This window comes from Bacillus sp. IT-79MI2, assembly GCF_949768135.1.
GTDB classification, from domain to species: Bacteria; Bacillota; Bacilli; order Bacillales; family Bacillaceae_G; genus Bacillus_A; species Bacillus_A pseudomycoides.
The window spans coordinates 1-57,671 of the sequence record NZ_CATKPV010000058.1 but is presented as its reverse complement, the minus strand read 5'-3'; the positions used below and the strand labels follow the sequence as shown (position 1 = coordinate 57,671).

Annotated in this window: 62 protein-coding genes, 1 pseudogene and 1 riboswitch; of the genes and pseudogenes, 12 read left to right on the top strand and 51 right to left on the bottom strand. The window is 35.4% G+C overall.

What is annotated here, in order from left to right; all coding sequences use genetic code 11:
- Positions 1–60: 60 nt before the first annotated feature.
- The 15 genes and pseudogenes from ndk to ACM6HU_RS12615 all read right to left on the bottom strand — a co-directional run bounded on the left by ndk (position 61) and on the right by ACM6HU_RS12615 (position 12,807).
- The gene (gene ndk / locus ACM6HU_RS12685) at positions 61–507 is read right to left on the bottom strand and encodes a nucleoside-diphosphate kinase (protein WP_003206516.1); all 447 of its coding nucleotides are present in this window, start codon (positions 505–507) and stop codon (positions 61–63) included.
- Positions 508–632: 125 nt separating this feature from the next.
- Positions 633–1,595 carry a heptaprenyl diphosphate synthase component II gene (gene hepT / locus ACM6HU_RS12680; protein WP_016114094.1) on the bottom strand — a complete coding sequence of 321 codons (963 nt, stop codon included), beginning with the start codon at positions 1,593–1,595 and terminating at the stop codon, positions 633–635.
- 32 nt (positions 1,596–1,627) lie between these two features.
- Positions 1,628–2,341 carry a demethylmenaquinone methyltransferase gene (locus ACM6HU_RS12675; RefSeq protein ID WP_242227111.1) on the bottom strand — a complete coding sequence of 238 codons (714 nt, stop codon included), beginning with the start codon at positions 2,339–2,341 and terminating at the stop codon, positions 1,628–1,630.
- 30 nt (positions 2,342–2,371) lie between these two features.
- A complete protein-coding gene (locus tag ACM6HU_RS12670; protein ID WP_016114092.1) occupies positions 2,372–3,127 on the bottom strand; it encodes a heptaprenyl diphosphate synthase component 1 in 756 nt (251 codons plus the stop codon).
- A 383-nt stretch (positions 3,128–3,510) separates the two neighbouring features.
- On the bottom strand, positions 3,511–4,080 hold the full coding sequence (folE, locus tag ACM6HU_RS12665; RefSeq protein WP_003206523.1) for a GTP cyclohydrolase I FolE: 570 nt from the start codon (positions 4,078–4,080) through the stop codon (positions 3,511–3,513).
- Positions 4,081–4,202: 122 nt separating this feature from the next.
- Positions 4,203–4,475: an HU family DNA-binding protein gene (locus tag ACM6HU_RS12660; protein WP_001043860.1), complete on the bottom strand. Its 273-nt coding sequence runs from the start codon at positions 4,473–4,475 to the stop codon at positions 4,203–4,205.
- 353 nt (positions 4,476–4,828) lie between these two features.
- A complete protein-coding gene (gene spoIVA / locus ACM6HU_RS12655) occupies positions 4,829–6,307 on the bottom strand; it encodes a stage IV sporulation protein A (RefSeq protein WP_016114091.1) in 1,479 nt (492 codons plus the stop codon).
- A gap of 247 nt (positions 6,308–6,554) precedes the next feature.
- On the bottom strand, positions 6,555–7,265 hold the full coding sequence (locus tag ACM6HU_RS12650; protein ID WP_026008435.1) for a hypothetical protein: 711 nt from the start codon (positions 7,263–7,265) through the stop codon (positions 6,555–6,557).
- 109 nt (positions 7,266–7,374) lie between these two features.
- Positions 7,375–7,578 carry a DUF2768 domain-containing protein gene (locus ACM6HU_RS12645; protein ID WP_016114089.1) on the bottom strand — a complete coding sequence of 68 codons (204 nt, stop codon included), beginning with the start codon at positions 7,576–7,578 and terminating at the stop codon, positions 7,375–7,377.
- 706 nt (positions 7,579–8,284) lie between these two features.
- Positions 8,285–8,536 (bottom strand): stage VI sporulation protein F, encoded by a 252-nt coding sequence (locus tag ACM6HU_RS12640; RefSeq protein WP_000369751.1) that lies wholly within the window; start codon positions 8,534–8,536, stop codon positions 8,285–8,287.
- Positions 8,537–8,652: 116 nt separating this feature from the next.
- Positions 8,653–9,675 (bottom strand): NAD(P)H-dependent glycerol-3-phosphate dehydrogenase, encoded by a 1,023-nt coding sequence (locus ACM6HU_RS12635; protein WP_016114088.1) that lies wholly within the window; start codon positions 9,673–9,675, stop codon positions 8,653–8,655.
- A gap of 18 nt (positions 9,676–9,693) precedes the next feature.
- On the bottom strand, positions 9,694–11,004 hold the full coding sequence (gene der / locus ACM6HU_RS12630) for a ribosome biogenesis GTPase Der (RefSeq protein ID WP_003206531.1): 1,311 nt from the start codon (positions 11,002–11,004) through the stop codon (positions 9,694–9,696).
- A 124-nt stretch (positions 11,005–11,128) separates the two neighbouring features.
- The gene (locus tag ACM6HU_RS12625; protein WP_016114087.1) at positions 11,129–11,314 is read right to left on the bottom strand and encodes a capping complex subunit for YIEGIA; all 186 of its coding nucleotides are present in this window, start codon (positions 11,312–11,314) and stop codon (positions 11,129–11,131) included.
- A complete protein-coding gene (locus ACM6HU_RS12620) occupies positions 11,311–12,204 on the bottom strand; it encodes a YIEGIA family protein (protein WP_016114086.1) in 894 nt (297 codons plus the stop codon). Before ACM6HU_RS12620 ends, ACM6HU_RS12625 begins: the two co-directional genes overlap by 4 nt.
- Positions 12,197–12,807, bottom strand: a pseudogene (locus ACM6HU_RS12615) (hypothetical protein). Before ACM6HU_RS12615 ends, ACM6HU_RS12620 begins: the two are co-directional and overlap by 8 nt.
- 118 nt (positions 12,808–12,925) lie before the next feature.
- Between ACM6HU_RS12615 and ACM6HU_RS12610 the strand changes: the two are divergent.
- Positions 12,926–13,060, top strand: a complete 135-nt coding sequence (locus ACM6HU_RS12610) for a YpzI family protein (RefSeq protein ID WP_414848218.1) — start codon at positions 12,926–12,928, stop codon at positions 13,058–13,060.
- A gap of 53 nt (positions 13,061–13,113) precedes the next feature.
- On the opposite strand, the gene ACM6HU_RS12605 is transcribed toward ACM6HU_RS12610, so the two are convergent.
- The 5 genes from ACM6HU_RS12605 to ACM6HU_RS12585 all read right to left on the bottom strand — a co-directional run bounded on the left by ACM6HU_RS12605 (position 13,114) and on the right by ACM6HU_RS12585 (position 17,013).
- Positions 13,114–13,335: an ATP-binding cassette domain-containing protein gene (locus tag ACM6HU_RS12605; RefSeq protein ID WP_016132655.1), complete on the bottom strand. Its 222-nt coding sequence runs from the start codon at positions 13,333–13,335 to the stop codon at positions 13,114–13,116.
- Positions 13,336–13,463: 128 nt separating this feature from the next.
- Positions 13,464–14,513, bottom strand: a complete 1,050-nt coding sequence (fni, locus tag ACM6HU_RS12600) for a type 2 isopentenyl-diphosphate Delta-isomerase (RefSeq protein ID WP_016114082.1) — start codon at positions 14,511–14,513, stop codon at positions 13,464–13,466.
- Positions 14,514–14,525: 12 nt separating this feature from the next.
- The gene (gene rpsA / locus ACM6HU_RS12595; protein WP_016114081.1) at positions 14,526–15,674 is read right to left on the bottom strand and encodes a 30S ribosomal protein S1; all 1,149 of its coding nucleotides are present in this window, start codon (positions 15,672–15,674) and stop codon (positions 14,526–14,528) included.
- Positions 15,675–16,028: 354 nt separating this feature from the next.
- A complete protein-coding gene (cmk, locus tag ACM6HU_RS12590; protein WP_016132654.1) occupies positions 16,029–16,706 on the bottom strand; it encodes a (d)CMP kinase in 678 nt (225 codons plus the stop codon).
- Positions 16,707–16,839: 133 nt separating this feature from the next.
- Positions 16,840–17,013, bottom strand: coding sequence for a DUF5359 family protein (locus ACM6HU_RS12585; RefSeq protein ID WP_003196311.1), 174 nt, complete (start codon positions 17,011–17,013; stop codon positions 16,840–16,842).
- Between the two features lie 206 nt (positions 17,014–17,219).
- Between ACM6HU_RS12585 and ACM6HU_RS12580 the strand changes: the two genes are divergently transcribed.
- A complete protein-coding gene (locus ACM6HU_RS12580) occupies positions 17,220–18,194 on the top strand; it encodes an asparaginase (RefSeq protein ID WP_077294433.1) in 975 nt (324 codons plus the stop codon).
- Between the two features lie 28 nt (positions 18,195–18,222).
- Here ACM6HU_RS12580 and ACM6HU_RS12575 read toward each other — a convergent pair whose 3' ends face one another.
- The 12 genes from ACM6HU_RS12575 to ACM6HU_RS12520 form a co-directional block, all read right to left on the bottom strand.
- Positions 18,223–19,206 (bottom strand): YpdA family putative bacillithiol disulfide reductase, encoded by a 984-nt coding sequence (locus tag ACM6HU_RS12575; RefSeq protein WP_088094153.1) that lies wholly within the window; start codon positions 19,204–19,206, stop codon positions 18,223–18,225.
- Positions 19,207–19,318: 112 nt separating this feature from the next.
- Entirely contained in the window at positions 19,319–19,849 is a 531-nt protein-coding gene (locus ACM6HU_RS12570) for an N-acetylmuramoyl-L-alanine amidase family protein (protein WP_016114076.1), read from the bottom strand.
- A gap of 78 nt (positions 19,850–19,927) precedes the next feature.
- On the bottom strand, positions 19,928–20,164 hold the full coding sequence (locus ACM6HU_RS12565) for a DUF3961 domain-containing protein (RefSeq protein ID WP_033671033.1): 237 nt from the start codon (positions 20,162–20,164) through the stop codon (positions 19,928–19,930).
- Between the two features lie 127 nt (positions 20,165–20,291).
- The gene (locus tag ACM6HU_RS12560; RefSeq protein ID WP_414848217.1) at positions 20,292–21,725 is read right to left on the bottom strand and encodes an IS200/IS605 family accessory protein TnpB-related protein; all 1,434 of its coding nucleotides are present in this window, start codon (positions 21,723–21,725) and stop codon (positions 20,292–20,294) included.
- 205 nt (positions 21,726–21,930) lie between these two features.
- Positions 21,931–23,214, bottom strand: a complete 1,284-nt coding sequence (gene gudB / locus ACM6HU_RS12555; protein WP_003196304.1) for an NAD-specific glutamate dehydrogenase — start codon at positions 23,212–23,214, stop codon at positions 21,931–21,933.
- Between the two features lie 259 nt (positions 23,215–23,473).
- On the bottom strand, positions 23,474–24,076 hold the full coding sequence (locus ACM6HU_RS12550; protein WP_006094247.1) for a genetic competence negative regulator: 603 nt from the start codon (positions 24,074–24,076) through the stop codon (positions 23,474–23,476).
- 77 nt (positions 24,077–24,153) lie between these two features.
- Positions 24,154–25,053, bottom strand: coding sequence for a MerR family transcriptional regulator (locus tag ACM6HU_RS12545; protein WP_016132650.1), 900 nt, complete (start codon positions 25,051–25,053; stop codon positions 24,154–24,156).
- A gap of 28 nt (positions 25,054–25,081) precedes the next feature.
- The gene (locus ACM6HU_RS12540) at positions 25,082–25,855 is read right to left on the bottom strand and encodes a metallophosphoesterase (protein WP_006094245.1); all 774 of its coding nucleotides are present in this window, start codon (positions 25,853–25,855) and stop codon (positions 25,082–25,084) included.
- A gap of 137 nt (positions 25,856–25,992) precedes the next feature.
- Positions 25,993–26,475, bottom strand: a complete 483-nt coding sequence (locus ACM6HU_RS12535; protein WP_016114073.1) for a LysM peptidoglycan-binding domain-containing protein — start codon at positions 26,473–26,475, stop codon at positions 25,993–25,995.
- 22 nt (positions 26,476–26,497) lie between these two features.
- The gene (locus ACM6HU_RS12530; RefSeq protein ID WP_016132649.1) at positions 26,498–27,061 is read right to left on the bottom strand and encodes a CPBP family intramembrane glutamic endopeptidase; all 564 of its coding nucleotides are present in this window, start codon (positions 27,059–27,061) and stop codon (positions 26,498–26,500) included.
- A complete protein-coding gene (locus ACM6HU_RS12525) occupies positions 27,042–28,589 on the bottom strand; it encodes a RecQ family ATP-dependent DNA helicase (RefSeq protein ID WP_016132648.1) in 1,548 nt (515 codons plus the stop codon). Before ACM6HU_RS12525 ends, ACM6HU_RS12530 begins: the two co-directional genes overlap by 20 nt.
- Complete coding sequence (locus ACM6HU_RS12520) at positions 28,579–29,640, bottom strand: helix-turn-helix domain-containing protein (RefSeq protein ID WP_414848216.1); 1,062 nt, start codon at positions 29,638–29,640, stop codon at positions 28,579–28,581. The genes ACM6HU_RS12525 and ACM6HU_RS12520 overlap by 11 nt, the downstream gene beginning before the upstream one ends.
- Positions 29,641–29,959: 319 nt before the next feature.
- On the opposite strand from ACM6HU_RS12520, the gene ACM6HU_RS12515 reads away from it, so the two are divergent.
- Complete coding sequence (locus tag ACM6HU_RS12515; protein ID WP_003206564.1) at positions 29,960–30,208, top strand: ferredoxin; 249 nt, start codon at positions 29,960–29,962, stop codon at positions 30,206–30,208.
- A gap of 117 nt (positions 30,209–30,325) precedes the next feature.
- On the opposite strand, the gene ACM6HU_RS12510 is transcribed toward ACM6HU_RS12515, so the two are convergent.
- A complete protein-coding gene (locus ACM6HU_RS12510; RefSeq protein ID WP_016132646.1) occupies positions 30,326–30,904 on the bottom strand; it encodes an ECF transporter S component in 579 nt (192 codons plus the stop codon).
- A gap of 163 nt (positions 30,905–31,067) precedes the next feature.
- Positions 31,068–31,205, bottom strand: a riboswitch (FMN riboswitch).
- A gap of 266 nt (positions 31,206–31,471) precedes the next feature.
- Between ACM6HU_RS12510 and ACM6HU_RS12505 the strand changes: the two genes are divergently transcribed.
- The gene (locus ACM6HU_RS12505; RefSeq protein ID WP_077294439.1) at positions 31,472–32,158 is read left to right on the top strand and encodes a hypothetical protein; all 687 of its coding nucleotides are present in this window, start codon (positions 31,472–31,474) and stop codon (positions 32,156–32,158) included.
- A gap of 30 nt (positions 32,159–32,188) precedes the next feature.
- On the opposite strand, the gene ACM6HU_RS12500 is transcribed toward ACM6HU_RS12505, so the two are convergent.
- From ACM6HU_RS12500 to ACM6HU_RS12435, 14 genes are all read right to left on the bottom strand, one after another.
- Positions 32,189–32,803, bottom strand: a complete 615-nt coding sequence (locus ACM6HU_RS12500; RefSeq protein ID WP_016132645.1) for a peptidoglycan DD-metalloendopeptidase family protein — start codon at positions 32,801–32,803, stop codon at positions 32,189–32,191.
- An 83-nt stretch (positions 32,804–32,886) separates the two neighbouring features.
- Positions 32,887–33,459: a cob(I)yrinic acid a,c-diamide adenosyltransferase gene (locus ACM6HU_RS12495; protein ID WP_016132644.1), complete on the bottom strand. Its 573-nt coding sequence runs from the start codon at positions 33,457–33,459 to the stop codon at positions 32,887–32,889.
- Between the two features lie 415 nt (positions 33,460–33,874).
- Entirely contained in the window at positions 33,875–35,650 is a 1,776-nt protein-coding gene (locus ACM6HU_RS12490) for an ATP-binding protein (protein ID WP_077294442.1), read from the bottom strand.
- Entirely contained in the window at positions 35,650–36,366 is a 717-nt protein-coding gene (gene resD / locus ACM6HU_RS12485) for a DNA-binding response regulator ResD (RefSeq protein WP_026008430.1), read from the bottom strand. Before resD ends, ACM6HU_RS12490 begins: the two co-directional genes overlap by 1 nt.
- A 353-nt stretch (positions 36,367–36,719) precedes the next feature.
- The gene (gene ccsB, locus ACM6HU_RS12480; protein ID WP_016132642.1) at positions 36,720–37,877 is read right to left on the bottom strand and encodes a c-type cytochrome biogenesis protein CcsB; all 1,158 of its coding nucleotides are present in this window, start codon (positions 37,875–37,877) and stop codon (positions 36,720–36,722) included.
- A gap of 14 nt (positions 37,878–37,891) precedes the next feature.
- Positions 37,892–39,517 carry a cytochrome c biogenesis protein ResB gene (locus ACM6HU_RS12475; protein WP_033671058.1) on the bottom strand — a complete coding sequence of 542 codons (1,626 nt, stop codon included), beginning with the start codon at positions 39,515–39,517 and terminating at the stop codon, positions 37,892–37,894.
- 149 nt (positions 39,518–39,666) lie between these two features.
- Positions 39,667–40,188, bottom strand: coding sequence for a thiol-disulfide oxidoreductase ResA (gene resA / locus ACM6HU_RS12470; RefSeq protein ID WP_016114061.1), 522 nt, complete (start codon positions 40,186–40,188; stop codon positions 39,667–39,669).
- A gap of 186 nt (positions 40,189–40,374) precedes the next feature.
- Positions 40,375–41,103, bottom strand: a complete 729-nt coding sequence (gene rluB, locus ACM6HU_RS12465) for a 23S rRNA pseudouridine(2605) synthase RluB (RefSeq protein WP_016114060.1) — start codon at positions 41,101–41,103, stop codon at positions 40,375–40,377.
- 288 nt (positions 41,104–41,391) lie between these two features.
- Complete coding sequence (gene spmB, locus ACM6HU_RS12460; protein WP_016114059.1) at positions 41,392–41,922, bottom strand: spore maturation protein SpmB; 531 nt, start codon at positions 41,920–41,922, stop codon at positions 41,392–41,394.
- A complete protein-coding gene (gene spmA / locus ACM6HU_RS12455; protein ID WP_016114058.1) occupies positions 41,919–42,515 on the bottom strand; it encodes a spore maturation protein SpmA in 597 nt (198 codons plus the stop codon). Before spmA ends, spmB begins: the two co-directional genes overlap by 4 nt.
- A complete protein-coding gene (locus ACM6HU_RS12450; RefSeq protein ID WP_016114057.1) occupies positions 42,508–43,629 on the bottom strand; it encodes a D-alanyl-D-alanine carboxypeptidase family protein in 1,122 nt (373 codons plus the stop codon). The genes spmA and ACM6HU_RS12450 overlap by 8 nt, the downstream gene beginning before the upstream one ends.
- Before the next feature lie 109 nt (positions 43,630–43,738).
- Positions 43,739–44,653: a superoxide dismutase gene (locus ACM6HU_RS12445; RefSeq protein WP_003206588.1), complete on the bottom strand. Its 915-nt coding sequence runs from the start codon at positions 44,651–44,653 to the stop codon at positions 43,739–43,741.
- Positions 44,654–45,003: 350 nt separating this feature from the next.
- A complete protein-coding gene (locus ACM6HU_RS12440; protein ID WP_016114056.1) occupies positions 45,004–45,495 on the bottom strand; it encodes a DUF3907 family protein in 492 nt (163 codons plus the stop codon).
- 23 nt (positions 45,496–45,518) lie between these two features.
- Positions 45,519–45,908 carry a hypothetical protein gene (locus ACM6HU_RS12435; RefSeq protein WP_016132640.1) on the bottom strand — a complete coding sequence of 130 codons (390 nt, stop codon included), beginning with the start codon at positions 45,906–45,908 and terminating at the stop codon, positions 45,519–45,521.
- A 218-nt stretch (positions 45,909–46,126) separates the two neighbouring features.
- On the opposite strand from ACM6HU_RS12435, the gene mprF reads away from it, so the two are divergent.
- The gene (gene mprF / locus ACM6HU_RS12430; RefSeq protein ID WP_016132639.1) at positions 46,127–48,709 is read left to right on the top strand and encodes a bifunctional lysylphosphatidylglycerol flippase/synthetase MprF; all 2,583 of its coding nucleotides are present in this window, start codon (positions 46,127–46,129) and stop codon (positions 48,707–48,709) included.
- A gap of 5 nt (positions 48,710–48,714) precedes the next feature.
- Here the strand turns inward: mprF and ACM6HU_RS12425 are convergent, their stop codons facing one another.
- Positions 48,715–49,497, bottom strand: coding sequence for a hypothetical protein (locus ACM6HU_RS12425; RefSeq protein WP_033671032.1), 783 nt, complete (start codon positions 49,495–49,497; stop codon positions 48,715–48,717).
- A gap of 478 nt (positions 49,498–49,975) precedes the next feature.
- On the opposite strand from ACM6HU_RS12425, the gene deoD reads away from it, so the two are divergent.
- From deoD to ACM6HU_RS12405, 4 genes are all read left to right on the top strand, one after another.
- On the top strand, positions 49,976–50,683 hold the full coding sequence (gene deoD, locus ACM6HU_RS12420; RefSeq protein WP_077294445.1) for a purine-nucleoside phosphorylase: 708 nt from the start codon (positions 49,976–49,978) through the stop codon (positions 50,681–50,683).
- Positions 50,684–50,871: 188 nt separating this feature from the next.
- Positions 50,872–52,686, top strand: a complete 1,815-nt coding sequence (locus ACM6HU_RS12415; protein ID WP_077294448.1) for a sensor histidine kinase — start codon at positions 50,872–50,874, stop codon at positions 52,684–52,686.
- Between the two features lie 107 nt (positions 52,687–52,793).
- Complete coding sequence (locus ACM6HU_RS12410) at positions 52,794–53,324, top strand: tyrosine-type recombinase/integrase (protein WP_077294451.1); 531 nt, start codon at positions 52,794–52,796, stop codon at positions 53,322–53,324.
- Positions 53,325–53,455: 131 nt separating this feature from the next.
- Complete coding sequence (locus ACM6HU_RS12405) at positions 53,456–53,650, top strand: DUF3924 family protein (protein ID WP_016114049.1); 195 nt, start codon at positions 53,456–53,458, stop codon at positions 53,648–53,650.
- Positions 53,651–53,703: 53 nt separating this feature from the next.
- Here the strand turns inward: ACM6HU_RS12405 and ACM6HU_RS12400 are convergent, their stop codons facing one another.
- Complete coding sequence (locus ACM6HU_RS12400) at positions 53,704–53,967, bottom strand: hypothetical protein (protein ID WP_229161504.1); 264 nt, start codon at positions 53,965–53,967, stop codon at positions 53,704–53,706.
- 50 nt (positions 53,968–54,017) lie between these two features.
- Between ACM6HU_RS12400 and ACM6HU_RS12395 the strand changes: the two genes are divergently transcribed.
- On the top strand, positions 54,018–54,110 hold the full coding sequence (locus ACM6HU_RS12395; RefSeq protein ID WP_368494513.1) for a hypothetical protein: 93 nt from the start codon (positions 54,018–54,020) through the stop codon (positions 54,108–54,110).
- Between the two features lie 431 nt (positions 54,111–54,541).
- On the opposite strand, the gene ACM6HU_RS12390 is transcribed toward ACM6HU_RS12395, so the two are convergent.
- Entirely contained in the window at positions 54,542–55,387 is an 846-nt protein-coding gene (locus ACM6HU_RS12390) for a DUF72 domain-containing protein (protein WP_077294454.1), read from the bottom strand.
- A 135-nt stretch (positions 55,388–55,522) separates the two neighbouring features.
- On the opposite strand from ACM6HU_RS12390, the gene ACM6HU_RS12385 reads away from it, so the two are divergent.
- Positions 55,523–56,776, top strand: a complete 1,254-nt coding sequence (locus ACM6HU_RS12385) for an ATP-binding protein (RefSeq protein ID WP_016114046.1) — start codon at positions 55,523–55,525, stop codon at positions 56,774–56,776.
- A 125-nt stretch (positions 56,777–56,901) separates the two neighbouring features.
- Here ACM6HU_RS12385 and ACM6HU_RS12380 read toward each other — a convergent pair whose 3' ends face one another.
- On the bottom strand, positions 56,902–57,036 hold the full coding sequence (locus ACM6HU_RS12380) for a hypothetical protein (protein WP_267864839.1): 135 nt from the start codon (positions 57,034–57,036) through the stop codon (positions 56,902–56,904).
- 146 nt (positions 57,037–57,182) lie between these two features.
- Here ACM6HU_RS12380 and ACM6HU_RS12375 point away from each other — a divergent pair, with 146 nt between their 5' ends.
- On the top strand, positions 57,183–57,620 hold the full coding sequence (locus ACM6HU_RS12375; RefSeq protein WP_016114045.1) for a hypothetical protein: 438 nt from the start codon (positions 57,183–57,185) through the stop codon (positions 57,618–57,620).
- The last annotated feature ends 51 nt before the right edge of the window (positions 57,621–57,671 follow it).

Sequence of the window (57,671 nt, the reverse complement as noted above, 5' to 3'; positions counted from 1 at the left end):
TCCTTGCACTTTTCACTATTATCACAGTAATTAAAGCGTTTACAAATTATTTTAAAATAATTAGTAAATCCATTGATTCATTAATTTTGAGTAGTCTACTAATTCTTCTTCTTTAAAGAAAATACCAATCTCACGTTCTGCACTTTCTAGAGAATCAGAACCATGGATAATATTTTTCGCAACTGTTACACCAAAATCGCCACGAATTGTACCTAGTGCCGCTTCATGAGGTCTTGTTTTACCCATCATATTACGAGCAGTATCTACTACACCTTCCCCTTGCCATACCATTGCAAAAACAGGACCAGATGTAATGAAATCTACTAATTCACCAAAGAAAGGTTTTTCTGTGTGCTCAGCGTAATGTTTTCCTGCAATTTCTGGAGTAACTTGCATTAATTTCGCACCAACTAATTGAAAGCCCTTTTTCTCAAAACGAGCTACAATTTCCCCAATGAAGGCACGTTGTACGCCGTCTGGTTTTACCATTAGAAATGTTTTTTCCATAAAAAATCTCTCCACTTCTGAATTATGTATGTAATTGTATATCCCCACACACATATTAACACCCTTATCACAATTGTGCAATAGTTTTGAAATAGAGAGATTATTTTATTTGTAAAAGAAAGTCATTAAAATTTTCGTTTTCCAATATACTTTGCAACATTTTGCAACGCATATTTTGCCTGTCCACGTGGCAAAGGTTTTATTACCTCTAATGCTTTATGTAAATAACGTTCACTAAATGCAAATGCCCGATCAATTGCTGGACTTGTTTTAATATCATGAATAATTTCTTTCATCTCACTTGCAGTTGTATTTTCATGTACGGATACAATTTTTGCACGAAGCTCTGGATCTTCCATTGCATACAAAGCTGGAAGTGTGACATTTCCTTGCAATAAATCTCCACCAGCAGGTTTTCCTAATTTTTCTTCTGTTGAAACGAAATCTAAAATATCATCAATAATTTGATACGACATTCCAACAAAATAACCATACCAAAACAAACGATTTACAGTATCACGACTTGCCCCAGAAGCAATGGCTCCCAACTGACAACTAGCCGCAATCAACAATGCTGTTTTTCTCTTAATTCGTCGTAAATACGTTCTTAAATTTTGATTATAATCATACTTATCCTTAATTTGTTCGATTTCACCCTTACACACTTCCAAAATTGTATACGACAATGCCTGGTGAGCTTCTGGAACTTCTAAATTCGTAATGCACTCTAGAGACTTTGCAAACAAATAATCTCCCGTATACATCGCAATACGATCTCCCCATTTTGCATTTACAGTTGCACTACTTCTTCGTAAGAGCGCTGCGTCAATTACATCATCATGAACAAGCGAAGCCATATGGATGAGCTCTAGAGCAACTGCAACATGTTTAATTGCATCTAACTTGTAGTCTCCGAATTTCCCCGCAAGTAGCACAAATACAGGACGAATTCGTTTACCACCAGCTTCGATAAGCTGTAATGCCGCATCTTCTATTAGTTGTTGCTCTGAGGCAACAACCTTTTTTAATTCTTTTTCTATTACATCAATATCCGATCGTAAAAAAGAGTACATAAGTTGTAACTTCATATTGTTCACCTTAACCTAAAAACGTCTTTTTTCTATTTTAATTTCGGTTTTAATCCTAAGTGCATAGCTGCTACACCAAAAGTAAATGGTTTCACTTGCACATGCTCAAGTCCTGCCGATTCAAACATCTTCGCTAATTCTTTCATCCCTGGGAATGTGCTAGCAGACTCCTGAAGCCATGAATATTCCTTATAGCTTTTTGCAAACATTTTGCCAAACAAAGGCATAATGTATTTGAAATACAAAATATACATATGGCGAAAACCAATCATCGTTGGTTGAGATGTTTCTAAACAAATCACTTTCCCGCCTGGCTTTACTACTCGCGTCATTTCTTTTAATACGTGCATATAATCAGGAACATTACGAAGACCAAATCCGATTGTTACATAATCAAATGTACCATCTTCAAATGGAAGTTCCATCGCATTCCCATGCATAAGTTCCACATGCTTTAAATTTAAAGCTTCTACTTTCTCTTTTCCAACAGATAGCATATTTTCACTAAAGTCTAATCCATATACTTTCCCAGTCGTTCCAACAGCATCAGCAAGTGCAATTGTCCAATCAGCAGTTCCACAACACACATCTAACGCCTTGCTTCCAGGCTGTACATCCATAATTCGCATCGTTTCTTTTCGCCATGCTTTATGCCTTTGAAAACTTATAACTGAATTCATTACATCGTATTTATCAGAGATTTTTTCAAATACGTCATGTACTCTTTCTTCTTTTGATTGTTGCATGCGCTTACCCTTCTTCCAATATAAAATTGCTTATGTTTTCAATTTATCTTGTAATGCGGAAACTATCTCATCAATTTCTTTATGGCTTTGAAGAAATGATTTTTCTTGTTCATCCATTTTTTTCAACCACTCTGTAAAGACCGTTTCCACATTTCTGTCATCATCATTTGATAGAGTTGCTTGAACCGCTTGAAAAACAGGTGCAGTTTTTCTTTTAGCATGCAATTGATACTCTTTTTGAAGACGCTTATTCCCTAGCATATACGCTATAAACGGTTTCCAATGTGATAAATGAAAATGATCACATGTTTTTTGTAAAAGTGCCGATTCGATTGTCATAACACTTTTGACTACTTCATCAGCTGTTTCATATGCCCTCTGATATAACATAATTTTATGTTCATTAATTTCTTTAATCCCTTCGGCAAGTGCACGAATTAATACAATATCACAATTCATTGAAAGTAAATAATAATACAATCCACTATAGTAATCACCTGCAAGTACTGTAAGCTGACGACGCTTATGAAATCCACTTGCTTCTTCATCTGCTTTGTTTGATACTTTTTCATGTGTATCAAGAGCGATTTGTACAAGCATAATCGTTAAAACATAGTGATCAATTTGTTCTTTATGTAAATTTGCATTTTTTAAAGCAGCGTATAAGAGCACTACCTTTTCTTCATCAATAAATGGTTCTTCAATATAGTTTATAAAATAAGGATGGCGCAGTTTTGATAGCAACTGCTCCTTTATATCCGCATACCCTCCGTAGATGTCACACACAAAAAATCACCCTTGTTTTCTAATTCATAAAACCTATTATAACACATACATTCTATTTTCTATAACCAAAACTTGGGGAATCAAGATAAACCATACGTTAGATTTCTATTCATACAATACGCATAAAAAACAAAAACTCATTCACCTATAAGTTTATGGACAGCTATCAAAATATATGTAATTTTTTAAAGACTATATCTCTCACTCCATAAACACACATTAAAATGGAATTCTCATCTCTCCTTGCTCATTATAAGAATTTAGATTTCACAGGCAGTAATCCCCACCTAGTTTTGTTGGATACAGACAGTATTTCCTACAAACAACCGGAATCAAAAGTAAAATAATATAAATAAAAAAGAAAAGCAGTTTCCCGCTTTCCTTTACTTTGCCTTAATAAAAGACAAAATTTCGCTACGTGCCGCTGCATCATTTTCTAACACACCGCGCACTGCTGTAGTTACCGTTTTTGCACCAGGCTTTTTCACACCGCGCATTGTCATACACATATGTTCCGCTTCAACAACTACCATAACACCATGTGGTTCTAGCACTTCCATAATAGAATTAGCCACTGTTGACGTAATACGTTCTTGAAGTTGTGGACGACGTGCAATTGTATCTACAGTACGAGCTAATTTACTTAAACCTGTTACTTTTCCACCACGTGGAATATATGCAACATGAGCAACTCCGTAAAACGGAACAAGATGGTGCTCACACATCGAATAAAATGGAATATCTTTTACTAATACAAGCTCCTCGTGCTCTTCTCCAAACACTTTATGCAAATGCTCCTTTGGATCTTCATGCATACCTGAAAATACTTCTGCATACATTTTCGCAACACGTTTCGGTGTATCAAGTACTCCCTCACGATTTGGATCGTCTCCAATTGCCTCTAGAATAAGACGCACTGCTTGCTCGATTTGTTCTAAGTTAACTTTTGCCATCCGCTTAACCCTCCCGAAAAACCTAAAAGTGATACGAACACATTCTAGCATATTTATGATTTTAAAAGCAAAAAGAAGAGTTTCCAAAAAGGAAACTCTTCTTCCCTGTTAATATGTAAGGATTATTTAACCGCATCTTTTAACGCTTTACCAGGTTTGAATGCAGGTACTTTACTTGCAGCGATTTCAATTTCCTCACCAGTTTGTGGGTTGCGTCCTTTACGAGCCGCACGCTCACGAACTTCGAAGTTACCGAATCCGATCAATTGTACTTTATCACCTTGTTTTAAAGCTTCTAAGATAGAATCAAAAACAGCGTCAACTGCTTTTGTTGCGTCCTTTTTAGAAAGGGAACTTGCTTCTGCAACAGCATTGATTAAATCTGTCTTGTTCATGCCATTCACCTCCTCCCAAAGATAAGACTGTATAATGATCATAAAATGAGTCTTACTTTCATTTGTAGGCAATTTTTACAAATTCTATACTACAAAGATGTAGATAAATCATTATCAACGCCTATATTATACGATTCTCCTGTATAATTCAATATTTTTAAAGAAATTGTTACCTCGAAAATGTGAAAAAACGATGAAACTTGACAATATGCTACAAAATATTAGATAATGGCTATTTCTTTTCTCCCCTCCGCCTATCTTCCTCACTTTTCTCTGAATCTTGAGACTGGAGTCTTACAGACTACAAATAGCGGGATAAAAAAGCAAAAACCCCCTGCTCGAGGGGGGGGGCCTTATAAAATAATGGCAATCAATCCGCCAGATCCTTCGTTAATAATTCTTTCTAGCGTTTCTTTTAATTTGTAACGAGCATTTTCAGGCATTAAAGATAATTTTGCTTGAATTCCTTCTCGAACAATTGAACTAAGCGAGCGTCCAAAGATATCAGAATTCCATATAGAAAGCGGATCATCCTCAAAATCTTGCATTAAGTAGCGGACAAGCTCTTCACTTTGCTTTTCAGTGCCAATAATTGGCTCAAATGTAGATTCAACATCAACTTTAATCATATGAATAGACGGTGCAACTGCCTTTAATTTCACACCGAATCGCGATCCATGACGAATAATTTCTGGCTCATCTAGGCTCATATCAGCTAAGGCCGGCGCAGCTACGCCATATCCTGTTTGTTTGACCATTCTTAAAGCCTCTGAAACTTGATCATACTCCGTTTTTGCATGAGAAAAATCAAGCATAAGCTTTAATAAATGATCTTTCCCTCTAATTTCTACACCTACAACTTCTTTTAATATTTGATCGTACAATTCATCTGGTGCATATAAATCAATCTCTGCAACGCCCTGCCCCATATCAATCCCAGCTAAACTCGCTCGATCAATAAACTCATATTGACTAAATTGCCAAACAACACGATCTACATCACGAAGCCTTTTTATATCTTTAACTGTCTCTTGAACAGCTTCTTGATAACTTTGACGTAACCAATGTCCCTCATTTAATACCATAACCCAGCTTGGTAGATTCACATTCACTTCCAAAACAGGGAATTCAAATAAAGCTTCACGAAGTACATTGTAAACATCTGTTTCTCTTAAACTCTCCACACTCATTGCTAATACAGGAATATCATGCTCCTCTGATAAACTTTGACGTAACTGTTCTGTATCTGGATGATACGGCTGTACTGTATTAATAATCATGATAAACGGTTTACCCACTTCTTTTAACTCATTGATAACACGTTCTTCTGCTTCTATATAATCTCGTCTTGGAATTTCTCCAATCGTTCCATCAGTTGTAATGACAACCCCAATAGTAGAATGTTCTTGAATCACCTTACGCGTTCCAATTTCAGCAGCCTCATGAAACGGGATGGGTTCTTCATACCAAGGTGTATTAATCATGCGTGGGCCATTCTCATCTTCATATCCTTTCGCTCCAGGAACCGTATAACCAACACAATCTACTAATCGAATATTTACTTCAAGACCGTCATCAACATGGATGGAAACCGCTTGGTTTGGAACAAATTTCGGTTCTGTTGTCATAATCGTACGTCCAGCAGCACTTTGAGGTAATTCATCTTGTGCTCGCTGACGATCTGAATCATTTTCGATATTCGGAATAACAACAAGCTCCATAAATTTTTTAATAAACGTTGATTTTCCTGTTCGAACAGCTCCTACAACCCCTAAATAAATATCACCGCCTGTGCGCTCAGCAATATCTTTAAAAATATCGACCTTTTCCAAGTGATTCCCTCCCTCAAAATTTTTGGGAATAATCCAATTTGTATTCACATACAATATCCTTCACTGATGTCTCCTATCATATGAAATAACATAAAAATATTCTAGAAGTGTGGACAATATATCATATGATTTTGTCCTAAATTCATATGACTATTTAAAAAGAACTTTTTGTTTGCATCATAAGTTGTAATACATGAAAAAACCTTTCTTCTAGAACTTATTCGCTAGAAGAAAGGTTCATGACTTATCATTTAAAAAAAATTGGTTCTCCGTTTCTTACTGTATACGGTAAAGAGTATGCGGGCACAAATGGTGTATCTTTTAAAAGCATATTACGAATATCTTCCCCCTCTTTCAACTTTTCTCCGTTTTTTTGTAACATTTCATATAAATCCATTCGATAATCAACAAAAATCTCCCCTTTTTCATTAATTACAAGCGGTAATCCCTTTCCAGAATATGGGCTTGTCACTTGAGGTACATCTTTATATCCCATCTTTTTGAAATCTAGCTCATAAACACCATCTGCAATAACCTTTTTAAAAGGAGGATATTGATGTTCATCACGATACATTTGCAATTTCAACTTAACATCCCGAATTTGTTCTGCCATTCTTACATCGATTAATTTTACCGTTGGATTTGTTTCTACATCTACTAATACATATTGATATACACCACCACTTTCATATGCATTTCCAGGTGCTTCTTGTATATAACGTGGTGCAATTTTTTGAAAATCAATTGGATATTTTTGATAAATTGGTGTGCTCATATCACGCGTTTTAATTGGCAATAAACCATTATTTTGTTCCTTATATGTATTGACTGCCTTTTGTACAGCTTGCAGCTGATCTTCATAAGGGACAGCATTCTGTTTCATATTTTCTCTAGGATACATACATCCTGACAAAAGGCTTATACAACAAAATATTAAAATAATATAGTTTTTTTTCACAGACAATCCATCCTTTATTTTCTCGCTCACATCTATTAAATCTTGTTTATTCATTTCCACCTACCTCCCCACAATCTATTTGAAAACAAAGAGTGGCGATTATTCATTCTTATTGTTCGACTGGCCCACTAAATACAACGAGAAAAATAACAATCCCAGATACAACCATAAGTGTATAAGCAACCAGCGCTGTAATACCTTTCAAAATTTTATTCTTTATTTTATGCCTACTTAATAAAATAAAAGCTACTGCAATAAACATGAATCCCATTGCTCCTAAAGAAAACCACATTTTTATAAGTCCTTCAGACATATACACACCCCTTAATTATCAATCTATTTTTATACTATTTTAACAAATTAAAAATTTTAAACAAATAGAAAAATAATATAAGACCATTCTTTTTAGCTGGTAGAGAGCATCCGGCCATACATAGAAGCGGTGAAGGCACTGAAAAAGTGTTTGCTTTGAAAAAATAACACGAATTTTATCAATATGTTGAAAAGAAAAAGGAGTCCATTACCTGTATATAGTAGGTGATGAACTCCTTTTTCTTATGAAGTAGACTTTTTCAGTGGCCTAAGAAGCGGTTAGATCCTTTTTCTGCCCCATGCCAAGTGAAAACAGAGGGAGAAAGCGGGTGGAGACTTCCTTTTATTTTCACAGCTGAGACTTATATGTTGGAGAATATTTATGTATACGTACAAATTGAAAAAAACGGCAGAAAGCGTTTCTTTTCGGGCGGGAGAGAGCATCCGACCATGCATAGAAGCGGTCAGACCCTCTTCCTGTCCATGCCAAGTGAAAACAAATAGATAAAATGAGTGTAGGTCACCTTTCGTTCTTCATAATGGTGAATTATATATTGAAAAATCAAAATGTAAATAAAAAAACAAAAATAAAACCGAAGCGAATGTATCATCTTCGCTTCGGTTGACCAAATACGCCCACAAACAGCCCCAATCCCATTTCTTCATAGCTATCGTATGCAATCCTCGAACCCTTTGTTTCGCATGCTTTATTTTTTAAACATTTTACTTAACGAGCTAAAGTCTGTTGGCATATTATTATTAATAATCGCTTTTACAATTTGATCTTCTTGCTCTTTTGGTACCTCTCGCCCTGCCATTACTGCGACCTGATGGATTAATTGACGTAGTACTTTCTCATCGCGTAAATTTGCATTTTGTACAGATGATGCTAATTTAAAAATATCGTCTTTATTTACTTTCGCTTCTTTTTCAATATTATTGAAAATGTTATTATCCATTTTCTTCACCCTCTCTTCAAGTTACAATCCATCGTATGCAAAAAGAAATAAATGGTGAAAAAACCCAGAAAAACAAAAAGCTGTATACGTGCTTTTTTCACGCATACAGCTTTTATTTACAATAAATCAGGTATCGCTTCAACTTCATGTTTACGAACACGCCCCATCAATGACCCTACTGCATCTTTCACATTATTTCCATTGAATAGTACATCATATAACGCTGCCGTAATTGGCATTTCAACTTTCATTTTCTCAGCCATCTCATATGCAGCTTTCGTTGTTCGTACACCTTCAACTACCATACCCATACTATCTAATACTTCTTCTAATGAATATCCTTTTCCAAGCATATTTCCCGCACGCCAATTTCGGCTATGGACACTTGTACAAGTTACAATCAAGTCACCCATTCCCGTTAAACCAGCAAATGTTAATGGATTACCACCCATCTTTCTTCCTAAACGAGCGATTTCCGTTAAACCACGTGTCATAAGAGCTGCTTTTGCATTATCACCTAATCCAAGGCCATCCGTTATACCCGCGGCTAGTGCAATAATATTTTTTAATGCCCCACCGAGCTCTACTCCGACAATATCAGGATTCGTATATACTCGGAAATAACTATTCATAAACAAGTCTTGTACTTCTTCAGCTGATTCCATACGTTTAGCAGCTGAAGTAACAGTTGTCGCTTGACGAAGCCCTACCTCTTCCGCATGGCTTGGTCCTGATAGGACAACAACATCACGAATAAGATGCGCTGGAATTTCTTCTTCAATCATTTCTGAAATACGTTTTGAAGTTCCCGGTTCAATCCCTTTACTTGCATGAATCCAAGTAATTGGCTGTGAAACAATTTCTTTCATATTTTGCAATACTTCCCGGTACGCTTTCGTTGGCACGACTAAAAGTACTGTATCTACATCTACTAATGCCTCTTCTAAAGAAGAGTAGGCTACGATTGTGCTTGGCAATGTAATTCCTGGGAGATACCGGCTGTTCTCATGTTTCATATTGATTTCATCCATGAGCTCAGAACGATTTCCCCAAATACGTACATCATGACCATTGTCAGCTAATACCATCGCTAACGCTGTGCCCCAGCTACCTGCTCCTACTACTGTGATTTTTTTCATAAAATCACATCCTCTCCATTAGTCTCTTGCTCTAGAAATAATTCGGATTGGCGTTCCTACGAAGCCAAACGACTCACGCAAACGATTCTTTAAGAAGCGCTCATATGAAAAGTGCATTAATTCTGGATCATTTACAAATACAACAAATGTTGGTGGTTTCACCGCGACTTGCGTTGCGTAGAAGATTTTCAAACGTTGTCCATTATGCGTTGGTGTTGGATTCATTGCAACAGCATCCATAATCACGTCGTTTAATACGTTTGTTTGTACACGAATACTATGACTTTCATTAACTTCATTAATAACTGGTAATAATGTCTGTGTACGTTTTTTCGTTTTCGCAGATAAGAATACAATCGGTGCATAATCCAAGAATTGGAAGTGCGCACGAATATTTTCTTCAAATGCCTTCATTGTCTTTTCATCTTTTTTTACTGCGTCCCACTTATTCACAACGATAATAACTGCTCGTCCTGAGTCATGTGCATAACCAGCAATTTTTTTATCTTGTTCAATAATTCCTTCTTCACCATCTAAAACGACTAAAACAACGTCAGATCGTTCAATCGCTCTCAATGCACGAAGTACACTATACTTTTCAGTACTCTCGTATACTTTCCCTTTTTTACGCATCCCCGCTGTATCAATAATAACGTAATCTTGACCATCTTTACTATATGGTGTATCAACAGCATCACGGGTCGTTCCTGCTACGTTACTTACAATTACACGCTCTTGACCAAGCAATGCATTTACAAGTGATGATTTCCCTACATTTGGACGCCCAATTAATGAGAAACGAATTGTTTCGTCATCATATGCCTCTTCTTCAATCTTAGGGAAATGCTTTGCTGCTTCATCTAATAAATCACCTAAACCTAATCCGTGTGTACCTGAAATTGGGAATGGCTCACCAAATCCTAATGCATAGAAATCATAAATATCATTACGCATCTCTGGATTATCAACCTTATTCACCGCTAGTACAACCGGCTTTTTAGAACGATATAAAATCTTTGCTACTTCTTCATCTGCAGCTGTTACACCATCACGGCCATTTGTCATAAAAATGATAACATCCGCTTCATCAATCGCAACTTCCGCTTGTTGACGAATTTGTGTCAAAAACGGCTCGTCTCCAATATCAATTCCACCTGTATCAATAATGTTAAATTCATGATTTAACCATTCTCCCGCACTATAAATACGATCTCGCGTTACGCCTGGGATATCTTCTACAATTGAAACTCTCTCTCCAACAATTCTATTGAAAATAGTAGATTTCCCTACGTTCGGGCGTCCTACTATTGCCACTACTGGTTTCGGCATATAATTTCATCCTTTCAACTTGCTTCTGTTTATTATGTAAAAAACCCTTCTTTGTGCAAGAAGGGATTTGCATTCCAGAATATTTCTCATCGTATCAAAACATCTCATATTATAACACACGTTACTAATGTTTCACAATAATATATACATTCTCTTGTAAGCGGTGTGCAATACCGTCTAAAATCGCTTCTAAATTATTTGCTACAAATTCCATTTCTTCTTTTGAGTCACAAGTAAATAAAGGTGCTCCCCCAGCAAACTTTTCTGGCGTCGTTGTAATTACAGCAAGAATATAGCTTTCTAACATCATTGTATATCTCCCCTTCCTTTTGGGGCCTCTGATGACATATGAACCGCACTTTCTAATGTTGGTACATTCCCTATTACTGCAATCGCTTTTTTTACATCTTGATCTTGCGGGAGTACAAATACCCCTACTCTTCCATCTTCTAAATCGCGCTTAGCTAAGGGGACTAACGCCGGGGTTCCAGAATCTCTAAATATGCCTAATGCAACCGATACATCATGCAAGATTGCTTGTCGTTGTCCAAGATTGGAGATTGTTACTCTTGCGTCAATAGACTTAGGCTTTAAAATAAAGCCCATTCCATACTTCATAATTTCTTCTTGCCTTGCGGGCAATCCAATATTCATAATATAAATATTATCAATATATAGTCCTGCTCCCTCAAAGTGGAGAGGAACATGCTCAATGTCTACAAGATCATGTAACCTTTTACCAGACATCAATATTTTGGCAATAAAGAATCCCGCTGTGCCAGCAACTACACCAGCTATCCACGAATGAAACCCTATATATGTAAATGTTGTCACAAATGCTGTTAACATCGCTAAATAGTTGCGACTTTCAAATACAAGAGCTATCCCCTCAATATATGTGTTTCCACGCGGTACAAGCTCATACCCATCTAATTGCTGCAGTGTATTCCTTTCCATATTTCGAACATCTCGAAATTGAGACGCAGCTAATGTTAAGAAAGTAATCGCTGAAAAATCCTTCTTCAAAATGGATGGAATAGCAATTGCTCCTAAAGCTGCTGCAATTAATCCCATAGCAATGTGAATGATTTTTCCATGTAAACGTGTCGGATACTGCCTCGTATCTGTACGAAGCATCAAAATTCGCGTTACTGTTCCAGCAATGACGCCACATAAAATGGCTGGTGTATATTCAGTCATGTATTACCCTTGCCTTTCTTTTACATGTTTTTTTCTAAATTGTCCTCTATACGCCGATAATTTTGCGATATAAGACATCATCATAACCAGTAGTGTAGAAACAGCAATGATATCAAAGAATGTCAAACCACCAAATTCGTATGGGAAATGAAGCCTGCGAAAAATAAATGTTACCAATATTTCTCCTTGTAGTGCTCCGGCATATAAAGAACATAGACGCAATAGACGATCTCGATGTAATAAAATTGATGCATATACAAGAGTACCGCTTAACATAAAAATTCTATCAATAACAATCCAAATCGGATCATACACCTCTAATAAATGAAAGCTTGTATATAGCATAGCAATGATAAGTGCCGACAATAAGGCATACATTTTTTTCCACACAGAATATAGAGCAATCCCCAAAAAGGAAATAATACCGAGTATAAGAGCGTTTATTGATACAGTGAAAGAAGCAATAGATACCGTTATCTGTGAACAAATAATAAATATTAATATAGCAGCACTAACTTTCCAACGAATTTCATCTTTTTTCAAAAAAAACGTTGTAACAACCCAGCCCACCCACGCTAAAAAATAAAAATAACTTCCATCCATATTTTCTCCTCCTATCATTTCCATTATGGGAACTTTTTATAAAAACTAATCCTTTTCTTCTTTTTGCATAGTTTTTCTTATAACAGCAACACTTTCTATTAAGGAGGTGTAGATAACGATGGGAAAAGACCGCCAAGAAAAGAAACTAAAACAGTCGCGCAGTGTCGAGTCTGACCGCGACCAATCGCTGCAATATCCTGGAGCAACGAGTCTTGATACACCAGAACAAGCTCGCAAGCAAAATCAGCATTAAACAAAATGAAAAAACAGCCGACATCGGCTGTTTTTTCATTTCCCCACAATTCATTATGTTATTAATCCATTTTCCAACGCTTTCTTTATTGCTTCTACACGATTAGAAACTTGGAGCTTAGTATATATATTAATAATGAGAGTACTTTTCCCAGCTCCATTCGGACCAAGAAAACATAGAATTTCACCTTCCCATACAGAAAATGAAATATTAGATAGTGCTTTAAAAGTTTCATAGCACTTCGTTACTTTATCCACTTCAATAATCTTATTCATTTCATTCCATCTTCCCCTTTCCTCTTCATTGTACAAGGCGGGTACAAAAAAAAATCAACCGAACGGTTGATTTTTTTTTCTTATCTTATTCTGATTTATAAATAACCTGCAAAAAAACTTAAAAAACATTACCTATTGCTATAGCGCATCGTATCAATCCCACGTTGCGATAACCAATGATACGTGTCACCCTTCACAATAAGCGGCACTCGCTGAAGCTCAGAGAGTGTTCTCGCTCCAAGAGCCGTCATTATAAATTGTAAATCTGTATGTAAAAGTTCTATTTCATCCATTAATTTCTGGGTACCATCATTCATCAATATACGTAAAAAATATCCGGCAAAAGCAGTCGCCTGTGCCCCCAGGGCAATCGCTTTTGCTATATCCAGTGCAGTTTGTATACCACCAGATGCAATAAGAGAGAGGTTTTTATTTGTAGAGGATGCTTCTATGATTGAAGCTGCCGTCTGAATGCCCCAATCGTTAAAATAAGAAAGCATTCGCTTCCTTCGCTCATTTTCAACTGCAGCAAAATTTGTGCCACCATAACCACCAACATCTACAGCCGTAACACCAACATTAGTTAGCTGCTGTACCGTTTCTTTACTCATACCAAAACCTACTTCTTTTACTATAACTGGAACCGGAGAACTTGTAACAATTTGTTCAATCCGCTCTAATACGCCTGTAAAATCCCGATCACCTTCTGGCATCGTTAGTTCTTGAATGACATTCAAATGAATTTGCAAAGCATTCGCTTCAACCATATCAACCGCTCGTTTTGCCTGTTCAACGCTCGCTTCACTACCCAAATTTGCAAAAACGATTCCATTTGGATTTACCTTTCGAACAATTCGATAAGAAGATGCTTCTGTTTCATCTTTTAACGCAGCCATTTGAGAACCAACAGCCATCGCAAGGTTGTGATGCTTAGCCACGTGTGCTAACTGTTCATTAATATGTAATGTGTGATCTCCACCACCACCAGTCATCGCATTGATAAAAATCGGCGAACTTAATGAAAGTTCGCCGATTTCCGTTTCAAATGTAATGCTTTCATAACTTGAATTTGGCAAGCTTTGATGGACAAAAGCAATGTCATGAAAGCCATGTATACGAGACTGTCCGGTGGAAAGAGCGTATTCAATATGTTCTAATTTTCGTTTTGCCCTTACCACTTGTACCCCTCTTTATTTCTTTAATTTTTTCAGTTGTTCACCAATAATATCACTAAATTGGAAAGTTGCAGACTCGGAAGTCGGCTCATATTGGCTATAATCTTCTGTTTCATTATTTTCTTCAACAGCTTCTTTTATACTTAAAGAAATGCGTTTTTCTGCTGCATGTACTTCAAGTACTTTCACTTTCACTTCTTGTCCCATTTCTAATACTTCATTTGGATTTTTTACGTGACGATTTGCAATTTGTGATACATGCACAAGTCCTTCTACACCTGGTAAAATTTCAACGAAAGCACCAAATGTAACAATTCGTTTCACTATACCTTCTCGAATATCACCCGCTTTAACTTCAGCAGAAACGTTTTCCCAAGGTCCTGGCTGAGCCGCTTTAATCGATAAAGAAATACGCTGCGTATCTGCATCAACCGATAATACTTTGACTTTTACACTTTGTCCTTGTGTTAACACATCAGAAGGCTGTTCAACGCGGTCATGAGAAATTTGTGAAATGTGTACTAAACCATCTACATCACCAACATTCACAAAAGCACCAAAGTCAGTTAATCGCTGAACTGTACCTTCCACAACGTCTCCTTCTTTTAAAGAAGAAATCGCTTCTTTTTTCTTTGATTCTAATTCTTGTTCTACAACTGCTTTATGTGAAAGAATAACACGATTTTTTTCACGATCTAATTCAACAATTTTCACCGCTAATGTTTTTCCTTTATAATCAGTAAAATCTTCTACATAGTGCATTTCTACAAGTGAAGCTGGAATAAATCCACGGACACCAAGATCCACAACTAAACCACCATTCACAATATCTTTTACAGTAACATCAAAAACCTCACCTGAAGTGAATTTTTCTTGCAACTCTACCCATGCTTTTTCTGCATCAACAGCACGTTTCGATAATACAAGATCATCATCTTCTAATTTAATAACTTTTAATTCAAGATTTTGATCTAATTTTACAACATCGCTCGCTTTTTCAATATGAACGTTAGCTAATTCACTAATCGGAATAACGCCATCTGTTTTGTATCCAACATTTACAAGAACTTGTTTTTCTTCAACCTTTGTTACAGAACCTGTAACAACGTCACCCACTTGTAATGCTTTTGAATCCACAACTTCTTCATTCATTTTTTCTACCATGGAAATACCTCCCTACAGAATTGACAAAGCTTTTTTATGTATATACGAAATGAAAACAAATGTTTTCATTTGCATGTTATAAGAAATTTTTAGCATATACTCGCTTCCAATACATACAACAACCTATTTTTTGCTATACACTTCATAGAAGATATAGAAGCCTATATAAATAGTATACAGCAAAATCTCCTTGAATAAAGTATGTTTTAAAATATAATAGCGAATATATTCTGACAGTTCCTCTTCTTTTACTAACTTCTTACAAATTGACTTATTTGTCAAGGAAAGTGTTTCACTATTCTCTGTTATACCAATATTTTTAAAATAAAAAAAGAAAGAGGATTCCCTCTTTCTTTATTTTGCAAACGCTCCAGAAACAATATCCATAATTCTTTGGACAACTTCTTCAATTGATAAAGAAGTTGTATCTAACTCCAATGCATCATCCGCTTTTTTTAACGGAGAAACTTCGCGCTCTGAATCTAATTTATCACGCTTGGCAATTTCTTTTTTCAATTGCTCCAAACTAGAAGCGAAGCCTTTCTTCGTATTTTCAAGGTGTCTACGCTCCGCTCTCTCTTGAACAGAAGCAAGCATAAAAATCTTCACTTCCGCATTAGGTAGCACATGCGTACCAATATCACGACCATCCATTACCACCCCGCCCTTTTCTGCTAGAGCTTGTTGGCGGCGCACCATCTCTTCGCGAACAAGACGATGCTTGGCAACAATTGATACGCGATTTGTTACATTCGGTGTACGAATCGCTTCAGATACATCCTTGCCGTTTAAGAAAACTAGTTGTGTATTTTCACCTTGCTGAAAATCAATATTCACATTTTTTAAAACTTCCATTAAACTTTCTTCATTTTCAATATCTACATTTTGTTCCAGCGCAGCGTATGTAAGCGTACGATACATTGCACCTGTGTCAATATAGACATAAGAAAGTTCTTTCGCAACAACCTTTGCAACTGTGCTTTTTCCAGCAGCTGCTGGACCATCTATCGCAATTGAAATTCGTTTATCCACTGTAACACCTCATTTTTTTCACTTATAAAACAAAATGAAAAGCAGGTACAAATCCCCTGCTTCTCTATACTTGTTTCATACCGATTAAATCCTCAATTATTGTAGCACAATCCTCACTAGAAGAAAATGAAAACTACTTATTGACTTGTAAAATATCAGTTATATTTTCACTTGTAACTCCTTCATAATAAACGATTTTTGATAAATATTTCACTGTGGATTCTTGCATGAAAAGCAATTGAATAATGCAGAGACAAATAAATTGAATCAATAATATACGAATTAAAGCTCCCTCAATTTTTTTCAAAGAAATATCCTCTTTTCATTTTTCTCACTCATTCTAACAACTCACAATAAAAAAATTAAGAATCCATTCCCTTTAATTATTTCCAATATAAAGTAGTCAACTTTATTTTCATTTCTAATACAAACTTTTATACATTTCCATTGTCGAATCTAGTAAAAACATGGTATGTTCTAAATGTATTTTTTGACTAGAAAGGGGTATAAGCATTGAAAAAAATCCTAGTTTTACACACAGGTGGAACAATCGCAATGGAGGAAGATAAAGAAACTGGGGTTGTACAACCAGGGGAACAAAATCCTCTTTTAAAATTCATTCCAAATTTAACGGATGATATTGATTTAATTGTTGAAGATGTCTTTCATCTTCCATCTCCTCATATGACTCCTAGCGAGATGTTACAATTACAAATCATCATTGACGAAAGAGTAAAACATGAAGATATCCATGGTGTTGTCATTACACATGGTACAGATACATTAGAGGAAACCGCATACTTTTTAGATTTAACTGTACAAGCGAACATTCCAATCGTTGTAACAGGTGCAATGCGCTCTAGCAATGAATTGGGTGCTGACGGCTTATATAACTTTTTATCAGCTGTAAAGGTTGCAAGTAGCAGCGAAGCGCTTGGAAAAGGTGTTCTTGTCGTGTTAAACGACGAAATTCACTGTGCAACAAATGTAACAAAAACACATACAAGTAATGTTGCAACATTCCAAAGCCCTCAATACGGACCAATCGGTATGGTGACAAAACGCGGCGTTGTCTTCCATCACGCTCTCGTCCATCATGAAACATACATGGTTGGGCAAATTTCTAAAAATGTTGTTGTGTTAAAGGCATACGCTGGTATGGATGATACATTATTAGCAGCAATTGAAAACCTACCGGTCGATGGGATTGTAATCGAAGCACTTGGTCAAGGTAATTTACCACCACGAACGCTTTCTAGTTTACAGCGCTTAATAATTAAAGGAATTCCAATTGTTCTCGTTTCCCGCTGCTTTAATGGAATTGTCCAAGACGTATATTCCTATGAGGGTGGAGGAAAACAATTAAAAGATATGGGAATTGTTTTCACATACGGTTTAAATGCCCAAAAAGCTCGTATTAAACTACTTGTTGCTTTAGAATGTACTCATTCTAAAGATAAAATCCAGCAAATGTTTATGCACAATTAAAAAATAAGCTGTCGAAAAATTCGACAGCTTATTTTTGTTCTCTTGATACAACTGTTTGTGTAATTGCTCCACCATGAAATCTTCCATTCTCAATAAAAATTTCATTCGCATTATTTCCAGCTGCAATAACACCCGCAATAAAGATATTCTCCACATTCGTTTCCATTGTTTCTTCTGTATACATTGGGCGCCCTGTTTCTTTATCAATTTCTACTCCTATTTTTGTTAAGAAACTATGATCTGGATGGTACCCCGTCATCGCAAACACAAAATCATTTTGAATCGTAAATGACTCTCCGTTACTTGTATACGTAAGTGTATGTTCGGTAATTTCTTTTACGTGAGCATGAAACTGAATTTGAATCGTGCCATTACGCACTAACGCTTCAAATTCAGGTAAAATCCACGGCTTAATACTCTGCGAATATTCTCCCCCGCGATATAACACCGTTACACGTGCTCCAGCTTTTACAAGTTCGAGCGCAGCATCTACACTTGAATTTTTCCCTCCTATTACAACTACATCTCGGTCAAAATAAGGATGTCCTTCTTTAAAATAATGAGATACTTTCTCCAATTTTTCTCCAGGAACGTTCATATAGTTTGGATTATCATAATATCCCGTTGCCACTACGATATATTTCGCAGCGTATGTTTCCGTATTCCCATCACGCTTCGTCGTACTTACTCTAAAGAAGTCCCCATCTTTTTGCACTTGTTCTACGCGTTCAAATGCATTTACTCGTACACCTTTACGCTTTACCACTTCACGATAATACGCAAGCGCTTGATTACGAACTGGCTTGCGGTTTTCTGTAATAAAAGCAACATCACCAATCTCTAACTTTTCACTAGAGGAAAAAAACGTTTGATGAGTCGGATAATGATAAATCGCATTCACAATATTTCCTTTTTCAATTACTAGTGGATTGATTCCCTGTTGCTGCAGTGAAATCGCTGCTGCTAATCCACACGGTCCGCCCCCGATTATAATAGCTGTTTCTTTTTGCATACTTGGTTCACTCCTAGTCTTCTGCCTCAATCTCTATTTATTACAAAACAAGAAAAAACCTACTTTCAGCAGTAGGCACCTATCTTTATTGTATTCATTTTTCATATATTTGTCATCTAAACGATACATACATTCGATAGACGTCCGCTAAAAATTGTCTAAATCGGATTCCTTGTTGTCCCAATACATTTTCTGGATCAATCTTTCTCTTCGGATCGAGTTTTTTATGAGATACAATATCTGTTTTAGGATTCAAATTGAATGTATGACATAAATAGGCATGGTACCATGTAAATCGCGTGTAAGAATCCCAAAAATTAATACTACCTCCGTAACACATTTCAACACCAATTGCCGCTTTGTTCGCATCATAACCAAACAAATCATTGTCTGTTGGTACATTATATCTTACATGATACGCTACCTCATCAATTGGGATAATTTCTAAAATGGTTGTATCATCTACAAAAGTATGCGCCGATGCTTTTGGTTGTATTTCGTTAAAGTAATCACGATTTCCTATCGCATTGCTGCCAGGATTCCCTGTATCATGACTTACAATAAACCTCACCTTCGAAAGGCGGATTCCTGGTCGTGAGCTTCCGTACCCAATATAATTTCGCTCTATAGGGAACATCACCATATTTATCAACTCCGCTCTAGAAAATTACCTTTCTTCCTTATATATGTATTCAACCTCGATATCTATATAGCACATTTCTTACGCAAAGAGAAAATCGAAAATATTTGAAGTAAATACCATAAATAGTAAAATACTTACAGCAGTTCCATAAAACCCATAAAACCAAACACGATCTTCTTTTGTATCTAAACCGAAAAATTTATTTACGGATTGTAACAAAGATGAACGTTTCACATGTTTTTTCCGTAAAACCTCTACCCGTTCCATAACATCTGTTGGCATCATAAATCTTTGGTCTGCTGTCATTTTCATTATTAATCTCTCCTTATCTTGTTTCCGTTTTGTTTATCTAAAGAGAGTATAGCACAAACGTTCTAATAGAACAAATGTTCTTTTTTGTTTTTTTGTAATCGAGCATCCATTTTTAACAATATTACACCTATTAACAGTAATTATTTAACTGAACCACTTTAATAGAGATACCAAATTTCCGCATATACTTCATTTTCCCTGAGATCGAAGTGTAGGCGGGATTCACTTGAAAAACAGCCACCCCCCTTTTATCCGCACGACCCAGAATTGCGCTTGTCATTTTCTCATACGCAAACATACTCTTCATTCGATTTGCTCGTTTATTTCCATAACGATACCCTGTTTTCGATTGGGTTGTATCTAACTTCTCGATGACAATCGGCTTATTATACCGCTCCGCTAAGTCCACTAAGCGAATCGCCTCCACTTCGATGATCTTTGTGATTTGTCCGGTGGATTTACCTAGAATCGAAAAATGGAGGGAACCGCTTCCTTTATAATTCCCATCCTTTGTTACATTCGCCCACGCAAAATGCTCGAGATTACAATCTACACCAATCGCGCCGTCTGATCTACTGTAATTCGTATGAGGGTTTTCGGGCACATCGACTAAACATTTCACAATACAATACGGACCATAGTCTTCCACAGACCATGCAATCGGTTTGCCATGCTTTTTCTTATGCTTACACTGTAATTGGGTTGTGATTACTTTCTCAATGACTTCTTGTCCATACGGGAACGTAACAGCTGGAAACATAAGTGTTTTTCCGGAACTTGTCGTCATCCATAATCCCTTTGTCTCAGGCACATACTGAAACACAAAATTCCCATGTTTGGCATCTTTACGGCCAGATAGTATCAGTTGTTTATTTCGAGCACGGGAAAATAATGCTTTCCATTTGTCGTGGTTACGTACAAACTCATCGATGGTAAATTGAGAGCGAAACAGTTTTTTGCTTCCAAATACTGAGCTTGGAACATTCATTTTATATGTTGTAAGTTTCTGCGTTAAACGGTATTGTCTGTGGGTTAAAAGGCCGATTTTCGCCTGAATCCTTTTGATTTGAACATCTAAGTATTGGTGCTCAAACAGATATTCATTCAGCCAAATCAATGTGTCTTTTTTACGGGATAAGGAAATGAGGTTGTTGTGCTTCGCGAAGCGAGTGTTTTTTGGAAACGTCAGCTTTCCTTTCACACAACTTTGTTTGATTTTACGAAGGTTTGTCCGTTCTTGTTTCAACTTTTTCTTGAGTTTCTTTAGCTTCTCTTGCGTTTGTTTCTCATATCGTTTTTGTAACGCCATTAAACCTGTAAACAACGCCCTTGCTTCTTGCACTGCACTGTTTGCATAGTAATCATTCAATTGATAGTTCCGCTTGAGAACAAGATGAAGACTATCCGCATGCATCTTGCGGTTCCAACGTTTTTCCTGAACGATCGTTCGAAATGCAAATCGTTTCGCCCGATTAAATGTTTCGATTGTCTGTGTGACTGCATCTACCATCTCATGGGGTAAACCTGTCTTATAGATCCGTTTCGAAAAATACGCTTTCTTCACCTGTTTTCACCTCATTTTATTTGATAAGATCATTATACAACAAAACAAACATACGTTCTACAAAAAAGACGTTTTCTTTAAAAAGAAAAAACCGATTCATTCCCCACCTTCACTTCGTTTAGAGGAGGGGGTCTTCTCGGTTAAAATGATAAAAAAACGTGGTTTCCTTGAAGGAAACCACGTTCTCTCTAAACTCTTTATTCTATTATACCCAGCCTCTAAAGCGGCTAGCTTCTGCCATTTTACGTACACCAACCATATAGGCTGCTAAACGCATGTTCACTTTACGAACTTGTGATGTTTCGTAAATAGAATCGAATGATCTTACCATTACTTTTTCTAAACGTTGTTCTACTTCTTCTTCTGACCAGTAGTAACCTTGGTTATTTTGTACCCATTCGAAGTAAGATACAGTAACACCACCAGCACTTGCTAATACATCAGGAACAAGTAAAATACCGCGTTCTGTTAAAATTTTAGTTGCTTCTAATGTAGTTGGACCATTTGCTGCTTCTACAACAATTTTCGCTTTAATATCCGCAGCATTCTCTTCTGTAATTTGGTTCTCGATTGCAGCTGGAACTAAAATATCACAATCAAGTTCTAATAGCTCTTTGTTTGAAATTGTATTGTTAAACAATTTCGTTACTGTTCCGAAGCTGTCACGACGATCTAGTAAGTAGTCGATATCCAATCCATTTGGATCATGTAGTGCACCGTAAGCATCAGAAATCGCAATTACTTTTGCACCGGCATCATGCATAAATTTAGCTAAGAAGCTACCAGCGTTCCCAAACCCTTGGACAACAACGCGAGCGCCTTTAATATCGATACCGCGTTTTTTCGCAGCTTCGCGAATACAGATTGTTACACCTTTTGCAGTTGCTGTTTCACGCCCGTGAGATCCACCTAATACAAGCGGTTTACCTGTAATAAATCCAGGTGAATTAAATTCATCGATGCGGCTATATTCATCCATCATCCATGCCATAATTTGTGAGTTTGTAAATACATCTGGAGCAGGAATATCTTTTGTTGGACCAACAATCTGGCTAATTGCTCGTACATATCCACGGCTTAATCTTTCTAATTCACGGAAAGACATTTCACGTGGATCACAAATGATACCACCTTTACCTCCACCATATGGTAAATCAACAATACCACATTTTAAACTCATCCAAATAGAAAGTGCTTTCACTTCGTTTTCTGTTACGTTTGGATGGAAGCGAATTCCACCTTTCGTTGGACCAACAGCATCATTGTGCTGTGCGCGATATCCTGTAAATATTTTAACAGTCCCGTCATCCATACGAACTGGAATTTTCACTGTCATCATACGAATTGGTTCTTTCAGTAATTCATATACCTCGTTTGGATAACCCAACTTTTCTAGGGCTTCGTTAATAACAATTTGAGTTGAATTCAACAATTCAAAATGTTGCTCCCTTTGTTGTGTTTGTGTTTGAGCTCCCTTTTCGGCTACCATAGTAAGTAAACCCCCTGTAATTTCACTTGTTTAGTAAACCTTCATTGCCTAGTATACACCGTTAAATTTGGAATGCAATAGAAAACGCTAACAAATGTATACAAACTATTCTTTATTGCAAGCGTTTTCACTATTATTATAGTCCTTTTATTGCTTTTAGAAAAGTAAAATACTTAAATATTTAAATGTTTTTTATATCACAATGTATTTTAGTCTCTCTAATATCGCGAAATACTAACAAAACCTCAAGCTATTTCTACTAGCTGAGGTTTTGTTTTAAGACAAAATACTTGTATATTTGCTGAATTGCTTGAGAATCCATTAATTCTTTTCCATATTCCATAATACGATAAATTGTTGCTGTAGAAGAATTACCGTATTCTGCTAAAATCGCAATAATATCTGCCTTTAATAATGGTGTTTCTTCTTCCATCCAAAGATAAAAACGCCCATCCCATGTGTAAAGTTTCCCTCCGGTTACACCGAGATTATACAAACGATTTGCCAACGTAATCACATCTTCAAACGTTGCAAATTCATACAATATATGTTCACTCTCATCTAGAGTTACTTGCATCTCAATAAACTCATCACGAAACTCATCTTCTGTATCGGTTTCGTGATTTTCTTTTGTGACAATTACAACCATTCCTTGTGCTTGTAAAGAAAAAACTTCAACCGCAATTGGACCATCCGCTTCAAATCCAAGTTCTTTATTTGCTTCTTGCATCATATCGCGAAATAACTGTTGCACTTTCGGAGCATTTTTCCATAAATCCTCCTTCGTCAATCCTCGTTCAGATAAATCGTCAAACGTTAGGAAAATTTTGATTTTATTATAATTTAAACGTTCCAGCCTCATCTTGTAACCTCCCTACGTAACCGTTGTATCTAATTTTTATTATATGAAATAGAAAATAGATGGTTCTTTTCGAACAACTATTCCGACGTATTTAACCATTTATCCCATTCTTTTTTTGTATCACCAATGAACACATTTTGAAGTCCGATCTTGTCTTCATCTGAAACAAACTCACTTGCAAATCCAACAAGCCCTATGCAGATCTTTGAATTCTGACTTTGCAACTTCTTAATCAAATTTAGTGCGCCTTTCAAATATCGCTCTTTTGAACATGATATAAACACATATTTGGGTGCAAATTGCTTAATAACTGTATGAATCTCATCTTCCTCTAGGCCTGTCCCAAAATATGTTGCTTGATAGCCTTTCAAACGTAAATATATTGTGAAAACAAAAAGGTTTAATGTATTCAATTCTCCTGGTGCGCATATAGCCAAAGCTTTTGGCAAAATAAAATTAGTATGCGTATTATGATAAATCATTCCAATGCGTGAACATAAAAATGAATCTATATACCGCTCTTGTACAGCTGTTATCTCATCATTTCTCCGCATAGTCTCCAATTTATCAATAATCTTAACAAATATATGAGTGATTACTTTTTCTGTTGTATAAATAACAAATGCCTCGTTTAATAATTCACGGGCATGTTTTTCATCAAATTTTAACAAATAATGAAGGATATCGTCTACTAAAAACACTTCTGTACTGTACGCTACTTCAACTAAATTGTGATTTTGCAATCGATTGCTTTCTAATAACTGGACTGCTTGACCAATTGTAAATCCTTCATTCACTTTATGCATTAACCATTTTAAAATTCTCACATGCTCTTCTGTATATAGGCGATGCCCAGCATCATTGCGCTTTGGAGCAATAATATGATATCGTCTCTCCCAAGCCCGCAGCGTACTTGGCTGAATTCCAAGCATATTCGAAACTGCTTTTATATTATATTTTCCTTTTAAAGTTGGCATGTTTTCCCACCTTTAAACCGAACATCTCTTATTTTTTTCCTTGCAACGTAATTAAGTGCGTTTGGGCTGGAGCTCGAAAACGTAGTGGTATCAATGTCGTTCCATACCCATTACTCACAAATAAAGTTGTATTCGGATACTTATATACGCCGCCTTTTAGATATCGTTTAAAATGAAATAGACGAATTTGTCCCCCATGGGTATGACCACTTAATACGAGGGAAATTTGTTCTTGTCCAGACATTTTGTTTACAATAACAGGGTTGTGACTAATAAGAATACGAAAGCCATTTTCTTGACAATCTGCTAGTGCCAAGTCTAAACGATCCCGTTCTAATCCAACATCATCCACCCCTAATAAGCAAAGCTTGTCGCCAGAATCTGATTCAAACAGCACTCTTGTATTATCTAAAATTTTCACACCATGTTCTAGTAATAACGCATCTAGTTCATGATAGTCAATTTCATAATCATTATTTCCCCATACAAAATATATAGGACCAATTTTACTTAATGTTTGAACATTAGCAGCAATTTGTGATAACGATACACCTTTCTCAGCTAAATCACCGCCAATAATAACAAAATCAGCTTTTCCTTTTACATTTTCAATTAAAGAAGGCGAAACAATTCTCCTATGAATATCTGAAATGAAAAATATTCTGACCTTTCCAAAGCTTTCCGGGAAATTTACAAATGATAAAGTGTGTTCTAGCAATGTATTACGCAATGCTTCTCTATACATCATAAAAAGACAAATAAAGCCAATACATATGAACGTGCCACCTAAAATCCACAACATATATTTTTCTCAACTTCCCTCTCAACAATATGTAATTTTATCAAGCTATATTGCAATAAAGATGGATAAAATCTCATCCGATACAAAAGACTTCATTCACCTTTTCAATCACTCATATAAAAATTATTTTACAGCTACTATTCCTTCTCCGTTTTCTTTTTGACAGGAATTTTCAATTCTTTTCCCACTTCTAACTGATTGTCTTGTAAATTGTTATAACTTTTAATGATTGTAGCCCCATCTTCATTGGGAAAATACTGTTTCCCAATACTTTCAAATGTCTCACCTTCTTTTACAATATGCGTTTCAAATTTTTCTGACTGCTTCTTTTTTCCTTCACCATGTTTATTTGAATCGAAAAAAATCACTTCAAACGCATTTGTTCCAGGGACATCATTCTCTTTTGCACTTTTTACTTCGATATACTTATCCGTATACCATAAAATACTAAGTGGTAACAAAATAAATAAAAATGTTAAAACTCGAACAAAAAAGTGGTTAATCTTAAATTTAGATTTTTTCTTTTCTTTATTTCTATGAACCTCACTTCGCGGCGGTAAACCTTCTTCTGTTTGTTCTTCTTCCAATTCTTCTTCAAAATCGGGAATTTGTTTCCTCATGCTGTTCACCACCACCTTTCATTTATTTTCTTAATTGAAGTCCCATTATAAAATCAACAAGAAAGTGTGCAAAAATTGTTATAAACAAATTTCCTGTCCATTGAAACACATATCCAAATACAAAACTAATCATACATACAAAGCAAAATAAGAATGGCTTCATCACATATCGAATATGTAAAACAGCAAAAATAAGGCTCGCAATTACAAGTCCGAAATGCGTCTGTAACACACCCCGAAATAAAAATTCTTCAGCAAATCCAATAACAAACGTAATAACTAATAATTGTATGACAGAAATCCCTTGGAACATCCGCTCATTAATTCCACCATCATCAAACCACGATTCTGGGAACACTTGCATTGCAATATAATCAAATAAGATGACACCACCCGCAACTCCACTGCCTATTATAAGGATGGAAACAGGTTCCCATTTCCACATATCATAAAATTCATCCCTATTTGGAAATAATATACAGGCTGATGCGCAGCCAACACCTATTATTATTAATTGTGTTATATAGAGGTTAAGCCGTATTTCTTTCGGACCTATGTCTTCAATACTACGCCTTTGAATGTTCATCATTCCTCCGTTCTCTCATACCAAAGAGCAATTGTAACTCTGCTTCCCAATTATAGTCGAAAATTGATTGTCTTGCTCGTCTTTTTTTATAATCTTCTTTGGAAATACCGCAGTAGTCACAGCAGTTTTTCACCTCAGCTTCCTTCTTATATCCAAATTGATGTAGCATTTGTTCCCGTCTACACCCTTTAAACTGGAGCCACGATTTCATATTTTCTAATTGCCTATATTTATTCCGAAGACGCCCGTCCACTTCTAACATCAATTTTTTCATTTTCTCATCTGACAAGGATTCCATAATGAGCTTCTTCTGTTGTATGATTTTCATCTTTTCTAAATGATAACGTACAAAACGCCAATGCTGCTCACTAAACCTTGCGGCATTATAACAAATTTCTTCCACATCTTGCATTGGCAATACTTTCGTTTGGAACATCTTCTCTTGTAGTAAGGAAAATAAAAATTGAATTTGCTGTTTATTTGGTAATTCATCCTCAATGATAGAAACTGGTAGATCATGATCCAATGGACTACAAAGTAGAATCGCAATACTCATCTCTCCATCTCTTCCCGCTCTACCGATTTCTTGTAAATAAGAAGCAATATTTGCTGGATAATGAAAATGAATAATATATCTTGTATTTGGCTTGTTTACCCCCATACCAAATGCACTTGTACATATAACAAGCTGCAGTTGATCATTCATAAATTGCTGCTGAATTAACATCCGCTCTTCATGTTCCATTCCACCATGATAAAATGCAACATCTGCTATACCTTTACTCCTTAAATATTCTGTCAGGCGCTCCGTCCAAGCCCTGCTAGAACAATAAATAATTCCTGGTCCTTGTAAATAAGTAACTTGCGTGAGAAGCGCTTCCTTTTTTTCTTCTATTGTTTGTACAAATTGTACTTCCATTGCAATATTTGGACGATCAATCGAATACACATGCTCTGCTACAGTCGTAAGTTTTAAACTTTTTATAATATCTTGTAATACTTCTTTTGTTGCAGTAGCTGTTAATGCTAATACCGGAGGATGTCCAATAGCCGCTATAACTTGATCTAATTTTTTATAGTCTGTTCTAAAATCGTAACCCCATTGCGAAATACAATGTGCTTCATCAACGACAAATAGCGAAATATGAATCTTTTTTAGTTCTCTTATTATTGCTTCAGTTTGCAGCATTTCAGGCGAGACAAAAACAAATTTATAAGAAGATAATCTTTTTATCGCTTCTTTTTTCTCAGTTAATGTACGGAAACTATTAAACGCAATCACACGATCCTTTACTATATATTTAAGCTGCGTTACCTGATCTTCCATTAAGGATAGTAATGGAGAAACAATCAGTACTGTTCCATCTTGCATAAGACCTGGAAGTTGATAGCACATTGATTTTCCTCTTCCAGTTGGAAGCATCGCCACAACATCTTTTCCTTGCAACAAATCCACAATAACCTCTTTCTGCCCTTGACGAAATTCGTTATAACCAAACCACTTATACAGATAATCCTCAAGTCTCATTTACACCCTCCATCTGCGCTAACACAAGACGAATTTCAAAATAAGAAACTGTTTCTCCTACCGCTTGCTTTAATACACGCAACTTACGTGTTTGTAATGTTTCAATAATGCGCTGCACATGCTTAATTTTATTTTTCCCCATGAACATTTCAATAGAAAAATCTCGTTCTCGTAATGCAATTTCAACAAAATGATCCTCTATTGTTGCAACCTTTAAATTTCTAATTGTTGCAATCTCCTCTAAAGAACGCCCTTGTCCCCAAAGCTGATATGTTTTCTTTGTTGATAAACTAAACAAATCTGCCCTTTCATTCGGATAAGAAATAATCTCTGTTAATAATGGAAAATCTTTTTCATTATCTCGAACAGATTGAATAAAGAAATGAATGGTACCCCAAAATAAAAGATATACACGAAATACATCTTGGTTTGTAATTTCTGCAAGTTGTTTTAATGTATATCCAATCCGTTCATATCCTGTTAGTCGATATGTAAAAATTGTTGCTTCTATTGGCAAGGTATCTTTCAACAGCATATGTATCTCTTTCCATAAACCTTCCGCAAGTCTACTTCTTGCATACGGTATCCCGGTGAGAAACCGCTTGACCCACATCATTACCTCTGTATCTTGTTGAATAGGAATAAATTTCGCATTCTGTTGTTGTAAGTTTGACACAGTTTGAATAATTAATGAAAGTCGTTTCCAAAAGATTTCACCAATATCACCATAGTGTAAACCATGTAAATACTGTGGAAAAGAAAGTGTTTTTTTCCAAGTTTCCAGTTGTTCCTTTCCAGCATCAGTTAAAATGTACGTATTTCCATGTACATTCTGAATCCATTCTTTATGCAATACATGTTCAATTTCCTGATCATAATCAGAACGTTGTAATGATTTGTATATTCCAAACAGAAAAGAAATGTGAAATATATTTCCGTCTTGTAGTGTTTGTGAAGAACGTTTTCCTTTTAAAAGGTGATAAATGGAAGAAACAGTTCGTTCACCATTTAATTGTTTTATACAATACAATAAAGTATATTGTAACTGCATCACCGCTTCCACCTTTCAATTACATTTATCTTGCTATGCGCTGGCAGTAACAGCCTAATTGGTGAAGGCCTCCCATCAGCCGGAGGTGAAAAGCTTCCATTGATGGAAGCTTCACTTTATATTGTCTATTGTATCAAACTGTACAGCATTTAGGCATTTTGAAAATCTTGTGAAATAAATCAAAAATAAGTTGACACTCTAATTGATAAGCATTATCATTATAATTTTATGTTGAAAAGTTTGAAAAACCGTTTTACAATAAGGTTATAATTTTTATGGCGACTATTTTCACATACATATTATCAGGAGGGAAAGAAATATGGCAAAATATACAATTGTTGATAAAGACACTTGCATCGCATGTGGAGCTTGCGGAGCTGCTGCACCAGACATTTATGACTACGATGATGAAGGTATTGCATTTGTAACATTAGATGATAACCAAGGTATCGTTGAAATTCCAGATGTATTAATTGACGACATGATGGACGCATTTGAAGGTTGCCCAACTGACTCAATTAAAGTTGCTGACGAATCATTCGATGGCGACGCTTTAAAATTCGAATAGTCTTTTTTATTAACTTCAAAAGATCCCCCTCATTTTATGAGGGGGATCTTTTGTTATTGATCTAACTCACAAATAAAAAGACCATCAGCGGTACTCTCCCGCTGATGGTCAAAGTTTCTATGCATTTTTCATTTTTGCAAATACCCACACTTTCAAACGTGAGAACAGCGCTACAAATACAACTGTTACAACAATTCCCTTAATTAAATTAAATGGCAGAATTGCCGCTACAATCATTTGTCGCATACCACTACTAGACATAGCAGGCTGATTTAAAAACCAAGTGTAAGCTGGTAAAATGATGAAATAATTTAACACACTCATAATGATAGACATAGTAACCGTCCCTAACATTAACCCTGTTGTTAAACTTTTTACTGTACGATACTTTCGGAATAAGAAAGTTGCTGGTCCAATAAATAAACATCCCGCAATAAAGTTCGCTATTTCTCCAACTGGAACCCCCGTTAAACTTCCTTGAATTCCATAGTGAAGAATATTTTTTATTCCTTCTACAACTACACCTGCAATCGGACTAAAAATAATCGCTGCAATTAAAGCTGGCACATCACTAAAGTCAATTTTTAAAAACGGCGGAAGTCCTGGAAATGGAAAATCCAACATCATAAGCAAATACGCAATACTACTAAGCATCGCTACACTTACCATTTGTACTACACTGTTCTTTTGTTTCATCATTCTCTCTCCTTTTCCATCGATCATCTCATGGAAAGTGGAAAGGTTCCGCTATGCCTATTTATTCATGATACGAAAAAACCCTTTGCGTATAACACAAAGGGAGAATTTTTAGGCACATCAAACAGACGTTCAAATACCTATCTTTTTTGAACGCTTGAACCTCCATCTTCTCCCATCCAGACTATACTGTCGGCTTTGGAATCTCACCAAATCCTGCCTTAACGGCTCGCGGGCTTAGAACGAAAAACAACTGTTCATCACCGCCGGTCGGGATTTTCACCCTGCCCCGAAGATAGACCGATATTCTATTTTCTTCACCATTATACAACAACATCATACAGTTGTGAATAAAAATGTTTATAACTTACGAATAGTAAGCATCACTCTATATAAGATTCGTCTTATTAATACTCAATAAAAAAGCTATCGAATTATTTGACAACACAATCCATATTTTTTACAATCTGACTTTTTCCCGCGTAATTCCCTAGTCATTCATACAGAAAAGTGATAAGATGTTGAATTGTTAAGATAAGAGCATTTTCTTAATACGGAGGAAATGTCATGAAGAAAGAAAAAAGACACTCTATTCAAGAAACCATGAAAAAAAACTTAAGAAAAGAATACTTTTATTTAAAAAAGGAATTACTTTTCTACTGTCCAATTGATTTAGGCGCATTTTCAAGAGAAACATACTATGCTACTTTTGACAAAGAAGGAATTAGTGTATATCAGTATGATAAAACAACAGAAAGTAAACTAAAGCTATGCGAGCGTCATCTGTGGAAAAGTTGGGATAAAGTGAAAATTGATCACTATTTAACAACATCACAATTTGTTTTCCAAGGAAAGCGTAATTGGATTCTTTCTCTCTTCCATAAAGGAAAAGAAGCCAAAAAAATAATAGAAGAACATACTTCTTTACAAACAGAAGTTGTTTCCCGATCCTTTTTGAAAAAGCTCCCTGGTTTTCGTTCCAATACAACTTTAAACAAATACATTGGTAGCATCTGTTATACCGCACTTATTGCATTTTTATTAAAATGGATTATTCCATTCCAACAAGTACAAGTTGCCTTGTATGCTTTTTCTATCGGTTGTATGCTTCTTGGTCTACTTTGCTTTACAATTGGACTAATTGAACCAACCATTGTATTATTTCGAACGAACGAAAAAACAAGAGCAAAGGTCTTTTATTATTATAGCTATTTAGCCATTTCTGGATTTATATGTGTCTTTATTTTTTGGTAAAAAAAAGAGCTAGTCCTACTAGCCCTTTTTTTAATTCATATATAATTTTTGATTTGGATAAATTCGATCTTGTTGTAATGCATTTTTTACTTTTATCTCATGAACAGTCATGCCAAACCTACGGGCAATACTGACCAATGTATCCCCTTTTTGCACAATATACATCGATGATGAAACCACTTGATCCCTTTCTTCGTTTAAAACAAACAATGGATTCATTGCATTTCTTTTCCCAAATGTCCAAGCACCTTTATGAACTTCTAAGTGCAGATGTGCACCTCGTGATTCACCTGTGTTTCCCACTTCACCAATTACCTCACCTCTTGTAATATGATTCCCTTGAAATACATATCTCTTATTTAGATGGGCGTAAACGGCCTCATATTCTCCATGCTTAATAAACACTACATTTCCATAACTATTTGAAAAATAGGATTTTGTCACCGTTCCACCTCGGATAGCTGCAATCGGCGTTCCGATTGGAGCAGCTATATCAATACCATAGTGTTTTCCATTTCTTGTTCCAAAATAGTCACTAATTCTTCCATCTACCGGCCATGTCCATCGCCCGTCCTCAGCATAAACATATAATTGAGAACTAAAAAACAATCCAAAGACAAGTATCCCGACTTTTAAGCCTTTCATATACATCCTCCGTTTTTTAATAACCGCCACACTTTCTCTATTGTGGTATATTACGGAAAAAAGTATACAAAAAAGAAAGTGAATTACTCCACTTCCTTTTTACGAAAAACAATTGCACTTCGTTTATATTCAACATCTTTCACCATAAGGCGAGCATTTATCACCCTAGCTATTGCGAATAAATAATCAGATAATCGATTGACATATCGTAATACAACTTCATTTATTTCCTCTTGCTTTCCTAATGATACAATATTGCGCTCAGCTCTTCGCGTTACCGTACGTGCAACATGGATCACCACAGATGCTGGGCTCCCGCCAGGTAAAATAAAACACTCTAATGGTGGCGCTTCTTCTATGTAGTGATCAATTCGTCCTTCTAAATATATGACCATTTCTTCTGTTACTTTATAAGGTAATTTTTGCTGCACAATTGCTAAATCCCCACCGCAATCAAACAATTCATGCTGAATCTTTTCAAGCTCCTCATGTATGTCTTGAAAGCATTCTTCTTGAAGCATAGTCATCGCATATCCAATATGAGAATTCGCCTCATCAATTGTTCCATATGCTTCTACACGAATATGATCTTTATCAACTCGTCCACCTATAATACTCGTTTGTCCTTTATCTCCTGTTTTCGTATATAGTTTCAAATATTCTACACCTCTCTTTTAAATTTTTATTCATTACACGATCCATCAAATGTAAGTATACATTGAAAAAACGGCTTAAACCTTTCTTTTTTTGATGAGAGAGAGCATCCGACTATGCGTAGAAACGATCAGTACCCTTTAGCCCCATGCCATGTGAAAACAGAAGGAGAAAATGAGCGGAGGCCTTCTTTTGTTTTCATAGCCGTGACTTATATGCCAGCAAATCAACATGGATTTATTCTTTCCTTAGTCTAAGCTTCTTGTCTTTCAATCAGCTTTCATAGAGAGACTACCATCTACAAATAGTACAATAAAACAAAAAGCTCTAATATTCTTCATTCCATTGAGAAAATATTATAAACTCAAAAAGAATAAAAAATACTAGAACTTCAGTATTCGCTCACAACAATATCACTTATATTGATTGACCTGGTAAATATACAGAGAATATTGTTCCTTCTCCAACGACACTTGATATAGAAATTTTACCATTATGCCCTTGTACAATATTTTTAGCAATTGCAAGCCCTAAACCAGTACCACCTGTTTTCCCACGTGTTCTTGCTTTATCAGCTTTATAAAAACGATCAAACAAGAACGGAATGTCTTCTTCAGGAATACCAGCACCTGAATCTTGCACTTCAAACATCAGTCCATTATTTTTCGTATCAATAATAAGCTCAACATGACCACCTGCATTTGTATGCCTGATTGCATTGTCAATTAAGTTCGTTAATACTTGCTCCATACGATCTGGATCAAACGAATGTTGCTCAATTGGATTACGGAAATCAACTGTTAACTGCACATTTTTTTCTTTTGCAATCCCTTGAAATTTGCGTCCAATCTTCTCAACAAATGGATGAATATCCACTTCAGATATATGCAATTCAACATGACCACTTTCCATACGCGCTAAATCTAAAAGCTCATTCACAAGGCGACCTAAACGAACTGACTCATCATAAATAATTTGTACAAATTCATTTATTTCTTCTTTTGTTTGAACAATATCATCCAAGATTGCCTCACTATACCCTTGGAGCATAACCATCGGTGTGCGCAATTCATGAGACACATTCGCAATAAAATCTTGACGCATTTTTTCAAGGCGACGTTCTTCTGTCATATCACGAAGCACCGCCACAGCACCGCGAATTTTTGTTTGATTATATAGCGGCGTCATAAGGACAACGTAGTTACCCTTTTGTAAATTAATTTCAATGACTTGCTGTTGCTCACTTTCTACTACCAGATGAAACAACTCAACAAGTTCCGGCGGTAAATTCCTACTTAATTCCAACTCTTTTTCTTCTTGCCAAACTTGTAAAAAATGCTCCGCCGGCGGATTGATAACAACAACCTCACACTCTTGATTCAGCGTTACAACCCCATCTGCCATACTGCTTAAGATACTAGAAAGTTGTTCTTTTTCTTGCTGTAGTGCATTAATATTAAACTTTAATTGTTTTCCCATTTGATTTAACGCCGTTGCTAGCTCTCCTATCTCGTCTTGCGAAACCATAGGTGCTTTCGTATCAAATTTCCCGCGCGCTACTTCAAAGGCCACTTCACGCATTTTACGAAGTGGAGCTGTAATTCGTGTCGATAAGAAAAATGCAAAGAACGTTGTTAAAATAATCGCAATTCCCGCTGATAAAAAAATAAAATCTGTCGCTTTTTCCATACCTTGTTTCGGAACTTGCAATGATTGATACACAAACACCGCACTATGATTTGATGATTGCAGCGGCTTGCCAACAATCATAATATCATTTTCAGAGTTTTTCTTCGTTTTGTCATCAGACACTTTTTTTATTTTTTCTTTATTTTCTTTTTTATCTATAAAAACAGCTGCTAAATCTTTATCCTTTTTCAGATCTTCTATTGTAAGATCCACCAATCCTTCTTGTTTCGGTGAAGAAGAAACTTCATGATCCCCTTTTACAATAATAATTCGTGAGAGTGGATCGGCAAACTTATACGCAATATTCTCAATCGTCTTTTCGTCTGCACCTTCTTCTATTAATTCTGAAACACTTGTCGCTACTTTTGTAAGCCTTGTTTCACTCATTTCAATATAGTAATTATCAAAAAACTGTGAAAGCAAAATGGCAACAAAGCCAAGAACAAATGAAACAAGAAGCAATATGGTCATCCATAGCTTTCCTACTACACTTCTCCAAAGCATCAGTCGTTCACAACCTCAAACTTATAACCAACACCCCATACAGTTACGATCATCTTCGCTGCATCAGCTGATTTTTTACTTAATTTTTCACGTAAACGCTTTACGTGCGTATCTACTGTACGCAGGTCTCCAAAGAATTCATATTGCCATACCTCTTTTAATAATTGCTCACGATCAAATACTTTATCAGGAGCCTTTGCTAAAAATAGTAACAATTCATATTCCTTTGGTGTTAAATTGACTTCATCACCATCAGCAGTAACGCGATGCGCATCGTTATCAATTGTTAAATGCGGGAATACAATAATATCTTTTGTTGTTGTATCTTGTGTAAAGAATGTTGTTGTCACAGAACGTCGCAAGACCGCTTTTACACGAAGAACTACTTCACGTGGACTAAACGGCTTTACAATATAATCATCCGAGCCAACTTCAAATCCTTGCACCCTGTTTACTTCTTCACCTTTAGCTGTCAGCATAATAATTGGTGTTGCTTTTTTCTCGCGAATCCCTTTACACACTTCAATTCCATCTTTTCCAGGCATCATGATATCCAATAAGATTAAATCATAGTCATTTTGCAATGCTTTTTCTAAGGCTGTATCACCATTGTCAGCCTCATCGATTGTATATTGTTCTCTTTCTAAATACATTTTTAATAAACGACGAATACGATCTTCATCATCCACAATTAAAATTCTTGGTTCATTTTCCATTGCTTCCCGCTGCCCGAAAAAAACATGACAACGGTTCACACCTACCTCTCTACAATATAATACTGTTTTTACTTTTATCTCATAATAGATAATTCTAAAGCGTCCGACTTCCACCTTAACAATTATACTTCACAAGAATAATAAAGTTTGTTCATTTCTTTTCCAAAAATATGTATTTTTTTTGAACAGGACATTTAGTCCTCACATCATTTTACAAAATCAACCTTTATTTTGCCATGTTTTTCTCAAAAAAGAAAAGAAATTGACAAAAATAAAATAGGAAAGTGACAACCACTTTCCTATTTTATTACGTTTAACTAAACGGTATGTCCCTCTAAAAAAGAGAAAAAACCTTACGCATATGAGTGTAAACCAGCAATAATTAAGTTTACAGCTATAAAGTTAAACATTATAATGGCAAATCCAATTACCGCAAGCCATGCCGACTTCTCACCATGCCAACCTTTAGATAGACGTAAATGTAAAACTGCAGCATAAAAGAGCCATGTAATGAGTGCCCATACCTCTTTTGGATCCCACCCCCAAAAGCGCGTCCATGCAATTTGTGCCCAAATCATCGCAAAAATTAACGCTCCTAACGTAAAGATTGGGAATCCAATTGCAATAGATCGATATCCAATTTCATCAAGTAAATCACTGTTAACGTTTTTTACTACTGGCTGAAGGGCCGCTGATACTCTTTTTCGTAAAATTAATCTTAATATAATATATAGTCCCGTTCCAATAAGCAGTGACCAAATTACTGTATTTAATTTCTTTGCATTTATTATAGCAGGCATTTCTGCAATAGGTTCAAGTTTTCCAGTTGTTATTAACTTCCCTTCATGGGGTCCAACTAGTGCAGGCAGATTATATTTCATCTCGACTTTTTGTTCATTTTTATCCACCCATTGAAACTTTGCTTCATATTTCGTTGCCGAATAAACTGTTGTTACCGCTATGAATCCGACAGCGCAAACGAGTGTAAACACAACTGTTTCTAACCAAAATGTCCGTTTCGTCCTTTTTGACTGATCTACATTTTTAAGCAAATATATGACACCTGTAATAAAACTAATTGCTAAAATAGCTTGTCCAGCTGCCGCCGTTGTTACATGAATATGTAGCCAATTACTTTTCAACGATGGAATAAGCGGTGAAATTTCTCTCGGAAACATACTTGCATATGCAATTAATAAAAGGGCTACTGGTAAAGCGAATAGTCCGACTATACTTACACGATACATGAAATACATAACAATAAAAGCACCAACAAGCATCATGCCGAAGAATGTACCAAACTCAAAGAAATTACTTACTGGTGCATGCCCTGAAGCGATCCACCTTGTTACAAAGTATACAGTTTGAGCGACAAATCCTAAAATCGTTATAGTTATACCTACATTCGCCCACTTCCGCCCTTTTTCTTTAATTGCTCCTCCAAAGAACAGTGTTGCAATTAAATATAAGATGAAAGCCGCAAATAGAAAATTACTACTTATTTGCACCATATATTCTCCCCGCCTTAACTATTTTTTTGATCATTCACTTTGTCATATGGCTGTGGAATTGTTGTTCCTTCAAGTACTTTCTCAATATCTTTCCGCAAACCAAACCAGTTTTTATTTGTATGGCCAGCAATCCACCATTCATCTTTAACACGTTGTATCCAGATACGACGATGATTCCAATACATCCCTTGAATCACACCAACCATGAAAATAAATCCTCCGATTCCAAGAATCCACAGTGTCAAATCTTTTCTTACAATAAGCCCTGTTGCATTTCGCATTTCTACTCCTGCAAAGGTCATTTTATATTGATTGTTTCCTTCAGGTTCTATGTTTTGTTGTATACCTACAAAACTCACTTCCCCTTCTGGCGTCTCTGGTGTAAACATTTTAAAAACAAAAGCTGGGTTATTTGGAATCTTTGTTTTTGTATTCGGCTGACCATTCTCATCAAAATAAAAATCAGGAAAATAACTTAATAATTTTATAGAATACCCATCTCCTAAATCGTATGTTTCTTTTGGATTTTCCAAGTTAACTTTAATGGGGTTCCATTTTTGCTGATTGTCTTTTTTCTGTAAAGAAAAAGACATACTACCAAATTCATTTTCTTTAAAATCTAGTTGATATAGAGCAAACTGATCAAATTTTAACGGTTCATTCACCTTAATTTTAGATTCCTTTACCTTTTCTAACTTTGGTTTTTGTCCAGCTAAATTTTCGCCTACAGCTTTATACAACACAGCATTCGTTTGGTAATTTTTAGCGATCATTTTGTCGCCTACACGCTCAATCGCATCATTAAATACTTTATCATCTTTGCTCTTGTCATAAACTTCTTTTATAAATTTCTCGTTCTTCAAATAATATTTCCCATCAGTTCCTGGGATCTCTTTTGTTTCCCCATCACGTAGCCACAGCGCTTCATCCACATACATACTTGGAAGAAAACGTAGCATTGCTCCGAATAGAAAAATGATAAGACCGATATGATTCACATATGGACCCCAGCGAGAGAATCTTCCTTTTTCCGCTAAAATATTTTCGCCTTCGACTCTTACATTGTAATTTTTTTTCTTTAAATTGGCTTGAATCTGTTCTAGATCCCCCTCTTTCGGAGAGCCTGTCCCATACAATCGTTGTCTCTTTAAAAAACTTGGGTGTCTTTTTACACCCTGCTTTTTTAAAGCTTTATAAAGCGGAATTACACGATCTAAACTACATATCACAAGTGACACACCAATCGACGCAATTAAAATTATATACCACCATGAGCTATATAATTTATTAAAACCCAATTGGTAATATAGTTGTCCAAGAAAACCATATTCCTGTTCATAATATTCACTTGGTGTAACACCTGGAGGTATATACATTTCTTGCGGAAATATGGTTCCAACTGCTGATGTTAATAGAGTGATAACAATGAGCCATATCCCCACCTTTACGGAAGAAAAAAAACTCCACACTTTATCTACTATCGTTCTCGTATGAGTAAGAGAGCGCCGGGCACTCCCCTCATATCGCATATCTAATAACCTCGTATCTTCCTTGTTTTCAAAAGGTTTCCCGCAAGCTTCACAAAAAATTGTGCCTATTGGATTTACATGTCCACATTCACACTTTATCTGTTCCAATATTCTCACCGCCTCTTGTTTCTATTTATCATTGTATCTTCCAAGTGTAAGTTACCGCAATACTCAGAATTTTCAAGAGAGGTACTAAGACGAAGCAAAGCACCTTCATCTATCAAACTCTTTTACTATTCGTTATGTAAAGGCTTTCTTTACTAAGGAGTAATTTTCTTTAAATATTCCTCCATTTGTTCCTTTGTTTGTGTACCAGTAATTTTCTCGATTACATTTCCTTCTTTATCAATTAAAAATGTTGTTGGCAGTGGACCAACGCCATATGTACCAATTATTTCTTGCCCTTTATCAATTGCAACAGGGAACTTTAATCCATATTGATTCACAAAATTTTTCACCGCAATATTCGTTTCATCTGCATCTAATGCGATGATTTCAACGCCTTTTTCTTTATATTTAGGATATAATTCATTCATATAAGGCATCTCTTTTTCACATGGTTTGCACCACGTTCCCCAAAAATTTAAAAATACACCTTTTCCTTTCAGGTCATTTAGCTCGATTTTTTTTCCTTCTAAATCTGAAACAACAAAGTTAGGTGCTTTTTTCCCGATTTGCATTTTTTCCTTATCAACAAAAAAACCTTGATAAAGTGTGAATCCTACTGCCACGCTTAAAATAAGCAAAATGAGAATGCGAAATAGTAAGCGATTCTTCTTCATACTCTCTCCCCTCTCTTTGATGAATTTATATGTAAAAAATTTCTGTAACTACTAACTTGTCCTTTACTTCAAGCATTTGTTTATTTTAATATATATGCCTCCATAATCACTCACCAAAACGATCGGTTCAACTAATCATCCATAGGGGATAAAATCCCCCCACGGATGGAAGTTTCACTTTACCACTTATCTCGGTTTTGTAGAAGCAAGCGCACGTAATTGTTTTACTTCATGAGGTGATAACTCTCTTGCATCACCAGGGCGTAGACTTCCTGCTTCTAAGAAAGCATAACGTTCACGTTTTAATTTCATTACTTTACAGCCAAGCGCTTCAAACATACGACGAACTTGACGATTACGTCCTTCATGGATCGTTAATTGTACAATAGCCATCTCTTTACGCTTATCCCAAGAAAGGATTTTCACACGTGCTGGTGCTGTCTTTCCATCTTCTAATACAACACCTTTTTCTAACATGCGAATTTTCTCTCCTGTTAATGGGCCTTTTACTTTTGCAACATATGTTTTCTCAACTTTATATTTTGGATGCATCAATATGTTTGCAAAATCACCATCGTTTGTCATAAGGAGTACGCCAGACGTATCATAGTCTAAACGACCAATTGGGAATAGGCGCTGTCTGATTTCAGGGAAAAAGTCTGTAACAACTTTTCTTCCTTTGTCATCTGATACGCTCGAAATTACGCCAGTTGGTTTATATAGTAAGAAATAAATTGGTTCTTCTTTTTCAAGAGGGATATTATTTACTTCTACTTTATCTTGAGGAGTTACCTTCGTCCCTAACTCAGTCACTACTTTACCGTTAACTTTAACTTTTCCTTGCTGAATAAGTTCTTCAGCTTTTCTTCTTGATGCAATTCCTGCTTGCGCAATCACTTTTTGTAATCGTTCCATTTCCACTATTCACCTCAAATTTATCTTACCTTCATTAGAAGGAGTTGGCAACCGCCAGAACATATAGCAGCCAGCCTAACATATCGTAAACAACATAGCTATGTTTCTAAACTTATAAAGGCCGAATTCGGTTTCAATTCTTTATTATTGTTTACCCTCATATAGTTGTTCACAACAAAAGTTCATTATTTTGTCAAAAATATTCCACAAAAAAACCACTATTAAGCCTACCCTTAATAGTGGTCGTATACGTATTATAAGCGAATTGACTCAAAAAATGAATACCGATTACTGAAACAATAAAGAAACAAACACAATAGAACAAATAATCCCAATTAAATCTGCAAACAACCCTACCTTTAAAGCATCACCCATTCTACGAATACCAACAGCTCCAAAGTACACTGTTAAAATATAAAACGTTGTATCTGTACTTCCTTGCATTGTAGAAGCGAGCCTACCAATAAATGAATCTGGTCCATATGTAGCAATTAAATCTGTAGTAATACTTAATCCTGCCGAACCAGAAATGGGGCGTATGAGCGCAAGTGGTACAATTTCTGCTGGCACGTGAATCATATCCAACATTGGCTTCATTACAGAAATCATGGCATCTAAAGCCCCAGATGCCCTGAAAATAGAAATGGATACGAGCATCCCCACCATAAATGGTAAAATAGAAATAGCAATTTGGATTCCTTCTTTCCCACCTTCTACAAATGATTCGTACGTTGGAACTTTTTTTATCGTGCCATATAATAGAATAAAACCAATCACACAAGGTATCACCCATAATGAAATTGTATTAACAATACTCATTTTTTCCGCCCCTTTCTACTCCGTCTGCGGTAAAAATAGCGGTCAATCCAAATAGCCCCAATCATCGATAGTACTTGTGCAATAAACGTGACACCAACAATTTCAGTCGGATTCGCCGATTCATACGTCATTCGGATTGAAATCACAGTAGTCGGTATCAATGTAATTGCGGATGTATTCAAAGCTAAAAATGTCACCATAGAACGACTTGCTGAATCCTTTCCTCCATTCAGTTCCTTAAGTTGTTCCATCGCTTTAATACCAAGTGGCGTCGCTGCATTTCCTAACCCAAAAAAGTTTGCCATCATATTTGACAAAATAAATCCCATCGAAGGATGATCCTTTGGTACTTCTGGAAACAATCTTTTTACAACTGGCATAAAAAATGAGACTAATTTCTTTAATAAGCCCGCTTCTTCAGCAATCTTCATTAACCCTAGCCAAAAGACTAAAACACTAATCAGCCCAATACAAATGGTTACTGCATCTTTTGACCCTTCAAAGACTGCTTTATTCACTTCCTCCATCGTTCCGTTTATCATCGCATATACAATCCCAATAACCGCCATCGCCACCCATACGAGGTTAACCATCTGTTCCAACACCTAACATATGAGAGAAGATTTCTATCACATCATTCCAATATACTCCAGTTGTAGCAACCAACTTTCGCTTACTATAAAACAAATTACGTTCCCCTACTTTTTCTTCATTAATATAAACTATTGTCTTACCGACTTTCTCTCCATCTACTAATTTTGCACTCCTATCAAGTTCAACCTTTAGCATAACCTGTTTCTTCTCATCTTTCGTTAGCGGTATAGCGAAATCATTTTTTATATAAACATGATTTGTATACTTCTTTTCCTGCAGGCCAGAGAGCGCTCCTTGCCCTAGAACCTTCGTTAACTCATATTGCTTAAACCCTTGATCAAACAAATACATATGGTCGTCCCAATCATTAGACGCATTAAGTGTTACTACAATTAAATCTAATCCATCTTTCGAAGCTGTTGTAACAAGTGTACGCCCTGCTTTTTTTGTAAATCCCGTCTTGCCTCCTGTTGCAAATTCATAATAAGAAGTTACAAGTTTATGCTTGTTTTTCCATGGATAATCCCACATTTTCGATTGATATGTTTTTGTTCCGAAAATTTTTCGAAACGTTTCATTTCCCATTGCATAACGTGTTAAAAGTGCCATATCATATGCAGACGAATAGTGCGTTCCATCCCCATCTAGACCATGTGGATTTGAAAAATGTGTATCTTTCATTCCTATTTGTTTCGCCTTTTCGTTCATCAAATAAACAAACCCCTCTATGCTTCCCCCAACATTTTCAGCAATTGCTTGTGCTGCATCATTACCGGAACGAAGCATTAAACCATAAACTAAATCCTCTAGCGGTACTTTTTTTCCAGGTTGTAAATAAATTGCCGACCCCTCTACTCGAACAGCCTTATCGCTAATAGGTACAGCTTCTTTCATTTTCCCTGATTCGGCAGCGAGTAAGGCAGTCATAATTTTCGTGATGCTAGCAATTTTTTGTGATTCATGTTCTAACTTTCCATATAACACACGTCCTGAATGTTCTTCCATCAATATGGCATTATGGGCGCTTACATCATTCATTTGTGCATATGTATGAATCGGTATAACACTTGCACACATTATAATAAGTGCAATGACAATCCAAGTTCGTCTCATATTTCCCCACGTCCTTTTGGCACTTTTTGTACAAGTGTATGCTTGGCCCCTTAAAATATGAACGAAATATTCTTTTCTATACCAGCAAAAAAGACGCACAAATATGCGTCTAATACGGTGTCCACTCAAGCTGTTTCGCACTTTCAAATCGCTTTTCCACATCGGACCAATTTACAACATTCCACCAATTTTTAATGTACTCATCTTTCCGATTTTGGTATTGCAAATAATATGCATGTTCCCATACATCAAGCACAAGTAACGGTATCGTATCCCACTGTGTGAATAATTGATGAAGGGTACTTTGTAAAATTTCTAATCTTCCCGAACGAGGTACCCACACAAGAATAGCCCAGCCAGATCCTTCTACCTTCGATGCAGCTTCTGTAAAATGCTTTTGAAAACGTAAAAAACCCCCAAAATCTTTCTCGATTTCTCGAGATAATGCACCTCTTGGACTTCCCCCTCCATCTTTTTTCATGTTATTCCAAAATATCGTGTGCAAATAATGACCTGAACCGTGAAAAGCCGCTTCTCTTTCCCAATGCTTGATTAAATCAAACTTATTTGTTTTCCTTGCTTCTTCCATCATTTTTTCTGCTTTATTCAGCCCTTCCACATAACTCCGATGATGTTTATCATGATGTAGCATCATAATCTCTCGAGAAATATATGGTTCCAGCGCATTATATGGATAGGGTAACGGAGGAAGCGTGTGACCCCCAATTGGAACAGATCGCTCAGTATACGTTCTTTCATATAACTCATATTGCTCATTTTCTTGCATAAATACTTCTTGTAAATGATTCTGAATGTGTTCCACATCATCACTTATCTCATACAGGAATTCAGCATCTGTTTCATACTCATTTTCTTTCATACGGTCTAATAGCATTTGAATTTTATAAGCAAGCATATGGACGTCATAAACTTCAGTTGCACGACTATCTAATACGTGAAGAACGCTTTCACACCAATTTTCTACTTCATGAAAATAATCCGTAAATACACCTTGCTGATTCATACGACACCTCCTCTATGCTATCCACTTTAACTATATTCAGCGCCCGCATCGTATATACCGTACAAAACAGCAAAAGAAGCTAGTCTTTCTCTAGCTTCTTTGAGTATTCTCTAATACTTATATAAAACATATACTAGAGCTATTTATCCCTACAATCAAAGACAGTAATTCCCTCATCTTATTATATACATTCATTTTAATTCCCCAACATATAAGTCGCGGCTATGAAAATAAAAAGGAACCCCTACTTACTTTCTCCTTTTGTTCTCACTTCGCATGGGGCTGAAAAAGGATCTGACCACTTCTATCCATGGCCGGATCCCCTCTCACACCTAAAGAAAATGGTTTTATTAATACTTGTGTAACATCTTTGTTTGATAGTCCGTTTCGTAATATTCCAGCTCCTCACGCATTGTTTGAAACTTCCCTTCTAATTCTTGCATTACTTTTTCAATTGAGCTAGGCGGTATTTGTTGAAAAGCAATGGAATTTTTCCCTGTATATGCCGAGCGACTATTTTCATACCACTGATCACTTTTTGGCGAAAAGAATTCAGCAATTACTTGATGATAGATCTTATATAATGTTCTCTCAGCAGCCGTTTTTCGAAATGGTTGACTACTCAATAAAACAAGGCACGCATCCAAGCCTTCTTCACAAAATACAAGGAGTCGTCTTAATGATGATAATAAACCTTCATAATAATGTTTATTCCCTTCTGGTGACTCTTCTAATAAAGAAGGTAATGTATGATAATTAACAAAATCAGTCATTAAAGTAATCACTTCTTCTAAAAATTCAGAAACTTGATGCGTTTGATTTTCAACCATTGAGTTAGACATATCCTTTTCTCTCCTTTTCCATTTTACGCTATTTCTACCTTTTTATTTTTATGTAACTCAGCCATTATGTCTTGTACTTTTACCACTGTTTTATCATCAAAATATTTTTGAAAATCTTCTATCCTGTTAATATATACACGCTTTTGCCCACGAAATTCTTTATTTTTAATAAAACAAGCTAGAGCAACAATATCTCGTAAATATATGTCTTGTTCTTCTATTTTAAAAACTGGATTTCCTTCAAACGGAGTAATTTCTTGTAAAATTTCTTCAAAATAACGGACATATAATACAGAAAATGTTTTTTCTTGTTCACCCAAAATATAAGTTACTTCGGATCGATTAAAGAAATCTTCTGATGTATTAGGTTGTGCTTTTTCTAGCTCATGGCCTGCGTAACCTACTATAACCATCCGCTTTCCCTCTCTTCCTTATTTCGTTCTATTTTAACTCAGTTTTCTGAATAAATAAAATTTTAATTTATTATTAATTCTTATCAAAAAATCTATAATATTTCTATATTTATATAAAAAATAGTTTTTATATCCTGCAATTTACCTTTTTATTTTTCATGAAGTTTGTCATAATAAGAATATTGTCTCAGTTTTCTTATGCAAGGAGAGTTGTATTTATGTCGTTTTCGTGGAAACGTTTCTTACAAATTGGAAAAATTATTTTCCCATTTGTTGTCTTGACCATTGTATTCTTTCAAGCTCGGAAAGAATTGTCAGGTATTTCATTTCGAGAAGCAATTGAAACAATTAAAAACATTCCGACTGGAGGAGTCTTTTTAGCTATTACGCTCGGTGCGTTTGCTGTTTCAACAATGTTCTTTTATGACTTTGTTATGCTTCGCTATTTAAAAGCAGATGTACCTGTCCAAAAGATTTTCCGTGTTTCTTGGATTGCTAACACCTTAAATGGATTTATCGGTTTTGGTGGACTTGTTGGAGCAGGTATACGGACAATGTTATATCGGCCCCACGTAAAAGAGAATGGTAAACTTATCAAAAGCATCGCTTGGATGACAACTGCTTTTATAAATGGATTATCCCTTCTCTCATTCCTCGGTCTTATAGGAATACTAGATACAAGTTTTATTTTACATGAAAAACCTTGGCTATGGCCTGTCCTCATCTTTTTTGCTCTTTTTGTACCGCTATATATTGGATTTTCCAAAATTAAAAATCGAAAAAAGCAATACATAGAAGGACAAGAAGAAACCAAAGAGAAGAACCCAACCGTTCTATATTCACTTGTTTCATTAGTGGAATGGCTTTCTGCCGGCATCGTCATGTATGTTATTTTAATATTATTTGGAATTGACATCGATTTCCGGAAATTTTTAGGGGTTTATGTTATTGCAGCATTAGCAGGGGTTGTTAGTCTTGTACCCGGTGGTCTTGGTTCCTTTGACCTTGTCTTTTTAACTGGATTAGGACAATACGGTATCGATACAGGCGTATTATTACCTGCCATGTTATTATACCGCCTCGTATACTATATTTTACCATTTTGTCTGGGGTTAATTTTTGCCGCTTTTGAAATGACCGGAGCTGCCCTAAAAAAGATTGAAGATAAACCATTTATTGCACCTGCCTTAGAAACAACAGGTGTCATTTGGACATTACAACGTGATTTTTTAGGAAAGCTAGGTCCATGGGCATCAGCTGCTTTAACAGTCTTTACCGGCCTAATGGTCATCTTATCGACCATTTTACCGACGAGTATAAATCGTTCTCACGCATTACACATTTTAGCTCCAAAACATCTTATTCAATTTTCTTTTAGCTTATCATTAACATTTGGAATTCTGCTCCTTATTCTATCAAGAGGTATTTATTATGGAACAAAACGTTCCTACTATATGACTATTGTTTCTTTAATTGGAGCAGCCATTTTTAATACACTGAAAGGAATCGATATTGAAGAAACCTTTATTTTACTAATCGTGCTAGCCGTATTATATATGCTTCGCAAAAGATTTGTACGTGAAAAAATGGAAATTTCGCTTTCCGATGTAGTAAAAGTATTTATATTTTCACTACTAACATTATACTTGTATAAAAACTTAGGCATCCTATTCGCAGGAGCAAAAGAAGCTTTCAAGCCAGATTTTGTCGTTCGTAATATTACACAAGTAAAGAGAAGTGCACTTGCAGCTGCTTTCTTTGTTCCAACCTTTTTACTCATCGGTTCTCTTATCGCGAATCGCTATCGTAGTGTATTCCCTGAGCAATCAGCAAACGATAAACGTCTGCAAAACTTCTTAGATGAATATGGCGGAAATGTACTAAGTCATTTAGGTTTTTTAGGAGATAAACAATTCTTCTTCAGTAGTGATGGAAAAGCACTTCTTTTATTTTCAACAACAGGAAAACGACTTGTTGTACTCGGCGATCCAATTGGGGATCCGTCTTCTTTTCGTAACGTACTGCAAGAATTTTTAGCTGAAGCGGATCGATTTGGATATATTTGCGTTTTCTATCAAATTGAAAGCAAATGGATGAGTTTATACCATGATTTTGGCTATAACTTCTTTAAACTTGGTGAAGAAGCTGTTGTTGATTTAAATACATTTACTATATCAGGGAAAAAGCGTGCTGGATTACGTGCAACTTTTAACCGTTTTGAACGTGAAGGTTATACCTTTTCCATTCATCAACCACCATTTTCAGACGAGTTATATGAAGAATTTAAAAATGTTTCAGACGCTTGGCTTGGGGGAAAAAAAGAAAAAGGCTTTTCTCTTGGATACTTTGATCGTGAGTATATAAGTCGCGCCCCTATTGCAACTTTATCTGATGCTGAGGGAAAAATCATTGCATTTACAACGTTTATGCCTGTTTACCAAACTGGTGAACTTTCTATCGATTTAATGCGTTATTATCCAGATGCACCTGGTGGGATTATGGATGCAATCTTTATTCATTTATTCCAATGGGCAAAAGAAAATAGTTATCATTCCTTTAACATCGGTATGGCCCCGCTCTCTAATGTTGGTTTATCCACACAGTCCTTTTGGTCTGAGCGCGTCGCTGCAGCAATTTTCAATAACGTTCGTTATACATATAGTTTTAGTGGTTTACGGCATTTTAAAGAAAAATATAAACCGGCGTGGAGTGGAAAATATTTAGCATTCCGGAAAAATCATTCCTTGCCAATTACAATGCTTGCCGTAACAAAATTAATAGGAAAACGAAAAAGCAGCTAGTATCACTAGCTGCTTTTTCGTTTCTGAACTTGGAGTATAAACTCTTTTTCATACTTTTTTCCGTTTATATAAAATGTTCCCCATATTTTATACGTCCCTTCCTCTGGGAATGTAATACGATATTGCAATTGCTCTTCTTCATTTACAGGGACTGCATATAAAAAATGTTCTCGTTTTTCATCGATTATATAAAGCGTCGCTTGTTCTCCAGTATTGGAATTAAATTTCACACTTTCTCCTTTTTTTATTTGCAGCTGAAATGTCAATGTAGCTGCTTCATTTGGATGTAGCGCTCCAAATAAAAGCGACATTTGGTAATCACCAAGTTTTTTGGTGAGCACTGTATCTTCTATTAAATTCTTTTGTTTCTTCTCTTTTTCCTCTTCCCCAAAATTCTTCCTAGAAAAGAACTGTTCTGTTTTACCATGATCCTCATATAAGAAAATCGTATATGCTTTATCTTTCGTTTCGCCTGAGGATAGCTTATATGAACCATTTCCAGCAAATGCAGGAGTGATTCGCTGAATTCCCTTTAACTGCTCGTCCACGATAATAGCTCTAATACGATCATTAACTCCACGAATTTCGTTGTTATTTTTATTAAACAGTTGAAATGTAATATCTATTTTTTCATTTCCCTTTCTATTTTTTATATCCCATTTTACCTCTCGAATGTCCCCTGCTGTTTCTGTCGTTCCTTTATACTTCTGCATGTAAAATCCACCAGCCACAATAAATAGTAACGCAATTAGCCCAATGACAAGATTTTTCAAACAATCACCTGCCATACTTTTTTTATAAATTGTAACATAATTCTGACTATTACACCTATAAAAAGAACATCGCTACATCTTCTTTCTACATATGTCCAGTTTGATTTTCCAACATATAAGTAGTTGCTATGAAGAATAAAAGGTGACCGCTACTTATTTTCTCTCTTTGTTTTCACTTGGCATGGGGCAGGAAGAGGGTCTGACCGCTTCTATGCATGGTCGAATGCTCTCTCCTACCTAAAAAGAAAGGGTTTATATCGGTTTTTCAACTTGTTTTTATATATTTCTTTTTTACAAAAAACCGCTATGTAATAAAGTGAAACTTTAATCAGTGGGGGTCTTACTGCCCGTTAATGCGGGATAAATAACAAACTATTGAAAACGTTGTATTTTGTATATACTACAAATAAGAAAAAGATTTTAATTGGCAGGATTCCTAGTGTATAATGCAGATGATGTTAATTTATATCTATACATAACGAGGAGGATTTTTATGAGCGTTCATATTGAAGCAAAACAAGGTGAAATTGCTGAATCTATTTTACTACCTGGCGATCCACTACGTGCAAAATATATTGCAGAAACATTTTTAGAGGATGTAACTTGCTATAACAATGTACGTGGTATGTTAGGATTCACTGGAACTTATAAAGGAAAACGTGTCTCTGTTCAAGGGACAGGCATGGGTGTTCCTTCTATTTCTATTTATGTTAACGAATTAATCCAAAGCTATGGAGTGAAAAATTTAATTCGCGTAGGTACATGTGGAGCGATTCAAAAAGATGTAAAAGTACGTGACGTAATTATCGCAATGACGGCTTGCACAGACTCTAACATGAACCGTTTAACATTCCCTGGATTTGATTTTGCGCCAGCTGCAAACTTTGATCTTTTAAAGAAAGCATATGATGCAGGAACAGAAAAAGGACTACACGTTCGTGTTGGTAATGTATTAACGGCAGATGTATTCTATCGTGAAAGCATGGACATGGTGAAAAAACTTGGTGAATACGGTGTATTAGCTGTAGAAATGGAAACAACTGCTCTTTATACATTAGCAGCGAAGTACGGTGTAAATGCATTATCTGTATTAACAGTAAGTGATCACATCTTTACTGGAGAAGAAACAACATCTGAAGAGCGTCAAACTACATTTAATGAAATGATTGAAATCGCTTTAGACGCGGCAATTCAATCATAATGTACAAAAGAACTTGTCATACGTCTGGCGAGTTCTTTTTTATTGTTTTCTAAATTAAATAATTACTTTATATGACTTTTTATAAAAAACAACTCCAGATAGAAAAAGATTTTCGGTCCCTACTTTCTTTTATCGTTTGTTATAATAAAGAAAATATTTATGCGAATATTCTTTTATGAGGTGAAGAAGTGAAAAAAAGAAGTATTGTCTTTAAACTATTTTTATTAACATCAACATTATTTACTGTTACCTTCCTCCTTTTTTTCATTGGGCAATCATTGTTTTTAGAAACATTTTATATTAATAAGAAGGTTCAAACTGTCCAAACTGCCTTTGAAAAGTTTTTATCAAGTTATGAAAAGAGTGGGAGAACATTTGAGGAAATAAGAAAGCTCAAACAAGAATTTCACGAAAAAACAAACGCTGACGTCGTTTTATTAGATCCAAATGGAATTATAAAAGATGAAAATAATTACTATATTGAGATTGTGGATAAATCAAATAAATCGTATTCCATTCCACTCAACAATATTTTAACAATCGATGAATATACGAAGTTTATGAATTTACAGTTAAAAAGTGATGATTTTATTCAGATAGAAGGAATTTTAAAAAAAGATGTAATTATACCTGTTACGATTACGACTCGTTATAATACATGGCAAAATGATAACATCATGTCTGACTTTAAATTATTCAATATTGATTGGACAAACGCTAAGAAAAATAGATATGCAAAAGACACAAGACTTGGCGACCATACATTTCAAGGGATTGTATCCAAAATACACCTTCCTTCCAAAAACGACCTTCGTCTTGCAAATAACTTAGAGACATTACGAGGAATTCAGCATTGGGAACTATCTGTAATGCTAGGTAAAACAAATTCAAATGAATTGACAACATTTACAATCGGAGAAGAGGAGAATGGAAAAAGTCAAATTTTTGTAAAGCCAGTTATCGAAAAAGGTGAAATTAAAGAATTTGCTTTTACGATGACCTCCTTACAGCCTGTTAATGAAGCAATGCTCGTTTTAAAAGATTATTACGTTTATGCCTTAATTGTCGTATTTCTCGTCATTATTTTATTATCCTTTTATTATTCAAAAATCATTGTTAAACCGCTTATTAAAATGAACCGAGTCACAAAAAAAATGGCTAATTTTGATTTCACCGAAAAGTTACCCGTTTCAGTAGATGACGAAATTGGCGGTTTATCTAGTAGTATTAATACATTATCAGTAAACTTAAAAGATCGAATAGATCGATTAAACGTTGCGAATACAAAATTACAGCAAGATATCGAACGAGAACGCCAATTAGAAAAAACTAGAAAAGAATTTATTTCTGGCGTATCTCATGAATTAAAAACACCACTGAGTGTTATTAGAAGCTTTGCAGAAGGTATTAAAGATGGCGTCAGCAAAGATAACACATACTATACGGATGTTATTTTAGAAGAAACAGAAAACATGAATCGACTCATCGTAGAAATGCTAGAATTAGCAAAACTAGAATCTGGCACGTATAAACTAGAAATGAATACTTTTTCACTTGGTGAACTTGTCCAACAAGTGTATACGAAGCTATTATTTAGTGTGGAAGAAAAACAATTACAAGTAGAAATCGATGCAAATCCCTCTATATATGTTGAAGCAAATCGCAATCGCATTGAGCAAGTTGTTGTGAATTTACTCAGCAATGCAATTCGCTATACACCTGATGGTAAAGAAATTCGTATTCGTGTCATAGAAAATGAAGAAAAAGTAAAAGTGGAAATTGAGAACACCGGTAATCCAATCCCAGAGGAAAGTTTACAAAAAATATGGGATCGCTTCTATCGTCTAGACGCTTCCCGTAGCCGCCATACTGGAGGAACCGGACTTGGTTTATCAATCGTAAAAAACATTTTGGAACTTCACCATGCCAAATATGGTGTATATAACACCAATGATAGTGTCGTCTTTTATTTTGATTTACAAAAAATAAAAGACGTCAAATAATTTGTCTTAATTTCACGAGGAGTTCACATGAAATTCACACTCTCCCTTTATAGTAGTAAACAAGTTAATCCTTTCCTTTACACATATAAAAGAGGAGAGTGCGTGAAATGAAACAAGCAGGACAACCTATTCAAAACGAAAAACAATTAGAAAAAATCAAAAATATACTTTTACAATCTTCGAAACGCGATGGCTTATTATTCGTATTAGCTGTAAATTCCGGTCTAAAAGTAAGCGAGATTTTACAATTAAAAGTCGGTGATGTCATCGATGAAAACGAAAATGTTCGTCACTCCATTTTATTTTACAATGAAAAAGTAAAAAAACATAAATGGTTCGCTGTAAACGAAGACCTACAACAGGCCATCGAAGATTATATGAGAGAACGTAAAACATGGGAACGAAATGAACCATTATTAAAATCTCAAAAAGGTACAAAATCTATTACAAGACAGCATGCATGGTATATTTTAAACAAAGCTGCAAAAGAAGTTGGTTTAGAAGGGATTAGCTCACATACACTTCGAAAAACTTGGGGATATTGTGCATATAAATCTGGTGTTGATATTGCATTTTTACAACACTTCTTTGATCATAGTACCCCATCAAAAACTTTAAAATATATTGGTATTGCATAAAAAACAACCATAGTTCTTATACATAAAAAAGGTTACCAGCTTTAAACTTGGTAACCTTTTTTATGTTTCATTTTCTCTTTTCTTGTTTCTCCTATTTTGTAGTGGTACTCTAGTAATAAGGGGGAGAAATTATGAACACACTAACAATTGAATTACCAAAAGAAACAGCAGAAAAACTCGGCTTATTAAAACAAGCGTATCAAAAGAAAACAGGTGCTACAATCTCAGAAAGCACTCTTGTTCAATCACTTATCTCAAGGGAGTTTATTCAAGAAATAACTCCATTTGATTTACAACAATATGTAAATAAAAAAGAACAGCGCTAAGCGCTGTTCTTTTTTATAAACCATACAACTTTAAGCTTTGTTTTAAATACACATTAAGCGTACCAATACTTCTTATATACACCAGGACCATCTATTTCAACTTTTAAACTTTTCGATGCGTTGACGCTCCAAAATGGATTTACTAATAAAGGCCTTCCGATTGCTATTAAGTCTGCACGTTGATTCCTTAATATTTCTTCAGCTTGTTTACCACTTTCAATTAAACCAACAGCTGTCGTCTTACTATTTACTTCATGACGAATTTTATCTACGAAAGGTACTTGATAGCCTGGATACACATTAGGTGCTTCTAACAAAGTCCCTTTGATTACACAATGTCCATTATCGGCGGGAAGTGGAAAATAAAATGTTAAGTTCTCAACTAAGTGAATTAGAATGCAGTGGCATCGTGAAAAGGAAAGAATATCCTCAATCCCTTCAAAAGTTGAATATTCTTTAACCGCAAAAGGAATGACACTAATGCCAATTTTAGCGGCAATGTATAACTGAGGAATCGTGAATCGATAGGACGGCTCACTTTGAAACGACTGTTAGCAATCGTTTCAATATGTTTAACTTATTTATTCCACTATGTTGGCTTAATAAGAAAAGAAAAAAACCTGCATATTTACCATAAAGTTTGATGCATTTTTTTAATAACAATCAAACTTTATTCAAAACCCACACCAGGCTATTTCCACATAAAAATCAAGTTTTTTATTTTATTTACGAAAAAACGTTGACAACGATAATGATAACCATTATCATTTATTATGAAGCCAACAATTGATGAATCAACCAAACGCTCAGTAACATTGTTACCCCTCTTTTTCATATAGAAAAACACTGTACATTCCCCCTGTTTGTACAGTGTTTTTCTTTTTTTTGCGTTTATTCAAATAAATTGAGTTGTTCTGGTTTTGGTTCGCCGTATGTAATATGCATCATCTCCATGAGTTGTTTTGCATTATCAGCAGCATCCCCGCCTGAATTATTATTAAATAGTACATATATGTTTTTTGTCTTTTTCTGCAATGTATGTAATCGCTCTGTCCATTCTTCTAGCTCTTGTTTATTATAACGATATAAGCAGCGAACTGCTCGCCAATTTTCTCCTTTATCAAGCCATCCATGAATATTACGACCATGAAAGCGTATCAGTGCCATTTCAGGATGAGTTGCTTCTAATACAAGTGGAACAGAACCAATTCCAGCTTGTGGTTCATCACAAATCGTATGAATCCACTTTTCCTGTTCTAAAAATTGTAATGTCTTATCATGCATATTTGGATTAAACCATGTTTGATTTCGAAACTCTATGGCACACGGTAATCCTTCCATTTTTTCTTTTGTATAACGAAGTAAATCTACATTTTTCTTCTGACAATCAAACCAAGGTGGATATTGAAATAATATCGCCTTTAATTTATTTGCCTCTTGAAGTGGAATAATCGATTGTTTAAATATTTCAATCATCTCATCGAAATTGGAAAATGGAATCTCTCCCTGCATATGTCCCGTCATCCCTTGATACGCTTTAACAACAAATGAAAAATCTTTTGGTGTTTCTCCGGCCCATTTCATATAATTCCGAACTGGTTGCATCGCATAAAACGAACTATCTACTTCAACAATAGGAAAATACTCACTATATGTTCGCAATTTATTTCTATTTTCATAGGAATCCATATATAAAGAATCGTGATCTCCCCATCCTGTTAATCCAATAGAAATCACCCTTATCCCTCCTTATCCTATTTTTATCAATCAGTACACACCTAATTAACAAAGTTTCAATCTTCTTCAAGAGCATCCTTATAAAAATATGATATACTAGATGGAAGAATTTTTAAATTGAGGAGTTATTTATTTATGATTCAAGAGGATACTACTTTATCTCATGAAAATCAAATAAAAGAATTAGAAAAGAAAGTACAGTTTTATGAACAGTTGGTGAACCAATTACCACATCATTTTACATACGAAAATTCACAACTAGGTTTACAATTACATAAAAAAGGGACTTCTCATTACATTAATCGCATACCAAAAGAAGATATAGAATCAAACTTTGTACTAACTTGCGATTCCTTATTTCTATTTGAGCAACTTGAAAAACACTTTGTTCATATTTTTGATGCATTTTCGCATCATGTCACCTTTATTGACAATAAAGGCATCATTACATTATGCAATCAATCTGCAGCAGATGATTTGGGAATATCACGAAACGATATAATTGGTCAACCAATTCAAAAGCTATTAAACTTACCTGAAGAAAAAATTAAAGCTTTAGAAACATTAAGGAGCGGAAAAGAGATTTACAACGAAGAGGTGTTAGATACAAATTATGGTATTTCTGACAATCGAATTATCCGTGACTATAATGGAGAAATCTTCCGTGTGATTAGTGTCTTTCATTATTTAAATACCGAACGTGATGCCGAAAAACTTGCATTAGCGGGTCGAATTGCAGCTGGAATTGCACATGAAGTTCGTAATCCACTTACAACAGTACGCGGTTATTTACAATTTTTACAAGAAAGTGTTTCACCTTCTAATAAAGAGCTTTTTCAAAATTTACTCATTCCTGAATTAGATCGTGCCAATAGTATCATCACTAAATTTTTATCTATTTCAAAAGCACACGAATTTAAAAGAGAACCATTTCCCATTAATACTTTTTTACGTGAATATATCCAACAGCTACTAGCTAGTGAAGTATTTTTGCATAACATTTCTATTGAATATAATTTATCCTCCGATTTAGAAGACATATTAGTGAATATTGATCGACATGAGCTCGTTCAAGTTTTCCTAAACTTATTTCAAAATGCTGTGGATGCAAAAAGTGATAAATCTTTGTCCATTCAAATCACTAGTCATCGTTTGGATAATTTTGCTCGCATTACTTTCCAAGACAATGGAACTGGTATTCCTCCAGCGATTCAAGACTATATATTTGATCCATTCTTCTCTACAAAAGATGCAGGAACTGGACTCGGATTATCAGTAACAAGAAAAATCATTCAAAATCACAATGGAACTTTAAAAGTTTCTAGTAATGAAAATGGAACAACATTTATCATCTCAATTCCATTAGCACAAAAAGGGGCGGGCTTATAGCATATCCCTAAAAATAATCAGTGGGGATGAAGCCCCACTGATGTAATTAAATAAATATATTAAAAATATACGATTTATAAACTTTCAGCACACGTCCTTAGTTCTCCGCCAATCCATTCCCCTAATCAATATGTATTATCTATTCCTTTTCCTCTTTCATGAGAAATGCCACAAAGCTTAATTCGTTCGATGTCTATTCCTGTTTCTTTTTTCACTTTTCTAACTGCTGTCTCTTCCTCCATTCCAAATCTAACACACATACACAGTAAGAAATAACTAGATGCTATTCATCTCATCTTAAATATTTGATTTCCTTCTTTACGTTTCTTTACTTCAAATTTACTCTAGCTTAACGCTTATTTTGTATGATAGATAAAGAAGACAATGATATGAAAGAGGGATGAAAATGAAAGTCTTATTGTCAATACGCTTTTGGATTTCCCTTATGTCATGTATATTTTTATGCTCAGCATTCTTTTTAACTTTAGAATATACTGCTACATCAAAAGCAGCAGAAAACAGCAATATAGCTCCATATGAGCTACTATATGCAAAACAAAATACAGTCCCTCTATCCTCTTCCTCATCTAAAGAAAAAAAAGTTATCAAAGGAATGATTATTACAGAAGCTGCTTCCCATCATGACCTGAATCAGATTGCTAAAAAAATTAAAGAACAATATAAAAATCAGAAAATCGATGAAATCACATTATCCATTCACAATAAAAATATTGGAAAATACGAAGAAGACCTACCTTATGAGCCAATTAGCAAAGGAACAATTTCCATTATTTACACTTCACAATCCCATTCCAACGTAATCATTCGCCTCAATGAACAGTAATACACTTGCTAAAAATTTTTTCACTTCATATAAAAAAGAGACGAATATAAT

Bases quoted from the DNA above. Each gene is read 5' to 3' on its own strand.
- rpsA (WP_016114081.1), bottom strand. From the start codon at position 15,674: ATGGTAGAAAAAATGAATGAAGAAGTTGTGGATTCAAAAGCATTACAA.
- ccsB (WP_016132642.1), bottom strand. From the start codon at position 37,877: ATGGTGCAAATAAGTAGTAATTTTCTATTTGCGGCTTTCATCTTATAT.
- spmB (WP_016114059.1), bottom strand. From the start codon at position 41,922: ATGAGTATTGTTAATACAATTTCATTATGGGTGATACCTTGTGTGATT.
- ACM6HU_RS12575 (WP_088094153.1), bottom strand. From the start codon at position 19,206: ATGCAAAAAGAAACAGCTATTATAATCGGGGGCGGACCGTGTGGATTA.
- ACM6HU_RS12510 (WP_016132646.1), bottom strand. From the start codon at position 30,904: ATGAAACAAAAGAACAGTGTAGTACAAATGGTAAGTGTAGCGATGCTT.
- mprF (WP_016132639.1), top strand. From the start codon at position 46,127: ATGTCGTTTTCGTGGAAACGTTTCTTACAAATTGGAAAAATTATTTTC.
- ACM6HU_RS12540 (WP_006094245.1), bottom strand. From the start codon at position 25,855: ATGTTGTGGATTTTAGGTGGCACGTTCATATGTATTGGCTTTATTTGT.
- ACM6HU_RS12395 (WP_368494513.1), top strand. From the start codon at position 54,018: ATGTTAAGTTCTCAACTAAGTGAATTAGAATGCAGTGGCATCGTGAAA.
- hepT (WP_016114094.1), bottom strand. From the start codon at position 1,595: ATGAAGTTACAACTTATGTACTCTTTTTTACGATCGGATATTGATGTA.
- ACM6HU_RS12515 (WP_003206564.1), top strand. From the start codon at position 29,960: ATGGCAAAATATACAATTGTTGATAAAGACACTTGCATCGCATGTGGA.
- ACM6HU_RS12440 (WP_016114056.1), bottom strand. From the start codon at position 45,495: ATGTCTAACTCAATGGTTGAAAATCAAACGCATCAAGTTTCTGAATTT.
- ACM6HU_RS12525 (WP_016132648.1), bottom strand. From the start codon at position 28,589: ATGAGACTTGAGGATTATCTGTATAAGTGGTTTGGTTATAACGAATTT.
- gudB (WP_003196304.1), bottom strand. From the start codon at position 23,214: ATGGTAGCCGAAAAGGGAGCTCAAACACAAACACAACAAAGGGAGCAA.
- ACM6HU_RS12530 (WP_016132649.1), bottom strand. From the start codon at position 27,061: ATGAACATTCAAAGGCGTAGTATTGAAGACATAGGTCCGAAAGAAATA.
- der (WP_003206531.1), bottom strand. From the start codon at position 11,004: ATGCCGAAACCAGTAGTGGCAATAGTAGGACGCCCGAACGTAGGGAAA.
- ACM6HU_RS12435 (WP_016132640.1), bottom strand. From the start codon at position 45,908: ATGGTTATAGTAGGTTACGCAGGCCATGAGCTAGAAAAAGCACAACCT.
- folE (WP_003206523.1), bottom strand. From the start codon at position 4,080: ATGGCAAAAGTTAACTTAGAACAAATCGAGCAAGCAGTGCGTCTTATT.
- deoD (WP_077294445.1), top strand. From the start codon at position 49,976: ATGAGCGTTCATATTGAAGCAAAACAAGGTGAAATTGCTGAATCTATT.
- ACM6HU_RS12550 (WP_006094247.1), bottom strand. From the start codon at position 24,076: ATGAGGCTGGAACGTTTAAATTATAATAAAATCAAAATTTTCCTAACG.
- ACM6HU_RS12640 (WP_000369751.1), bottom strand. From the start codon at position 8,536: ATGGATAATAACATTTTCAATAATATTGAAAAAGAAGCGAAAGTAAAT.
- ACM6HU_RS12425 (WP_033671032.1), bottom strand. From the start codon at position 49,497: ATGGCAGGTGATTGTTTGAAAAATCTTGTCATTGGGCTAATTGCGTTA.
- ndk (WP_003206516.1), bottom strand. From the start codon at position 507: ATGGAAAAAACATTTCTAATGGTAAAACCAGACGGCGTACAACGTGCC.
- ACM6HU_RS12625 (WP_016114087.1), bottom strand. From the start codon at position 11,314: ATGATGTTAGAAAGCTATATTCTTGCTGTAATTACAACGACGCCAGAA.
- ACM6HU_RS12385 (WP_016114046.1), top strand. From the start codon at position 55,523: ATGATTCAAGAGGATACTACTTTATCTCATGAAAATCAAATAAAAGAA.
- resD (WP_026008430.1), bottom strand. From the start codon at position 36,366: ATGGAAAATGAACCAAGAATTTTAATTGTGGATGATGAAGATCGTATT.
- ACM6HU_RS12535 (WP_016114073.1), bottom strand. From the start codon at position 26,475: ATGAGGAAACAAATTCCCGATTTTGAAGAAGAATTGGAAGAAGAACAA.
- rluB (WP_016114060.1), bottom strand. From the start codon at position 41,103: ATGGAACGATTACAAAAAGTGATTGCGCAAGCAGGAATTGCATCAAGA.
- ACM6HU_RS12645 (WP_016114089.1), bottom strand. From the start codon at position 7,578: ATGTCTGAAGGACTTATAAAAATGTGGTTTTCTTTAGGAGCAATGGGA.
- ACM6HU_RS12505 (WP_077294439.1), top strand. From the start codon at position 31,472: ATGAAGAAAGAAAAAAGACACTCTATTCAAGAAACCATGAAAAAAAAC.
- ACM6HU_RS12635 (WP_016114088.1), bottom strand. From the start codon at position 9,675: ATGAAAAAAATCACAGTAGTAGGAGCAGGTAGCTGGGGCACAGCGTTA.
- ACM6HU_RS12605 (WP_016132655.1), bottom strand. From the start codon at position 13,335: ATGAATAAGATTATTGAAGTGGATAAAGTAACGAAGTGCTATGAAACT.
- ACM6HU_RS12490 (WP_077294442.1), bottom strand. From the start codon at position 35,650: ATGCTTTGGAGAAGTGTAGTAGGAAAGCTATGGATGACCATATTGCTT.
- ACM6HU_RS12445 (WP_003206588.1), bottom strand. From the start codon at position 44,653: ATGAATCAGCAAGGTGTATTTACGGATTATTTTCATGAAGTAGAAAAT.
- ACM6HU_RS12610 (WP_414848218.1), top strand. From the start codon at position 12,926: ATGGGAAAAGACCGCCAAGAAAAGAAACTAAAACAGTCGCGCAGTGTC.
- ACM6HU_RS12410 (WP_077294451.1), top strand. From the start codon at position 52,794: ATGAAACAAGCAGGACAACCTATTCAAAACGAAAAACAATTAGAAAAA.
- ACM6HU_RS12660 (WP_001043860.1), bottom strand. From the start codon at position 4,475: ATGAACAAGACAGATTTAATCAATGCTGTTGCAGAAGCAAGTTCCCTT.
- ACM6HU_RS12450 (WP_016114057.1), bottom strand. From the start codon at position 43,629: ATGAGACGAACTTGGATTGTCATTGCACTTATTATAATGTGTGCAAGT.
- ACM6HU_RS12380 (WP_267864839.1), bottom strand. From the start codon at position 57,036: ATGTGTGTTAGATTTGGAATGGAGGAAGAGACAGCAGTTAGAAAAGTG.
- resA (WP_016114061.1), bottom strand. From the start codon at position 40,188: ATGAAGAAGAATCGCTTACTATTTCGCATTCTCATTTTGCTTATTTTA.
- ACM6HU_RS12675 (WP_242227111.1), bottom strand. From the start codon at position 2,341: ATGCAACAATCAAAAGAAGAAAGAGTACATGACGTATTTGAAAAAATC.
- ACM6HU_RS12520 (WP_414848216.1), bottom strand. From the start codon at position 29,640: ATGCAGTTACAATATACTTTATTGTATTGTATAAAACAATTAAATGGT.
- spmA (WP_016114058.1), bottom strand. From the start codon at position 42,515: ATGGTTAACCTCGTATGGGTGGCGATGGCGGTTATTGGGATTGTATAT.
- ACM6HU_RS12405 (WP_016114049.1), top strand. From the start codon at position 53,456: ATGAACACACTAACAATTGAATTACCAAAAGAAACAGCAGAAAAACTC.
- ACM6HU_RS12570 (WP_016114076.1), bottom strand. From the start codon at position 19,849: ATGGTGATGTTCCCTATAGAGCGAAATTATATTGGGTACGGAAGCTCA.
- ACM6HU_RS12375 (WP_016114045.1), top strand. From the start codon at position 57,183: ATGAAAGTCTTATTGTCAATACGCTTTTGGATTTCCCTTATGTCATGT.
- ACM6HU_RS12545 (WP_016132650.1), bottom strand. From the start codon at position 25,053: ATGCCAACTTTAAAAGGAAAATATAATATAAAAGCAGTTTCGAATATG.
- ACM6HU_RS12500 (WP_016132645.1), bottom strand. From the start codon at position 32,803: ATGAAAGGCTTAAAAGTCGGGATACTTGTCTTTGGATTGTTTTTTAGT.
- ACM6HU_RS12620 (WP_016114086.1), bottom strand. From the start codon at position 12,204: ATGACTGAATATACACCAGCCATTTTATGTGGCGTCATTGCTGGAACA.